Annotated in this window: 48 protein-coding genes; 22 read left to right on the top strand and 26 right to left on the bottom strand. The window is 62.4% G+C overall.

Translation table 11 applies throughout. The annotated features are described in order from the left end of the window. The first annotated feature begins 114 nt into the window (after positions 1-114). The 6 genes from L2I46_RS02945 to L2I46_RS02920 all read left to right on the top strand — a co-directional run bounded on the left by L2I46_RS02945 (position 115) and on the right by L2I46_RS02920 (position 7,057). Complete coding sequence (locus L2I46_RS02945) at positions 115-1,782, top strand: ABC transporter substrate-binding protein (protein WP_236947536.1); 1,668 nt, start codon at positions 115-117, stop codon at positions 1,780-1,782. An 18-nt stretch (positions 1,783-1,800) separates the two neighbouring features. Further along, positions 1,801-2,754, top strand: a complete 954-nt coding sequence (locus L2I46_RS02940; RefSeq protein ID WP_236947535.1) for an ABC transporter permease — start codon at positions 1,801-1,803, stop codon at positions 2,752-2,754. A 2-nt stretch (positions 2,755-2,756) separates the two neighbouring features. Further along, positions 2,757-3,650 carry an ABC transporter permease gene (locus L2I46_RS02935; protein WP_023288741.1) on the top strand — a complete coding sequence of 298 codons (894 nt, stop codon included), beginning with the start codon at positions 2,757-2,759 and terminating at the stop codon, positions 3,648-3,650. A 3-nt stretch (positions 3,651-3,653) separates the two neighbouring features. Next, the gene (locus tag L2I46_RS02930; RefSeq protein ID WP_048334323.1) at positions 3,654-4,691 is read left to right on the top strand and encodes an ABC transporter ATP-binding protein; all 1,038 of its coding nucleotides are present in this window, start codon (positions 3,654-3,656) and stop codon (positions 4,689-4,691) included. Next, positions 4,681-5,691 (top strand): ABC transporter ATP-binding protein, encoded by a 1,011-nt coding sequence (locus tag L2I46_RS02925; protein ID WP_085551169.1) that lies wholly within the window; start codon positions 4,681-4,683, stop codon positions 5,689-5,691. The genes L2I46_RS02930 and L2I46_RS02925 overlap by 11 nt, the downstream gene beginning before the upstream one ends. A gap of 97 nt (positions 5,692-5,788) precedes the next feature. After that, positions 5,789-7,057, top strand: a complete 1,269-nt coding sequence (locus L2I46_RS02920) for a Zn-dependent hydrolase (RefSeq protein ID WP_085551168.1) — start codon at positions 5,789-5,791, stop codon at positions 7,055-7,057. Between the two features lie 34 nt (positions 7,058-7,091). Here the strand turns inward: L2I46_RS02920 and L2I46_RS02915 are convergent, their stop codons facing one another. Beyond that, the gene (locus tag L2I46_RS02915; protein ID WP_236947574.1) at positions 7,092-8,000 is read right to left on the bottom strand and encodes a DMT family transporter; all 909 of its coding nucleotides are present in this window, start codon (positions 7,998-8,000) and stop codon (positions 7,092-7,094) included. Between the two features lie 124 nt (positions 8,001-8,124). Here L2I46_RS02915 and L2I46_RS02910 point away from each other — a divergent pair, with 124 nt between their 5' ends. Continuing rightward, positions 8,125-9,459, top strand: coding sequence for an aminotransferase-like domain-containing protein (locus tag L2I46_RS02910; protein ID WP_107112678.1), 1,335 nt, complete (start codon positions 8,125-8,127; stop codon positions 9,457-9,459). On the opposite strand, the gene pdxR is transcribed toward L2I46_RS02910, so the two are convergent. After that, positions 9,456-10,919, bottom strand: a complete 1,464-nt coding sequence (gene pdxR / locus L2I46_RS02905; protein WP_023288747.1) for a MocR-like pyridoxine biosynthesis transcription factor PdxR — start codon at positions 10,917-10,919, stop codon at positions 9,456-9,458. The genes L2I46_RS02910 and pdxR overlap by 4 nt on opposite strands. A gap of 240 nt (positions 10,920-11,159) precedes the next feature. On the opposite strand from pdxR, the gene L2I46_RS02900 reads away from it, so the two are divergent. The 4 genes from L2I46_RS02900 to L2I46_RS02885 are packed head-to-tail and all read left to right on the top strand — an operon-like array spanning position 11,160 to position 14,134. Next, entirely contained in the window at positions 11,160-12,011 is an 852-nt protein-coding gene (locus L2I46_RS02900; RefSeq protein ID WP_022631237.1) for a transporter substrate-binding domain-containing protein, read from the top strand. A gap of 47 nt (positions 12,012-12,058) precedes the next feature. Continuing rightward, entirely contained in the window at positions 12,059-12,700 is a 642-nt protein-coding gene (locus L2I46_RS02895; RefSeq protein WP_002893187.1) for an amino acid ABC transporter permease, read from the top strand. Between the two features lie 14 nt (positions 12,701-12,714). Next, positions 12,715-13,380, top strand: coding sequence for an amino acid ABC transporter permease (locus L2I46_RS02890; RefSeq protein WP_048296980.1), 666 nt, complete (start codon positions 12,715-12,717; stop codon positions 13,378-13,380). After that, a complete protein-coding gene (locus L2I46_RS02885; protein ID WP_236947534.1) occupies positions 13,373-14,134 on the top strand; it encodes an amino acid ABC transporter ATP-binding protein in 762 nt (253 codons plus the stop codon). The genes L2I46_RS02890 and L2I46_RS02885 overlap by 8 nt, the downstream gene beginning before the upstream one ends. 52 nt (positions 14,135-14,186) lie before the next feature. On the opposite strand, the gene L2I46_RS02880 is transcribed toward L2I46_RS02885, so the two are convergent. Next, on the bottom strand, positions 14,187-14,951 hold the full coding sequence (locus tag L2I46_RS02880) for an SDR family NAD(P)-dependent oxidoreductase (protein ID WP_023288749.1): 765 nt from the start codon (positions 14,949-14,951) through the stop codon (positions 14,187-14,189). Positions 14,952-15,131: 180 nt separating this feature from the next. Here L2I46_RS02880 and L2I46_RS02875 point away from each other — a divergent pair, with 180 nt between their 5' ends. Next, positions 15,132-16,469: an aspartate aminotransferase family protein gene (locus L2I46_RS02875; RefSeq protein WP_087827249.1), complete on the top strand. Its 1,338-nt coding sequence runs from the start codon at positions 15,132-15,134 to the stop codon at positions 16,467-16,469. A 933-nt stretch (positions 16,470-17,402) separates the two neighbouring features. Here the strand turns inward: L2I46_RS02875 and L2I46_RS02870 are convergent. From L2I46_RS02870 to L2I46_RS02850, 5 genes are all read right to left on the bottom strand, one after another. Next, positions 17,403-18,107 (bottom strand): ABC transporter ATP-binding protein, encoded by a 705-nt coding sequence (locus L2I46_RS02870; RefSeq protein WP_032455040.1) that lies wholly within the window; start codon positions 18,105-18,107, stop codon positions 17,403-17,405. Then, complete coding sequence (locus L2I46_RS02865; RefSeq protein ID WP_236947533.1) at positions 18,094-18,930, bottom strand: ABC transporter ATP-binding protein; 837 nt, start codon at positions 18,928-18,930, stop codon at positions 18,094-18,096. The genes L2I46_RS02870 and L2I46_RS02865 overlap by 14 nt, the downstream gene beginning before the upstream one ends. Next, positions 18,923-19,756: an ABC transporter permease gene (locus L2I46_RS02860; RefSeq protein WP_032455042.1), complete on the bottom strand. Its 834-nt coding sequence runs from the start codon at positions 19,754-19,756 to the stop codon at positions 18,923-18,925. The genes L2I46_RS02865 and L2I46_RS02860 overlap by 8 nt, the downstream gene beginning before the upstream one ends. Then, positions 19,756-20,778, bottom strand: coding sequence for an ABC transporter permease (locus tag L2I46_RS02855; RefSeq protein WP_085551165.1), 1,023 nt, complete (start codon positions 20,776-20,778; stop codon positions 19,756-19,758). Before L2I46_RS02855 ends, L2I46_RS02860 begins: the two co-directional genes overlap by 1 nt. Before the next feature lie 120 nt (positions 20,779-20,898). Continuing rightward, entirely contained in the window at positions 20,899-22,467 is a 1,569-nt protein-coding gene (locus L2I46_RS02850) for an ABC transporter substrate-binding protein (RefSeq protein WP_032455044.1), read from the bottom strand. 205 nt (positions 22,468-22,672) lie between these two features. Between L2I46_RS02850 and L2I46_RS02845 the strand changes: the two genes are divergently transcribed. After that, positions 22,673-23,368: a GNAT family N-acetyltransferase gene (locus L2I46_RS02845; RefSeq protein WP_032455045.1), complete on the top strand. Its 696-nt coding sequence runs from the start codon at positions 22,673-22,675 to the stop codon at positions 23,366-23,368. Positions 23,369-23,508: 140 nt separating this feature from the next. Here L2I46_RS02845 and betA read toward each other — a convergent pair whose 3' ends face one another. Genes betA through betI form a run of 3 tightly spaced genes read right to left on the bottom strand, consistent with a single transcriptional unit; the run spans position 23,509 to position 27,260 of the window. Beyond that, on the bottom strand, positions 23,509-25,173 hold the full coding sequence (gene betA, locus L2I46_RS02840) for a choline dehydrogenase (RefSeq protein WP_121936267.1): 1,665 nt from the start codon (positions 25,171-25,173) through the stop codon (positions 23,509-23,511). 13 nt (positions 25,174-25,186) lie between these two features. Continuing rightward, a complete protein-coding gene (gene betB, locus L2I46_RS02835; RefSeq protein ID WP_065804687.1) occupies positions 25,187-26,659 on the bottom strand; it encodes a betaine-aldehyde dehydrogenase in 1,473 nt (490 codons plus the stop codon). A 13-nt stretch (positions 26,660-26,672) separates the two neighbouring features. Next, a complete protein-coding gene (gene betI / locus L2I46_RS02830; protein WP_023288759.1) occupies positions 26,673-27,260 on the bottom strand; it encodes a transcriptional regulator BetI in 588 nt (195 codons plus the stop codon). Positions 27,261-27,388: 128 nt separating this feature from the next. Between betI and betT the strand changes: the two genes are divergently transcribed. Beyond that, a complete protein-coding gene (gene betT, locus L2I46_RS02825; protein WP_023288760.1) occupies positions 27,389-29,422 on the top strand; it encodes a choline BCCT transporter BetT in 2,034 nt (677 codons plus the stop codon). 46 nt (positions 29,423-29,468) lie between these two features. Here betT and ivy read toward each other — a convergent pair whose 3' ends face one another. Next, positions 29,469-29,915: an Ivy family C-type lysozyme inhibitor gene (gene ivy / locus L2I46_RS02820; protein WP_023288761.1), complete on the bottom strand. Its 447-nt coding sequence runs from the start codon at positions 29,913-29,915 to the stop codon at positions 29,469-29,471. A gap of 225 nt (positions 29,916-30,140) precedes the next feature. Between ivy and L2I46_RS02810 the strand changes: the two genes are divergently transcribed. Next, positions 30,141-31,397, top strand: coding sequence for a mechanosensitive ion channel family protein (locus L2I46_RS02810; protein ID WP_023288762.1), 1,257 nt, complete (start codon positions 30,141-30,143; stop codon positions 31,395-31,397). Here L2I46_RS02810 and L2I46_RS02805 read toward each other — a convergent pair. Continuing rightward, positions 31,394-32,287 (bottom strand): LysR substrate-binding domain-containing protein, encoded by an 894-nt coding sequence (locus L2I46_RS02805; protein ID WP_110211996.1) that lies wholly within the window; start codon positions 32,285-32,287, stop codon positions 31,394-31,396. The genes L2I46_RS02810 and L2I46_RS02805 overlap by 4 nt on opposite strands. Before the next feature lie 254 nt (positions 32,288-32,541). Here L2I46_RS02805 and L2I46_RS02800 point away from each other — a divergent pair, with 254 nt between their 5' ends. Next, entirely contained in the window at positions 32,542-33,147 is a 606-nt protein-coding gene (locus tag L2I46_RS02800; RefSeq protein WP_032455047.1) for a glutathione S-transferase family protein, read from the top strand. Positions 33,148-33,199: 52 nt separating this feature from the next. Here the strand turns inward: L2I46_RS02800 and L2I46_RS02795 are convergent, their stop codons facing one another. From L2I46_RS02795 to L2I46_RS02760, 8 genes are all read right to left on the bottom strand, one after another. Then, complete coding sequence (locus L2I46_RS02795) at positions 33,200-33,985, bottom strand: SDR family oxidoreductase (RefSeq protein WP_023288765.1); 786 nt, start codon at positions 33,983-33,985, stop codon at positions 33,200-33,202. Positions 33,986-34,073: 88 nt separating this feature from the next. Then, the gene (locus tag L2I46_RS02790) at positions 34,074-34,871 is read right to left on the bottom strand and encodes an SDR family oxidoreductase (RefSeq protein WP_032455051.1); all 798 of its coding nucleotides are present in this window, start codon (positions 34,869-34,871) and stop codon (positions 34,074-34,076) included. Between the two features lie 60 nt (positions 34,872-34,931). Further along, positions 34,932-35,999 (bottom strand): ABC transporter permease, encoded by a 1,068-nt coding sequence (locus L2I46_RS02785; protein ID WP_102002319.1) that lies wholly within the window; start codon positions 35,997-35,999, stop codon positions 34,932-34,934. A gap of 17 nt (positions 36,000-36,016) precedes the next feature. After that, the gene (locus L2I46_RS02780; RefSeq protein ID WP_102002320.1) at positions 36,017-37,561 is read right to left on the bottom strand and encodes a sugar ABC transporter ATP-binding protein; all 1,545 of its coding nucleotides are present in this window, start codon (positions 37,559-37,561) and stop codon (positions 36,017-36,019) included. A gap of 1 nt (position 37,562) precedes the next feature. Then, positions 37,563-38,183, bottom strand: coding sequence for a DUF2291 family protein (locus tag L2I46_RS02775; protein ID WP_102002321.1), 621 nt, complete (start codon positions 38,181-38,183; stop codon positions 37,563-37,565). A gap of 43 nt (positions 38,184-38,226) precedes the next feature. Beyond that, the gene (locus tag L2I46_RS02770) at positions 38,227-39,162 is read right to left on the bottom strand and encodes a D-ribose ABC transporter substrate-binding protein (protein WP_023288769.1); all 936 of its coding nucleotides are present in this window, start codon (positions 39,160-39,162) and stop codon (positions 38,227-38,229) included. Between the two features lie 160 nt (positions 39,163-39,322). Beyond that, positions 39,323-40,843, bottom strand: a complete 1,521-nt coding sequence (locus L2I46_RS02765) for an FGGY family carbohydrate kinase (protein WP_236947532.1) — start codon at positions 40,841-40,843, stop codon at positions 39,323-39,325. Between the two features lie 347 nt (positions 40,844-41,190). After that, on the bottom strand, positions 41,191-42,141 hold the full coding sequence (locus L2I46_RS02760; protein WP_002893602.1) for a sugar-binding transcriptional regulator: 951 nt from the start codon (positions 42,139-42,141) through the stop codon (positions 41,191-41,193). Positions 42,142-42,523: 382 nt separating this feature from the next. Here L2I46_RS02760 and L2I46_RS02755 point away from each other — a divergent pair, with 382 nt between their 5' ends. Further along, on the top strand, positions 42,524-43,354 hold the full coding sequence (locus L2I46_RS02755) for a transketolase (RefSeq protein ID WP_032455056.1): 831 nt from the start codon (positions 42,524-42,526) through the stop codon (positions 43,352-43,354). Beyond that, on the top strand, positions 43,347-44,282 hold the full coding sequence (locus L2I46_RS02750) for a transketolase family protein (protein WP_032455057.1): 936 nt from the start codon (positions 43,347-43,349) through the stop codon (positions 44,280-44,282). The genes L2I46_RS02755 and L2I46_RS02750 overlap by 8 nt, the downstream gene beginning before the upstream one ends. Before the next feature lie 34 nt (positions 44,283-44,316). Here the strand turns inward: L2I46_RS02750 and entD are convergent, their stop codons facing one another. Together entD and fepA are read right to left on the bottom strand one after the other, a co-directional pair. Then, complete coding sequence (entD, locus tag L2I46_RS02745; RefSeq protein ID WP_139620566.1) at positions 44,317-44,946, bottom strand: enterobactin synthase subunit EntD; 630 nt, start codon at positions 44,944-44,946, stop codon at positions 44,317-44,319. A gap of 66 nt (positions 44,947-45,012) precedes the next feature. After that, the gene (fepA, locus tag L2I46_RS02740) at positions 45,013-47,241 is read right to left on the bottom strand and encodes a siderophore enterobactin receptor FepA (RefSeq protein WP_032455059.1); all 2,229 of its coding nucleotides are present in this window, start codon (positions 47,239-47,241) and stop codon (positions 45,013-45,015) included. A 259-nt stretch (positions 47,242-47,500) separates the two neighbouring features. Between fepA and fes the strand changes: the two genes are divergently transcribed. Genes fes through entF form a run of 3 tightly spaced genes read left to right on the top strand, consistent with a single transcriptional unit; the run spans position 47,501 to position 52,832 of the window. Continuing rightward, complete coding sequence (gene fes, locus L2I46_RS02735; RefSeq protein WP_048297001.1) at positions 47,501-48,709, top strand: enterochelin esterase; 1,209 nt, start codon at positions 47,501-47,503, stop codon at positions 48,707-48,709. A gap of 27 nt (positions 48,710-48,736) precedes the next feature. Further along, positions 48,737-48,940 (top strand): MbtH family protein, encoded by a 204-nt coding sequence (locus tag L2I46_RS02730; RefSeq protein WP_032455062.1) that lies wholly within the window; start codon positions 48,737-48,739, stop codon positions 48,938-48,940. A gap of 10 nt (positions 48,941-48,950) precedes the next feature. Beyond that, on the top strand, positions 48,951-52,832 hold the full coding sequence (entF, locus tag L2I46_RS02725) for an enterobactin non-ribosomal peptide synthetase EntF (protein WP_236947531.1): 3,882 nt from the start codon (positions 48,951-48,953) through the stop codon (positions 52,830-52,832). A gap of 64 nt (positions 52,833-52,896) precedes the next feature. Here entF and fepC read toward each other — a convergent pair whose 3' ends face one another. Genes fepC through fepD form a run of 3 tightly spaced genes read right to left on the bottom strand, consistent with a single transcriptional unit; the run spans position 52,897 to position 55,684 of the window. Then, complete coding sequence (gene fepC / locus L2I46_RS02720) at positions 52,897-53,691, bottom strand: iron-enterobactin ABC transporter ATP-binding protein (protein ID WP_032455067.1); 795 nt, start codon at positions 53,689-53,691, stop codon at positions 52,897-52,899. After that, the gene (fepG, locus tag L2I46_RS02715) at positions 53,688-54,680 is read right to left on the bottom strand and encodes an iron-enterobactin ABC transporter permease (protein WP_236947530.1); all 993 of its coding nucleotides are present in this window, start codon (positions 54,678-54,680) and stop codon (positions 53,688-53,690) included. Before fepG ends, fepC begins: the two co-directional genes overlap by 4 nt. Continuing rightward, entirely contained in the window at positions 54,677-55,684 is a 1,008-nt protein-coding gene (fepD, locus tag L2I46_RS02710) for a Fe(3+)-siderophore ABC transporter permease (RefSeq protein ID WP_023288781.1), read from the bottom strand. The genes fepG and fepD overlap by 4 nt, the downstream gene beginning before the upstream one ends. A 112-nt stretch (positions 55,685-55,796) precedes the next feature. On the opposite strand from fepD, the gene entS reads away from it, so the two are divergent. Further along, positions 55,797-57,038, top strand: coding sequence for an enterobactin transporter EntS (entS, locus tag L2I46_RS02705; protein ID WP_236947529.1), 1,242 nt, complete (start codon positions 55,797-55,799; stop codon positions 57,036-57,038). Positions 57,039-57,671: the final 633 nt, after the last annotated feature.

The raw sequence follows: 57,671 nt of genomic DNA, 5'->3' as shown, positions 1-57,671 counted from the left end.
TAATATAAGTCCTTCTTATTTTATCGGTCGGTTTCGGCCTATTTCCGCCCGCACCAGAGCTGGTACGCATTTTGCCTGTTAATCAGTGACACTTTATTTAACAGGGATCATGTGATGCACAAAACGACGTTATTTTCGCGTGCCGGTCGTCTCGCCGTGGCGGTGAGCGGCGCACTGGCCCTGGCGGGCGCCGTCTTACCTGCCAACGCCTCCACGCTGCGGATCGCCATGACCGCCGCGGATATTCCGTTGACCCTCGGCCAGCCGGATCAGGGCTATGAGGGCAACCGCTTTACCGGCATCCCGCTGTACGACGCGCTGGTGGAGTGGGATCTGTCGCAAGGGGAAAAGCCCAGCGGTCTGGTGCCGGGGCTGGCGACCGAGTGGCACATCGATCCGCAGAACACCCGCCGCTGGATTTTCACCCTGCGTCCGGGGGTGAAATTTCATGATGGGAGCGAGGTGAACGCCGACGCCATCGTCTGGAACGTGGATAAGGTGCTCAATAAAGCAGCGCCACAGTACGCCCCGGGTCAGATCGGCAACACCCTGTCGCGGATGCCGACCCTCGCCGGCGCGGAGAAAATTGACGATCACACCGTGGCGCTGACCACCTCGGAACCGGACGCGCTGCTGCCGTACAACATCACCAACCTGTTTATTGTCTCGCCCACGGCGTGGCAGAAGCAGTATGACGCGGTGCCGGCCAGCGCGGGCGATAGCGCCGCGCGCAGCAAACAGGCGTGGACCGCCTTCGCCGCCCATGCGGTGGGCAGCGGCCCGTTCAAACTGGAGAAGCTGGTGCCGCGTCAGCAGCTGATCCTCGCGAAAAACCCCGACTACTGGAATAAAGATCGCATTCCCCGGGTGGATAAGGTGGTGCTGATCCCCTTGCCGGAGGCTAACGCCCGCACCGCGGCGCTGCTGTCGAAGCAGGTGGACTGGATTGAAGCCCCGGCGCCGGACGCCATCGATCAGATCAAGTCTCAGGGTTTTCACCTTTACGCCAACACCCAGCCGCACCTGTGGCCCTGGCAGTTCTCCTTTGAAAAAGGATCCCCGTGGCAGGACATTCGGGTGCGCAAAGCGGCCAACCTGTGTCTGAACCGCGCCGAGCTGAAGAGCTACCTCGGCGGCTATATGACCGAGGCCACCGGGGTCTACGAGGCCGACAGCCCGTGGCATGGCAAACCCACCTTCCAGATCAAATATGACCCGGACGCCGCCCGTCAGCTGATGACCGAGGCCGGATACAGCGCCGGCAAGCCGCTGCACGTCACGGTGGCGACCTCGGCTTCCGGCTCCGGGCAGATGCAGCCCTTGCCGATGAACGAGTATATCCAGCAGAGCCTGAAGAGCTGCTTCTTCAATGTGGATATCAAAGTGGTGGAATGGAACACCCTGTTCACCAACTGGCGTCTGGGCGCCCGGGATCCCTCGGCAAAAGGGATCGACGCGATCAACGTCAGCGCCGCGGTCAACGATCCCTATTTTGGCCTGATCCGCTTCTCCACCGCCAAAGCGTTTCCGCCGGTGGCGACCAACTGGGGCTACTTCTCCACTCCGGAGACGGAAAAACTGGCCGCCGCCGTCAAGCACGCCTTTACCCCGGAAGCGATGAATAAAGCCGCCGGCGAGCTGCACGCCGCGCTGGTGGATCAGGTGCCGTTCCTGTTTGTCGCCCACGACGTCGGGCCGCGCGCGATTTCGCCCGCGGTGACCGGGGTGGTGCAACCGCAGAGCTGGTTTATCGACCTCAGTCTGGTGAGCAAAAAAGAGTAATCGCGAAAGGGGCGACCGATGATCAATACGCTGCTATACCGCATTCTGCTGGCTATCCCCACCATGCTTGGGGTGGCGGTGATCTGTTTCATGCTGGTGCAGATAGCGCCTGGCGACCCGCTGGTGTCGGTAATGCCGCCGGACGCCTCGGAGGCGCTGCGCCAGACGTTGATGCAGGCCTACGGCTTTGATAAGCCGCTGCCCCTGCAGTTTATCCACTGGCTGTGGCGGGCGCTGCACGGCGACCTCGGTATGTCGGTCGCCACCGGCCGCCCGGTTATTGACGAGGTGATGACCGCGGTAAGCTACTCCCTGCGCCTGGCGCTGCTGGCGACGGCGATCGGCTTCGTCCTCGGCAGTCTGTTCGGCTTTGTCGCCGGCTATTTTCGCAACAGCGTCATTGACCGTCTGGCCTCGGTGTTGTCGGTGTTTGGCGTCAGCGTGCCGCACTACTGGCTGGGGATGCTGCTGGTGATCCTCTGCAGCGTCAAGTTCGCGCTGCTGCCGGCCACCGGCGGCGGGCCGATAGGCGAGGTGGGCTGGCAATGGGACTGGGCGCACCTGCAGTTCATGCTGCTGCCGGCCATCACGCTGTCGGTGATCCCGACCGGGATTATCGCCCGCACCGTGCGCTCGCAGGTCGCCGATATCCTCAGCCAGGAGTTCATCATCGGCCTGCGCGCTCGCGGGCTCAACGAGTCGCGCATCTTTGTCCACGTCATGAAAAATGCCGCGCCAACCGCGCTGGCGGTGATGGGGCTGCAGGTGGGCTATCTGATGGGCGGCTCGATCCTCGTGGAGACCGTCTTCTCCTGGCCGGGAACCGGACTGCTGCTCAACACCGCCATTTTTCAGCGCGACCTGCCCCTGCTGCAGGGCACCATCTGGGTGCTGGCGCTGTTTTTCGTATTGCTCAACCTGTTGGTGGATATTCTGCAGACCACCCTCGACCCGCGCATTAAGAGGAGCTGACCATGGTGGATACGGCAACGACGAAAGCGGTCCCGGCCGCGCCGGCCAACGCTTCCCGGCAAGGTTACTGGCGCGGCGTGCTGCGCCGCTTGCTGCGCGATCCGGGCGGGGTATTCGTCGGCGCGATCATTCTCGTTCTGCTGGCCCTGGCGCTGTTCGGGCCGTGGCTTATCGTCAAAGACCCCTATCAAACGTCGATGTTCCTGCGCCTGAAGCCCATCGGCAGCGACGGCTTCCCGCTGGGCTCTGATGAGCTGGGGCGCGACATGCTGTCGCGACTGATCCTCGGCACCCGGCTGTCGCTGTTTATGGGGATTGTCCCGGTGGTGTTCGCCTTTTTTATCGGCGGCGCCATCGGGATCATCGCTGGCTACATGGGCGGCAAAATCAATACCCTGATCATGCGCACCGTGGATGTGTTCTATGCCTTTCCCTCGGTTCTGCTGGCGATTGCGCTGTCGGGGGCGCTGGGGGCGGGCATCGGCAATGCGCTGCTGTCGCTGACCTTGGTGTTTGTCCCGCAGGTGGCGCGGATTGCCGAGAGCGTGACCGCCCAGGTACGGCATATGGACTATATCGATGCCGCCCGGGCCACCGGCGCCAGCGCGTTGACCATTATCCGCGTCCAGGTGCTGGGTAACGTGCTCGGGCCGATCTTCGTCTTCTCCACCGGACTGATTTCGGTGTGCATGATCCTCGCCTCCGGCCTGTCGTTTCTCGGCCTCGGCGTGCGGCCGCCGGAGCCCGAGTGGGGGCTGATGCTCAATACGCTGCGCACGGCAATCTATACCCAGCCGTGGGTGGCCGCCCTGCCGGGCCTGATGATTTTTATCACCTCCATTTCGTTCAATATCCTCGCGGACCGCCTGCGTGCGGCAATGGCGATTAAGGAGTAAGCGATGCAACCCTTTACCAATATCGACCTCGGCGGGCCGGCGCAGCCGCTGCTGAAGGTCAATCACCTGCTGAAGTACTTCCGCGGCGGCAAAGGCCGGGAGGTGGTCCAGGCGGTGGACGATATCAGCTTCACGGTGATGAAAGGCGAAACCCTGGGGGTGGTCGGCGAGTCGGGCTGCGGCAAATCGACCACCGCCCGGCTGCTGATGCAGCTGCTCACCCAGGACAGCGGCGAACTGATCTTCGACGGGCTGGGGGTCGGCTCGTCGCGCCTGCCGCTGAAAGCTTACCGTCGCCAGGTGCAGATGGTTTTCCAGGACAGCTATGCCTCGCTCAATCCGCGCCTGACCATGGAGGAGAGCATCGCCTTCGGCCAGCGGGTCCACGGCGTCAGCGCCAGAGAGGCCAGCGAATACGCCCGCTATCTGCTGGCGCACGTTGGCCTTGAGCCGGCGCGCTTTGCCGACCGCTATCCCCATGCGCTCTCCGGCGGCCAGCGGCAGCGGGTGAATATCGCCCGCGCGCTGGCGATGAAGCCGCGGCTGGTCATTCTTGATGAAGCGGTGTCGGCGCTGGATAAATCGGTGGAAGCTCAGGTGCTGCAGCTGCTGCAGGAGCTGAAGCGGACCCTCGAGCTGACCTATGTGTTTATCAGCCACGATCTGCACGTGGTGCGCTGGCTGTCGGATCGGATCCTCGTCATGTACCTTGGCGAAGTGGTGGAGATTGGCCCGGCGGAGCAGCTGTTTACCGCCTCCGCCCATCCCTATACCCGGGCGCTGTTAAGCTCCATGCCCTCCATGGATCCGCAAAACCGCACCCTGACCTCGCCGCTGAGCGGCGATCCCCCCAGCCCCATCGCGCCGCCGAGCGGCTGCCGCTTTCACACCCGCTGCCCGCACGCGAAGGCGGTCTGCGCCGAGGTGAAACCGCGGCTGGAGGCGGTCGGGGAGGGGCACCAGAGCGCCTGCCTGATGGCGCAGCCGGCCTCGCCCTGGCATCAGAGCATCCCTCTTAAGGAGGTCAGCCATGTCGCATAACGCCTTTGTCCATGTGCGCGACCTGCGGGTCGTCTTTCGCCGCGACGGACAGACCATCAACGCGGTCAACGGGGTCTCCTTTGACGTACAAAAGGGGGAGGTGATGGCGTTGATTGGCGAGTCGGGTTCCGGCAAGAGCGTGACCCTGCGGGCGCTGATGCGCCTGCACCCGCCGGGGAGCAGTGAGCTCTCCGGCACCCTGCGGGTGGGGGACGACGCGGTGCTGACGATGAACGCCAGCCAGCTGCGGCGCTATCGCGGTGGGCGCTGCGCGATGATTTTTCAGGAGCCGCTGCTGGCCTTCGATCCGGTCTACACCGTCGGGCAGCAGATTATAGAAGGGCTGCGCCGCCACGAAGGGCTGTCGCGCCAGGCGGCCCGGGACAGAGCGCTGGAGGCCCTGCGTCAGGTGCGCATTCCCAGCCCCGAACGGCGGCTGGAGGCTTACCCGCACGAGATGTCCGGCGGGATGCGCCAGCGGGCGATGATCGCCCTTGCGCTCTCCTGTAACCCGCAGCTGCTGCTGGCGGATGAGCCGACCACCGCCCTCGACGCCACGGTGCAAATCCAGATCCTGATCCTGCTGCGCGAGCAGCAAAAGCAGCGCGGGCTGTCGATCGTGTTTGTGACCCACGATATCGGCGCCGCGGTGGAGATTGCCGACCGGGTGGCGGTGATGTACGCCGGGCGGATCGTCGAGGAGGCCGCCATGAGCGAGATCCTGCGCCACCCGCGCCATCCTTATACCCGGGTGCTGCTGGGCAGCCGGCCGAAAGAGGGGCTCAAGAAAGGCGATGCCCTGCACTGCATTCCCGGCGCGCCGCCGGATCTGGCGCGCTTGCCCCCCGGCTGCGCCTTTGCCGAGCGCTGCCCGCACCGTCGCCCGGTCTGCGAGCAGAGCCTGCCGCCGACGGAGGCCGCAGCGGAGCGCCACACAGTGAGTTGCCACCGCTGGCGCGAGCTGGCGATTGACGACCACGCGCAGGCCCTGGCCGTCTGACCGGCGGCAACACACTCTACAGATGAAGGCCAGGCGCTGATGCCTTATTTTCCACCGCCGGTTGCGCTGGCGGCGACCTTGATGTCAGGAGACCACCATGAGCAGTGATGTACTTTTTACCTCCGCCACCGACACCACCCGCTGGCGCATCAATGGCGACCGCCTGTGGGCGTCGTTAATGGACCTTGCTCAGATCGGCGCCACGCCGAAGGGCGGCTGCCGCCGTCTGACCCTCACCGACCTCGACCGCCAGGGGCGGGACCGGGTGATTAGCTGGGCGCGGGAGGCCGGGCTGAGCGTCACCATCGATAAAATCGGCAATGTGTTTATGCGCCGGGAAGGGCGCAACCCCAGCCTGCCGCCCATCGTCTCCGGCAGCCATATCGACACCCAGCCCTCCGGCGGCAAATTTGACGGCAACTACGGCGTGCTGGCGGCGCTGGAGGTGGTGCGCACGCTCAACGATCGGCAGATTGCCACCGAGGCGCCGATTGAGGTGGTGTTCTGGACCAACGAAGAGGGGTCGCGCTTTGTGCCGGTGATGATGGGCTCCGGGGTCTTTGCCGGGGTCTTCCCGCTGGAGAAGACCTGGGCCGTCACGGATAAAGAGGGCGTCAGCGTCGGCGAGGCGCTGGCGCAGATCGGCTATATCGGCGAGCAGACCCCGGGAGAACATCCCATCGGCGCCTATTTTGAGGCGCACATTGAGCAGGGACCGATCCTAGAAGATGAAGCGAAAACCATCGGTATCGTGCAGGGCGTGCTGGGGATCCGCTGGTACGACTGCGTGGTCACCGGCCAGGCGTCGCACGCCGGACCCACGCCGATGCGCCTGCGTCAGGATGCCCTGCAGGTGGCGACCCGCATTATGCAGGAGGTGGTCGCCATTGCCGGGCGCAGCGAAGAGGGACGCGGCACCGTCGGCAGCGTGCAGGTGTGGCCCAACAGCCGCAACGTGGTGCCCGGGGAGGTCACCTTCTCCATTGATATGCGCAATCTCAGCGATGCGCTGGTGGATGAAATGGATCGCCAGCTGCGGGCGTTTATCACGGAGGTTGAGCGGGAGAGCGGTCTGCAGGTGGCCCTGAAGCAGGTGAGCCATTATCCGGCGGCGCCGTTCGATGGCGAATGCCAGCAGGCCATTGCCGATGCCGCGCAGCGGCTGGGCTATCCGGCGCGGCCGATTGTCTCCGGCGCCGGGCATGACGCCGTGTATATGAGCTACCTGGCGCCGACCGGGATGATTTTTATTCCCTGCAAGGACGGGATCAGCCATAACGAAATGGAGTATGCCTCGCCGGAGCACGTCGCCGCCGGGGCCAACGTGCTGCTGCAGGTGATGCTCCAGTACGCCCGGCCGGTGTAGGCGCTCATCCTCCCCGGCGGGGCGACGCGTCAGGTCAGGCGCGGCTCCCGCTCCCTGCGCCAACCCGCTGGCGGCCAAATTTGCGCGAGCCCACCACGCACAGCACCACCCCGAGGGTGACCGCCAGCATCAAGGGGCTAACGGTTTCGTGCAACAGCGCCGCCGACAGGCCAAGCCCAAAGAACGGCTGCAATAGCTGGAGCTGGCCGACGGCGGCGATCCCGCCCGCGGCCAGCCCTTTGTACCAGAAGATAAAACCAATCAGCATGCTGAAGAGCGACACATAGCCCAGCGCGGCCCAGGAGGAGGTCGATATGGCGCGCCAGGAGGCGGGCTGAACTATCAGCGAGGCGGGGAGCATCAACGGCAGGGCAATGAGCAGCGCCCAGCAAATCACCTGCCAGCCGCCGAGCTCCCGGGTCAGCTTTGCCCCTTCCGCATAGCCGAGGCCGCAGGCGATCACCGCCGCCAGCATCAGCAGATCGCCGCTGAGCGACGCCGCCGCACTTTGCGTCAGGGCGAATCCCATCACCAGCAGGCTGCCCAGCAGCGAAAAGATCCAGAAAGCCCGCCGCGGACGTTCGCCGCCGCGCAGTACGCCGAAGAGGGCGGTCATCAGCGGCAGCAGGCCAATGAACACAATCGAATGCGCTGAAGTGATGCGCTGCAGGGCCAGCGCCGTGAGCAGGGGAAAGCCGATCACCACCCCGGATGAGACGATGATCAGGGGCACAAGCTGCGCCAGGCGCGGGCGTTTCTGACGAAAGCCGACCAGCAGCGCGACGGCAAGCAGCCCGGCGATGGAGGCGCGCAGAAAGGTCAATAACAACGGATCCATATCCTGCACCGCCAGCCGCGTCGCGGGCAGCGAACCGCTGAAAATGATCACCCCCAGTAAACCATGAATCCATCCGGACCAGGGGCCGGGCGCCGATTTATCCAGTGTTGAATCTACCACGTTAACCTCGCGTTATCTGATTGGGCTGCGCCCGCTTGAGCATCGTCAGCGGCGATGGTAATGTGGCCAATCTGATACAATCAAATTATTGTCATAGATACATTTCACGATGAAAGCCCGATACAAAGCCGTTGTCGACCGATACGCGCAGGCGATTCGCAGCGGGCAGCTGCCCGCCGGCACCCGTCTGCCGACGCATCGTACCCTGGCCGCCGAGGAACACCTCTCGCTGGCCACCGCCACGCGCGTCTACCGTGAACTGGAGGAGATGGGGCTGGTCAGTGGCGAAACCGGGCGCGGCACCTTCGTGCGGGACCTCTCGCTGCCGCCGGGGCATGGGGTCGACCAGCAGGTGGTGGCCGCCGACGTCGTGGATCTTAACTTCAACTACCCTTCGCTGCCGGCGCAGGGCGATGCGCTGCGCGAGGCGCTCAGGCAGCTGGCGATGGCGGGCGATATTGACTCGCATCTGCGCTATCAGCCTCACGCCGGGCGGCTCGCCGAGCGGGAAATCATCGCCCGCCATTTGACCTGCCGGCACTTTGCGCCGGACGCGGAAAATGTCCTGATCGTCAACGGCGCGCAGCACGGGCTGGCGGTGACCGTTATGGGGCTGTTACGTCCGGGGGATGTGGTGGCGGTTGATGCGCTGACCTATTCGGGCTTCAAGGTGCTGGCGGCGCTCTATCATCTGGAGCTGGCGGCGATCCCCTGTCGGGCCGAAGGGCCGGACCTGCAGGCGCTTCACACGCTGTGCCAGCAGCGGCGGGTGCGGGCGGTGTATACCATGCCGACGCTGCACAATCCGCTGGGCTGGGTGCTCAACGCCGGGCAGCGGCAGGCGCTGGCCGACCTCGCGCGCCAGCACGATCTGCTGATTATCGAAGATGCCGCCTACGCCCGGCTGGTGAGCCGTCCGCCGCCGCCGGTGGTCAGCTATGCGCCGGAAAGAACGGTGTATGTCACCGGATTTTCGAAAAATATCGCCACCGGACTGCGCGTGGGGGTGGTGATTTCTCCGCCGCGCTATCGGCCGGAGATTGAGCGCGCCATCCGGGCCACGACGTGGAATACGCCGACGCTGATAAGCTCGCTGATCTGCGCCTGGATTGAAGATGGCACGGTGGCCCGCTTTGAAACGCAGAAACGACAAGATGCGCGACAGCGGCAGCAGGTGGCCCGCGAGGTGCTCTGCGGCCTTCCCGTCGTGAGTCATCCCGATTCGTACTTCGTCTGGCTGCCGCTGGGCGAAGAGAGCCGGGCCGACCGGCTGGCGAATGCGCTGATGGAACGCCGTATTTCGGTGTCGACCGCCGAGCCGTTCTGCGTCTCCGCCACGATCCCACAGGCGCTGCGCATCGCGCTCGGTTCGGTGCCTTTCGACAGCCTGCGCCCGGCGCTGCTCAACGTGCGCGATGCCGTCGAGTATGAGCAATCCCGCTAACCCATCTGCTCCAGCTGGCCGCGCAGGACTTCTACCCCCCGGGCGATGGCGTCGGGGTTAATAGCGTGGAATCCCATGCGAAAGTAGTTATCCGGCGGCGCGGCGTTGAGAAAATGGCGCGCCCCGGGCTCAATCAGCACGCCGGCGTGGGCGGCGCGCCAGGTAAGCTGCTGGGTGTTGATCTGCGCCGGGGTCTGCAGCCAGAAGGCGTTAGCGTGTTCGCTCCCCGCCAGCGCGCGGCACGACGGCAGGTAGCGCTGCAGGGCGGCGTGCAGGCGCTCCCAGCGCTGGGCGGAGTCGTAGTGGTAGCGCCGCAGATGGGTTTCATAATGGCCCTGGGCGAGGAAGTGGGCCATCTGGTACTGAATGTTGGTCGGCGGATGGCGATAGACCAGCCGGCGCAGGGCGCGCGCCTCGTCGATCAGGTCCGGGTCGGCGACCATAAACCCCAGCCGCAGCCCCGGCGACAGCGCCTTTGACAGGCTGCTGACATACACCACCCGGCCGCTGCGATCGCTGGCCTTCAGCGCCGGCAGCGGGTTTTGGGTAAAGTTACTCTCCGAGTCATAATCATCTTCAATGATCACCGCGTCATGGCGGGCGGCATGCTCCAGCAGCTGGCGGCGGCGCGCGCTGCTCATCGCCACACCGGTGGGCACCTGGTGGCCGGGGGTGACATAGTAGTAATCGCAGGGACGCTCATTAAGCACGATCCCCTCTTCATCCACCGGGTGCGGCGCTACCTCGGCGTCGGCGAGCAGAAAGGTGTTGATGGCTTCGCGAAAGCAGGGGTTTTCGACGCCAATGCGGGTGGTGGAAGAGAGCAGCAGCCGTGTCAGCAGGTAGAGGGCGTTTTGTGAGCCCAGGGTGATGAGAATTTCGTCCGGGGCGGCGACAATGCCGCGCTTGGGCAGCACCCGGGTGCGGATCTGCTCGATGAGCATCGGCACATCCTGGTCAATATGGTCGACCACCCACGCCGGATCGCGCACCCCGCCGTGCAGCCAGTTGGCCGCCGAGCGCCAGGTGGCCAGCGGGAACTGTCGGGTATCGGGCTGGCCGTAGATAAACGGGTAGCGGTAGTGCATCCAGCCCGCCGGTTTGAGGATCGACTCCTGCTGGCTGGGGGTCATCTGCAGCCGGTCGCCCCAGCGTGGTGCAGCCGCTTCGCGCTGCGGTGCACTCTCGACCGCGGGAGGCGAAGCGTCGTGATAGTCGGGATGCAGGTAGTAACCGCTTCGCGGGCGGCTTATCAGATAGCCCTCGTTGACCAGGCTTTCGAACACCAGGGCGGTGGTATTGCGCGAGACGCGCAGCTGGCTGGCCAGCTGGCGGCAGGAGGGCAGCGGGGTGTCGGCGGCGAAGATCCCGCTGAGAATGGCATTCACCAGCGTCTCTCGCACCTGCTCCTGCAAACCGCGGCCAGGCTCAAAATCAACGTGTAACAGGTGACGGATCATACGGGGCTCCTCTGGCAATAACGCATCGCGACCACCCCATAAGCTCAGCAAATTCCATACCACCCTTCCGCCATCTGACACAGCGATGCGGCCCATCTGGCTCTATACGGAATTGCAAAACGCTCCCACATTAAAAACGCATTCAGCCGCCGCGGACCGGAACCTCCCGGCCTCTATTTTGCATAAACCTTTTCGCGTTCTGGAATGAACCCGTCTGGCCAATCCATCAGGGGTGAAATAATGAAAAAATCATTGGCATCAATGTGTCTGAGCGCTGTATTAACGGTTGCTTTTTCTTATCACGCCGTCGCGGCCGATCTGCCGGAAATAGAAAAATCCGGCACCCTGAAAGTGGCGACGGAAGATGATTATGCGCCATTTAACTTTATGAATAATGGTCAGGCCGATGGCTTTAACAAAGATATGCTTGAGGAGTTACGTAAATACGCCAAATTTCATGTCGACCAGAGCATATTACCGTGGACCGGATTATTAGCGGCCGTCTCCACTGGACAATACGATATGGCCTTAACCGGGGCGGTTATTACCGATGAGCGGCTGAAGGTCTTTGATTTCACCCCGCCGTGGGCCTCCGCGCAGCACTATTTCGTCAAACGCGCTGGCGATACCTCGCTAAACACCATTGCCGATCTCAGCGGCAAAAAAGTGGGCGTGCAGGCGGGCAGCGCGCTGCTGGCGCGTTTGCCGGAGCTGAAGGCGATGCTGGAGAAGACCGGCGGCAAGCTGGGGCCGGTGGTGGAGTACCCCTCCTATCCGGAAGCCTACGCCGACCTGGCGAATAAGCGGCTGGATTACGTGATTAACGTGGTGATCTCGGTGAACGACCTGGCGAAAGCCAAACCGAAGGTCTTCGCCAAAGGGCTGGCCGTCTCCGGACCGGGCTATATGGCGTGGCCGATCCCGAAAAACTCGCCGCAGCTGCTGGCCTATATGACCAAGTTTATGAACCACATGAAGGAGACCGGCAAGCTCGCCGAGCTGCAGAAAAAGTGGTTTGGCGAAACCTATGACAACCTGCCCACCGAGGCGATCACCAGCCCGGAACAGTTTCATAAGCTTGCCGGTCTGTAATGTTTCGCGGCGGGCGACCGCCGCCTGTTGCTGAGAAGGAGGGCCTCATGGATGCAATTTCCTGGCAGTTATTAATCGAAGGCGCATGGACGACCCTCTGGATTTCGGCCATCGCTATCGCCTTCGGGGTGGTGGCGGGGCTGCTGATCGCCCTGGTGCGGATGCTGCGCCTGCCGGTTATCGACCAGCTGCTGGTGGTCTATATCAGCCTGGCCCGCGCGACGCCGCTGGTGACGCTGGTGCTGTTTCTGTTCCTTTCCCTGCCCACGATGGGCATTAACCTCGACAAGAACGTGGCCGCCATCGTGGCGCTGACGCTTAACACCTCGGCGTTTAACGCTGAGATCTGGCGCAACGCCTTCCGCACCTTTCCGCGCGAACAGCGGGAGGCGGCGGAATCGGTGGGAATGCGCCGCTGGACCTACTTCCGCTACATCATGCTGCCGCAGATGTGGATCGAGAGCCTGCCGGCGCTGGTCAATGAGATGTCGTTTTTGATCAAAGGTAGCCCGGCCATCGCCGTGATCGGCGTGGTGGATCTCACCCGGGTGACCAACCGTATCTCCTCGGTCACCTACGAGCCGCTGTCGCCGATCCTCGCCGCCGGCCTGCTGTATGTGGCGATCATCGGCTGTTTATTGAAGCTGCAGGGGATCGCGGAACGGAAAGCCAGGCGCCTGGCGCGCTAGCAACGGGAGGTATTATGAATCAGTGGGGCGTTATCTGGTCGGTACGCGATAGCTTTATTGCCGGGTTATTCGCGACCCTCGAACTGTTTATTACCGCCGCCCTCGCGGCCCTTATTATCGGTATTGCGCTGTGTTATTTTAGCGAATATCAAAAGAAAGTCCTTAACCGGGTTATCATTGGTTTCGTCAGCCTGATGCGCGCGATCCCTTTTTTGATCCTCGCCTATCTGCTGTATTACGGACTGCCGCAGCTCGGTATTAGCATGGAGCCGTGGACCGCCGGTTTACTGGCCCTGATTATTTATCATGGCGCCTATTTCTTTGAAATATTGCGCAGCCAGCGGCGGGTATTTTCCGGCGGGTATATTGAAGCCGCCATTGCTCAGGGCTTTTCTCGCTATGCCATTTTTCGGCGGATTATTTTACCCAATATCGTCTCTTCCGCCTTACCGCTGATCGGCAATCAGCTGATTATCTGCCTGAAGGACACCGCTTTCCTGAGCATTATTACCGTTCAGGAGATCACCGCCGCCGCCAACAGCGTCCAGGCGACCTATTTTATTCCGTTTAACGCCTTTATCGTCGCCATTGGGCTTTACTGGGCGATCAGCATTCTGCTGGAGCTGCTGATTAAGCGCCTGACCGCCTGGGGAGCCAAAAGAGGAATGAGCCATGCCTGAGTCTATTGCCGTAAGCGTCAAAAACGTCTCCAAGCAGTTCGATAATGTGGAAGTCCTGCGGGATATTAACCTGACGGTGGAGAAGGGGACCGTGGTGAGTATTCTCGGCTCGTCCGGGTCGGGAAAATCCACCCTGCTGCGCTGTATGAACTGGCTGGAACAGCCGGACCGCGGCGAAATTCATATCGGCGGTCAGCGGCTGGGGATTGATGAACAGCGCGGCCGGGCAATGTCGCACCGCCAGCTGGCGAAAATTCGCGAGCGGGTGGGGATGGTGTTTCAGAGTTTTAACCTGTGGCCGCACCTGACCGTGCAGCAGAACGTCAGCGAGGCGCTGCTGCGCGTTAAGGGCATGAAACGAGACGAGGCGCAGGCCATGGCCATGCAGCAGCTGAAGAAAGTCGGCATGGCGCACAAAGCCGATGTCTACCCGATCACTCTCTCCGGCGGGCAGAAGCAGCGGGTGGCGATCGCCCGTTCGCTGGCGATGTCGCCGGAAGTTATCCTCTTTGACGAACCGACCTCGGCGCTGGATCCGGAGCTGGTGAACGAGGTGTTAGGGGTGATGAAAGCCCTTGCCGCCGAGGGCTACACCATGGTGGTGGTGACCCACGAGATGGATTTTGCCCGCCAGGTGTCCAATGAGGTGGTGTTTCTGGAGAAGGGGCTGCTGATTGAGAAGGCGCCGCCGGAGAAGTTTTTCACGCAACCTGACTCCGAACGCGTCAGGCAGTTTCTGCAAAGCAGCCGCTAGACCGGGCAGTGCCCCTGCCGGTAGCGCCGGCAGGGGGAGCGTCGGGTTTCGCTTAATCCCGGTCGATGGCGAACGGCTGCCACGCCTGACGCACCGGCATCACCTCCACCCGGTTAATGTTCATATGCGCCGGCAGCGTGGCGATATAAAACATCTGCTCGGCGATATCGCGCGCGCTCAGCGGCGTGGTGCCGCGATAGAGCTTATCCGATGCCGCCTGGTCGCCCTTAGTGCGCACCAGGGTAAATTCGGTCTCGGCAATCCCCGGCGCCAGATCGGTGACCCGCACGCCGGTGCCAAGCAGATCGCAGCGCAGATTATAGCTGAACTGTTTTACAAAGGCCTTGCTGGCGCCATAGACATGGCTGCCGGGATAGGGCCACTGCCCGGCGATCGAGCCGATATTGATAATGCTCGCCCCGGCGCCATGGCGAATCAGCGTCGGCAGCAGGGCGTGGGTCATCGTCACCAGACCGGTGACGTTGGTGTCGATCATCGTTTTCCAGTCCTCCAGCGCCACCTCCTGCGCCGGCAGCGGCGACAGCGCCAGCCCGGCGTTGTTGATCAGGGTGGTGATATCGGCGAAATCGGCGGGCAGCGACGCCACCGCCGCAGCCACCGCCTCGCTGTCGCGAACGTCAAGCTCAATAATATGCACCGGCACCTGGGCGGCAAGTCTGTCCTGCAAGGCCTTCAGTCGCGGATAGCGGCGCCCGCTCAACACCAGCGACCAGCCCGCATCGGCAAACACCTGCGCTGCCGCTTCGCCAAAACCCGAGGTCGCCCCGGTGATAAACACTACGTTGCTCGTTGCCATCTCATTCTCCTGTGCGGTTGTCCCTTCACTATAAAAACGCCGGACGGCAAGGCACAGGGCCAGACGACGGGCGGGGATGTGACACCGTGTCACATCGTTTTGCGCACACTGGCTCTATCCGATTTGCGCGGCCGCGGCCAATGATGAAGTCAACCACTACGACATGAGAGAGGGCAGGGTATGAAGCTGGCAATTCACAACGAGGTCGCGGTAAGCAATGACGAAGTTCGGCAATTGGATCGCGCCTATGTGTTTCATTCATGGTCGATGCAGGGCAATCTCAACCCGCTGGTCATCGCCGGGGCGCAAGGCTGCGAGCTATGGGATTATGAGGGGAACACCTGGCTCGACTTCAGCAGCCAGCTGGTGAACGTCAACATTGGTTATCAACATCCCCGGGTGCTGGCGGCCATGAAGGCGCAGCTGGAGACCCTGGTCACCATCGCGCCCGCTACCGCCAACCTTGCCCGCGGCGAAGCGGCGAAGCGCATCGTCGACCTGGCGCCGGCGGGCTTCAGCAAGGTATTTTTCACCAACGCCGGGGCGGATGCCAATGAGAACGCGATTCGCATGGCGCGGCTGTATACCGGACGCGACAAGGTGCTGTCGGCCTATCGCTCCTACCATGGCAACACCGGCAGCGCGATCGCCGCCACCGGCGACTGGCGCCGGGTGCCGAATGAGTTTTCCCGCGGCCATGTGCATTTCTTCAATCCTTACCTTTACCGCAGCGAGTTCAACGCCGCGACCGAGGAGGAGGAGTGCCAGCGCGCGCTGACCCATCTGCGGCGGATCATTGAATGCGAGGGGCCGACGGCTATCGCGGCGATCCTGCTGGAGTCCATCCCCGGCACCGCCGGGATCCTCGTGCCGCCGGCAGGCTATATGCAGGGCGTGCGCGCGCTGGCCGACGAGTTTGGCATCGTGCTGATCCTCGATGAGGTGATGGCCGGCTTTGGTCGTACCGGCAGCTGGTTCGCCTTTGAACAGGATGGCGTGGTGCCGGATCTGGTGACCTTTGCCAAGGGGGTTAACGCCGGCTACGTGCCGGCGGGCGGGGTGCTGATTAGCGAGCCGATTGCCCGCTATTTTGACGATCACTTCTTTGCCGGGGGGCTGACCTACTCCGGCCATCCACTGGCGATGGCGGCGATTGTCGCCACCATCGACGCGATGAAAGAGGAGAAGGTGGTTGAGAACGCGGCCTATATCGGCAACGAGGTGCTGCGCCCCGGTCTCGAGGCGCTGGCGGAGAAGCACGCCATTATCGGCGAGGTGCGCGGTCGCGGCCTGTTCCAGGCGCTGGAGCTGGTGAGCAGCCGTGAACAAAAAACGCCGTTGACCGCCGCCGACATGGCCGCGATCAAAGGGGCCCTGACCGAAGCCGGGCTGCTGGCCTTTGTGGTGGAGAACCGCATTCATGTGGTACCGCCGTGCACCATTACTGCTGAGCAGGTGGCGCAGGGGCTGGGGATTTTTGATGCGGTCTTCGCCCGCTTTGCCAGCCTGGCGAAGTAGGGGAGGGTAGCGGAAGCGACCGCCGGACGGTTCCCTTTCCCTCCGGGAGAGGGCCAGGGGGAGGGGAAGGACCGCACGGCGGTGCTTTATGTTATTTGTGGCTTCAGCGTAGTTTGCGCTCCCGGCTAATCGTCTGCGTTATGTCAATTCCGGGCAGATTGCGCTCCCGGTTAATTTTCTGCGTTATGTCAATCATGGCGCAGGGAGCGCACAGGGGGCGGCCAGTCGCCGCCGCCCCCTGTACCCCCGGCCTGCCGGGAACGTCTCAGCGATTTTGAGGCCGCCAGCACCGGCAGTTTCAGCAACAATGGTGAATAAATTAACGACAGGTCGTAAGAACGTAGGCTGGGTAAGGCGCAGCCGCCACCCGGCGAAATCAAGGATACCGTGCCTGCTGTTATCGCCCGGCGGCGCTGCGCTTGCACGGGCCTACGGGGTGTGAGCCTGTGAGTGGATCCTGTAGGCCGGGTAAGGCGCAGCCGCCACCCGGCAAAATAACGGCACAACCGGAAATGTCCTTGTTCGCACTGCGCCTGGCAGGGCTACAACTTCTATGTTAATTCCGGGCAGATTGCGCTCCCGGTTAGTCTTCTGCGTTATGTCCCTTATGGCGCAGGGAGCGCACAGGGGGCGGCCAGTCGCCGCCGCCCCCTGTACCCCCGGGCTCCGGCCAGCAAAATCGCCGCTGCGCGGTCCCTTCGACTTATCCCTGCAGGCTTCGGGTCGGGCCGAGGCAGCGTCCGTGCAAAACACGGCCCTCAGCCCGCATCCATGCGGGCTGCCCCGGCCTTCCGGGAACGTCTCAGCGATTTTGAGGCCGTCAGCACCGGCAGTTTCAGTCGCACAAGTGGGTGAATCAACGACAGGTCGCACGAACCCTCCAGGTCGGGTAAGCGAAGCGCCACCGACAAAACGACGGCTTCTCCGCTGACCTCACTTCATCCGGTGTTCTCCGTTGAGCAGCGCTTCGCGATCGAAAAAGCGCTGGATCACACCCTCCGCCATAAACGCCGCCCGATCGGACATATGGGCGATGACGTCGGCATCGTGGCTGACCAGCAGATAGGTCATGCCGTGCTCCTGTTTCAGGCGATTAAGCAGATTGAGGATTTCCGCCTGCACCGACATATCCAGCGCCGAGGTCGGCTCATCCAGCAGCAGGATCTGCGGACGCAGCAGCAGGGCACGGGCAATGGCCACGCGCTGCCGTTGACCGCCGGAGAGCTGGTGCGGATAGCGGCGTGCGGCGTCGGCGGCCAGACCCACCTGCTCAAGGGCGGTGGTCACCCGCGGGGCAACGTCGCGGATGCCGTGGATCTGCAGCGGCTCCGCCAGGGTGCGCCACAGGGTATGGTTGGGATGCAGCGAAGCATACGGATCCTGAAACACCATCTGCACATTGCGTCGCAGCTCGCCCTGAAAGCGGGCGCCCGGCGCGATGGCCTGGCCCAGCAGCGCCACGCTGCCGCGCCATTCGCGCTGTAATCCGGCGAGCACGCGCAAAATCGTCGATTTGCCGCAGCCCGAGGCGCCGATCAGGCTGAAGGTTTCCCCGGCGTCGACACGGAAACTGGCGGCGGAAACCGCCGTCTTCGCGCCGAATGTTACCTGTAGATCCTTAAGATTAACGATCGCCATGGGTCGTCTCCGTAAAGTCCTGGGTTCTGTCGAGGGTCGGCAGCATCTGACCGTAGGTTTGCGCATTTGGCCGGCAGGTCCACAGGGTGCGGGTATAAGGGTGCGTCGCGGTCGGCAGCGCCCGCGCCGGCATCTCATCGACCTGTCTCCCCTGGTACATCACCAGCACGCGATCGCAATGCGCGGCCACCAGCGGTAGATCGTGGCTGATCAGTAACATGGCCATCTGCCGCTGCGCGCACTGCTCCACCAGCAGCTCGAGGATCTGGTTGCGCAGGCGGGCGTCAAGGGCCGAGGTCGGCTCGTCGGCTATCAGCACCCTCGGGTTATTGAGCAGCGCGAGGGCGATCATCACCCGCTGCCCCATCCCGCCGGAGAGCTCGCCGGGATAGCGGCTGAGGACCGGGAGATCCAGACCGACGGCGGCGATGGCGTCTTTGACCGCCTCGGCGCGAGCGCGGCGGCGGAGACGCTGATGCAGGGTTAACGCCTCCTCCAGCTGCGTCTGAATGGACTGCACCGGATTTAGCGCATAGCGTGGATCCTGCAGCACCATGGCGATATCGTTGCCGCGCAGTTCGCGCCAGCCGCAGGCGCTGAGGGTCAGCACATCGCGCCCCAGCACCTCCAGCCGTTCGGCGCTCACCACCCCGGGCTTGCGCACCAGGCCCATCAGCGCCCGGGCGGTCATCGATTTGCCGGAGCCGGATTCCCCCACCAGCGCCAGCCGCTCGTTGCCGAGGGTGAAGCTGATGTTATCCACCACCCGGGCGGTGGGGTAGTCGACGGCGAGTCCCTGGACGGTCAGTCGGATGTCAGTCATGTTGCGGCTCCAGAATATCGCGCAGGCCATCGCCCAGCAGGTTAAACGCCAGGCTGGCGAGCAGGATCGCCGCGCCGGGGATGGCGGCGATCCACCACTGATCGAAAATCACCTGCATCCCGTCGGCAATCATCGCTCCCCACTCCGCCATCGGCGGGCGGGCGCCAAGGCCGAGAAAGCCGAGCCCGGCGGCGGCGAGGATAATGCCCGCCAGATCGAGCGCCAGCCGGACAATCGCCGACGGCAGACACAGCGGCAGAATATGGCCGACCAGCAGCCGCCAGCCGCGGATGCCCAGCATCTCCGCCGCGGCGAGGTAATCGCTATGGCGCAGGCGCTGAATTTCGCTGCGCGCCTGCCGGGCGTAGGCCGGCCAGGTAGTCAGGGCTAACGCCAGCGCGCCGTTGACCAGCCCCGGGCCGAGCATCGCCACGAACGCGAAGGCGAGGATCAGCCGCGGCATCGACATCACCACGTCGGTAAAGCGCATCAGTATCCGCTCCAGCCACCCGCCATAGTAGCCGGAGAGAATACCCACCAGCAGACCGACGGGCAGGGTAATGGCGGTCACCAGCGCGACCAGACCCAGCGCCGGACGGGCGCCGTAGAGCAGGCGTGACAGCAGATCGCGGCCGTAGCTGTCGGTGCCGAGCCAGTGCCCCGCGCCCGGGCCCTGCAGACGGGCGGCGGCATCCTGCCAGTTGGGATCGTGCGGCGCCAGCCACGGGGCGAACAGCGCGGTCAGCACCAACAGGATCACCAGGGTCAGACCGCAGAAGGCGGCGGGTGAGCGGCGCAGACGGCGTAAAAACAGATAAGTCGGCATCAGCGCACCCTCGGGTCGGTTAACCGCACCAGCAGGTCGGTCAGGTTATTGATCAGCACAAAACTCACGCCGATCAGCAGCGTGCCGCCCATGATCGCCGTGGTATCTCCGGCGAACAGCGCGGTGGTGAGGTAGCGACCGATCCCCGGCCATGAGAAGACGGTTTCGGTGAGCACCGCCCCTTCGAGCATTGAGGTCCAGGCGAGGGCGGTTACTGTCAGCAGGGTGCCGCGGATATTGGGCAGAACGTGACGCAGCAGAATCGTCATCTCACCGGCCCCTTTGGCCCGCGCCAGCAGAATGTACTCTTTGTTCATTTCACTGAGACAGGCGGAGCGGGTCAGACGGGTGATGCTCGCCAGCGAGTAATAGGCCAGCACCAGCCCCGGCAGCAGCAGATGGCCGATAGCATTTTTGAAAGCCGCTGTATCGCCGGAGAGCCAGGTGTCGATCAGCGCAAAACCGCTGCGCGGCTCGACGGTGTACTGATAAATATCGTCGAGACGACCCGGGCCCGGCGCCCACTGCAGCCGGGCGTAGAACAGGGCCAGCATCAGCAGGCCGAGCCAGAATATCGGCACCGAGTTGCCCAACAGGGTAAAGGTGCGCACCGCCAGATCCCACGGCGAACCGGCGTAACGGGCGCACAGCACCCCGGCGACGATGCCCAGTACCGCGCCGACGATCAGCGCCAGGGTTGCCAGCTCAAGGGTCGCCGGGAAGACCGCCAGCAGATCGTGGAGCACCGGCTGGCCGGTGGCGCTGGCGATACCGAGATCGCCATGGGCCAGGTTGACCAGGTAGTGGCAGAACTGCACCGGCAGCGGCTGGTCGAGACCCAGCTGATGGCGAACCTGATCATAGGTCGACTGGCTGGCATGGTCGCCGACGATCTGCAGTACGCGGTCGACCGGCGACAGCGCGGAGAGCGAGAAGGTGACCAGCAGCAGCCCGAACAGCGTCAGCAGCAGGGTCAACAGCCCCTGCAGCAGGCGGGTAAGATGAGTGGAAAACGATGGCATGGAAAATGGAAATTCCTGGTATATCAACATGGTTCCCGGCGGCGCGACGTCCACCGGGTCCGGGTGGCGAAACGGTCATCCGGGCAGGGCGAGACCGCCGTGCCCGGTAACATAACCCGCTTACTTGGTCACGTTATCGTACCAGACCATGTCGGCGTTCAGCCCCTGCTGATAGCCCTTCACGTTATCGCGCACCACGATCTGGGTTTTCCCCTGGTCAATAAAGACGTATGGCGAATGCTGCAGCAGAGTTTCCTGCATCGTTTTGTACAGGTCGAGGCGTTTCGCCGGGTCCGGCTCCGCCACCGCGGCGAGGGTGGCTTTATTCAGCTCAGGGATCTGCCAGCCGTTGAGCCCGGCCACGGTGCTGGATTTACCATCGTTCCACGCGAAGGCGCTGGCGTTGGAATGGGCATCAAAGTAGTCGGGGATCCACAGGCGGATCGCCGCCTGATGCTGCTTCGCGCGCACCCGGGCATAGACCTGGCTGCCGGCGGCCGGCAGGAGATCCACCTTCACCCCGCCCTGGGCGAAGCTGGCCTGCAGCGACTGGGCGATGGTGATAAACGGCGGTTTGTTCTCCACGTCGAGGGTGAAGTGCGCATCCTTAATGCCCGCTTTATCAAGGATAGCCTTAGCTTTTTGCGGGTCGAAGGCGAATGGATTGGTCTCCAGCGCCCCCGGCAGGCCGGCCGGCAGGAAGCTTTGGTGAATAAAGTACTGGCCTTTCAGCAGATTTTTGGTGATGCCCTCATAATCGACCAGCCAGCGCGCCGCCTCCCAGAAGGCCGGATTATTGAGCAGCGGGTTGGCGCTGTTGGCGGTATTAAACACCAGATAGTTCTGTTCGGCGGACGGGATGCTCAGCACCTTCACGCCGGGTTTATCCTGCAGGGCGGCAATCTGGTCAGCGCCGAGATCGCGGGCCACGTCGGCATCCCCCTGCTGGATCAGCAGGCGGCGGGAAGCCGGGTCGGGGACGTTTTTAATAATGATGCTCTTGATCTTCGGCGCGCCGGTGGGGGAGCTGGCGTTGGCTTCCAGCACGATGGCTTGATGCGGCTGGTAGACGCGCATTTTATAGGCGCCGCTGCCCGCCGAGTGCATCTTCAGCCAGTCGTTGCCGAAGTCGTTATTTTTCGCGTTCGGCGCCACCTGTTTTTCATCAACGATGGAGGCGATGGGGGTGGAGAGTATATTCAGCGCCACCGCCGGGCTGACGTCGGCAGTCCAGTGCAGCGTCAGGGTATGGTCGTCAACCTTTTTCAGCTGGCTGGCGATGTTGTCCGGCTGCCAGCCGAGCACGTTGAGAATAAACGCCGGCGATTTATTCAGCGTCACCGCACGGGTGTAAGAGAAAATCACATCTTCCGGGCGCAGCGGATTACCGGAGGCGAATTTGGCATCCGGCTTCAGTTTGATGGTCAGGGTTTTCGCCGCCGGGTCGGCCTGCCAGCTTTCGGCGAGGATCGGTACGATTTTTTCAGGGTTGTTGCGGTCCGGCTGTACCAGACGCTGATAGAGGCTGGGCACCGTCTGAATGCTGGAGAGTTCGTTCGCTTCCGCCGGGTCGAGGCTGACGATATCGTCGAGACCCTGGGCGACCACCAGCGTGTTGGGCGGCGTGGCGGCATGCGCGGCGGCGGAGAGCGCCGTCAGTACCAGTAAAGGCAACAGTTTCTTGGTCATATGCAATCCCTGAAAAATGGTTATTTTAATTTTTTATGCTTCGCTACGTTAGGCCGCTTGCCAAAAGGCGTAAAGTCAAAATAAGGATATCCTTATGCTAAAAACGCATAATCAAGAACGACAGGTTATTGCCAGGCGTGCAGAAGCGCCTTTCTTCGCTGCTGGCTTCTTGCTATAACGCATTGTCTATTGCGAGGAGGTGGGTGTGCCGGAAATCAATGAGTTTGGCCAGCAGGTGAACGATCTTGTCCCTGGCTGGCAGGGGGCGCGAGTCCTGCGGCGAACGGCGTTAAATGGCCGTTTTTGTCGACTGGAGCCGCTGGACGTTGACCGTCATGCGGCGGATCTGTTTGCCGCCTATGCGCTAGGCGACAACAGCGACTGGACGTGGCTGGCGTCTACGCGGCCGGAGAGCGTGGCGGCGACCGCCCACTGGATCGCGGGCAAGGTGAATGATGATGCTCTGGTGCCCTACGCGGTGATTGACCTGCGTAGCGAGCAGGCGGTGGGTATCGTCAGCTATATGGCGATCGAACGGGAAATGGGCACGGTTGAGATCGGCCATGTCACCTGGTCGCGACGGATGAAAAACACCCCGCTGGGTACCGAAGCGGTCTGGCTGTTGCTGAAGAACGGCTTTGATCATGGCTACCGTCGGCTGGAGTGGAAATGCGATTCGATGAATGTCGCCTCGCGCCGGGCCGCCGAGCGGTTGGGCTTTAGCTGGGAAGGGCGCCTGCGGCAGAGGCTGGTGCGCAAAGGGCGGACGCGCGACAGCGATATGCTGTCCATCATCGATGGCGAGTGGCCTGCGCGCGATGCAGCGCTGCGGGCATGGCTGGCGGTGGAGAACTTTACTGCCGACGGGCAGCAGATCAAACGCCTGGAGGCGTTTCGCTAACATCAGAGGCTGTCCCGACCTTCCGGGAACGCCTCTGCGATTTTGACGCCGCCGATACCGGTGGCGTAAGTGGCTACATTAACCGCTGGCCGCCCGGACCGTAGGCCGGGCAAGGCATAGCCGCCGTCCGGCCTAAACGATCAGCGGCGAACCGACGCGTCGCCAGCGACATAATACGCCGCCGTGCTGCGCGGCAGCGGCTGGCGGCCGCGAATGGCGTCAGCCATCTTCTCGCCGATCATAATGGTGGTGGCGTTCAGGTTGCCGGTGATGATCTGCGGCATAATTGACGCATCGACCACCCGCACTCCTTCCAGACCGTGGACCCGGCCTTCGCCGTCGACCACCGCCATCTCGTCGTAACCCATCTTACAGGTCCCGCACGGGTGGAACGCGGTCTCGGCGTGGTTGCGCACAAACTCATCCAGCTCGGCATCGCTCTGGCAGTCAATACCCGGGCTGATTTCGCGGCCGCGATACTTATCCAGCGCCGGCTGGTTCATGATCTCCCGGGTGATGCGAATGGCGTCGCGGAACTCCTGCCAGTCCTGCTCATGGGACATATAGTTAAACAGGATCGCCGGATGGGCGTGTGGGTCGCGCGACTTCAGACGCACGTGGCCGCGGCTGGGAGAACGCATCGAACCGACGTGGCACTGGAAGCCATGCTCTTTCACCGCGTTGGAGCCATTGTAGTTAATCGCCACCGGCAGGAAATGGTACTGAATGTTCGGCCAGGCGAACTCTGCGCGGCTGCGGATAAAACCGCCTGCTTCGAACTGGTTGCTGGCGCCGATCCCGGTGCCGCCGAACAGCCACTCGGCGCCGATCTTCGGCTGGTTCCACCACTGCAGCGCCGGGTAGAGCGACACCGGCTCTTTGCACTCGTACTGCAGGTACATCTCCAGATGGTCCTGCAGATTCTCACCCACGCCGGGGAGATCGTGGACCACCGGGATATCGAACTGCCTGAGCAGCTCGGGGTTGCCGACGCCGGAGCGCTGCAGGATCTGCGGCGAGGCAATCGCCCCGGCGCACAGCAGCACCTCTTTGTTGGCCGTCGCTTTTGACGGGATAGTGCTTTCCCCCTCCAGCCACTCGACGCCCACCGCGCGCTTGCCGGAAAAAATAATGTGATCGGTCAGCGCATGGGTGCGGATGGTCAGGTTGGGGCGACCGCGCGCCTGGTCGAGATAGCCGCGGGCGGTGCTGGCGCGACGGCCCTGCGGCGTCACGGTGCGGTCCATCGGACCAAAGCCTTCCTGTTGGTAGCCGTTGAGATCGTCGGTGCGCGGATACCCCGCCTGCACCCCGGCTTCAACCATCGCCTCGAAGAGCGGATTATTGCCCGGCTTCGGCGTGGTGACGCTCACCGGGCCATCGCCGCCGTGATAGTCGTTGGGCCCGATATCGCGGGTTTCCGCTTTCCGGTAGTAGGGCAGGCAGTCGAGATAGCTCCAGTGTTCCAGTCCCGGGGCGGCGGCCCAGTTATCGAGGTCCAGAGCGTTGCCGCGAATGTAGCACATGCCGTTAATCAGCGAGGAGCCGCCGAGCCCTTTGCCGCGCCCGCACTCCATGCGGCGGTGGTTCATATAGGGCTCCGGTTCGGTCTCGTAGGCCCAGTTGTAGCGTTTGCCCTGCAGCGGGTAAGCCAGCGCGGCGGGCATCTGGGTGCGGAAATCGAACCGGTAGTCCGGGCCGCCGGCCTCCAGCAGCAGGACGGTGGTGTTTGGATCTTCAGTCAGTCGTGTCGCCAGAACGTTGCCGGCGGAGCCGGCGCCAATAATGATGTAGTCAAATTGCAAAAAAACCTCCCGGTTAAAATATGGACTGGAATTTACCCATCTCAACCTGGATGGACTTCACCTGGGTGTAACTCTGCAGGGTCATCACGCCGTTCTCGCGGCCAATACCGGAGTGCTTATAGCCGCCGACCGGCATCTCCGCCGGGGATTCCCCCCAGCTGTTGATCCAGCAGATGCCGGCTTCCAGCTGATGAATGGTGCCGTGGGCGCGGTTCAGGTCGGCAGTGACGATACCCGCCGCCAGACCGTAGTCGGTATCGTTGGCGCGGCGGATCGCTTCTTCTTCGGACGCGTAGCTGAGGATGGACATCACCGGGCCGAAGATCTCCTCGCGCACGATGGTCATCTCATCGGTGCAGTCGGTAAACACCGTCGGGGCCACCCATGCGCCGTTGTCAAAGCCTTCGCCCTTCAGCACGTCGCCGCCGCACAGCAGGCGCGCGCCTTCTGCTTTGCCTTTGGCGATGTAGCGCAGCACATTGTCACGGTGCGGGAAGCTGACCAGCGGGCCAAAGTTGGTGGTTTCATCGAACAGATCGCCCGCGCGGATGCGGCCCACGCGCTCAACGATTTTCTGCTCAAACGCCGCCTTAACCTTCGCGGGGACGAACACGCGGGTGCCGTTGGTGCACACCTGGCCGGAGCTGAAGAAGTTGGCCATCATGGCGATGTCGGCCGCGAGATCGAGATCCGCATCGTCGAAAATAATCAGCGGCGATTTACCGCCCAGCTCCATGGTGACCTCCTTCAGCGATGTGGCTGCGGAGTTGGCCATCACCTTTTTGCCGCTGGCGACGCCGCCGGTAAAGGAGACTTTAGCGATGCCCGGATGTTCAGTCAGGTACTGGCCGGTCTCCGCACCCACGCCCGGCAGGACGTTAAACACCCCGTCCGGCAGGCCCGCTTCGCTGTAAATTTCCGCCAGCCTGAGGGCGGTGAGCGGGGTGACTTCGCTCGGTTTGAAAATCATTGCATTGCCGGCGGCCAGCGCTGGCGCCGATTTCCACAGGGCGATCTGGATCGGATAGTTCCACGCGCCGATCCCGGCCACCACACCCAGCGGTTCGCGGCGGGTGTAGACGAACGACGTCTCGCGCAGGGGGATCTGACTGCCTTCCAGCGCCGGGATCAGCCCCGCGTAATACTCCAGCACGTCGGCGCCGGTGACGATGTCCACGGTTGAGGTTTCGGAATACGCTTTACCGGTGTCGAGGGTTTCCAGCTTTGCCAGCTCGTCGTTCCGCTCGCGCAGGATATCGACGGCGCGACGCAGGATGCGCGAGCGTTCCATGGCGGTCATCGCCGCCCAGATTTTTTGCCCGCGCCGCGCGCTCTCGACGGCGCGGTCGACATCCTCGCGTCCGGCAGCCTGAACGGTCGCCAGCACCTCGCCAGTGGCAGGGTTGATGGTCTCGAAGGTGCGACCGCTGGTGGCCGATGTATAACCACCATTAATATAAAGCTGCTGTTCTGCCATTCGGGACATAACGCCTCCTCGGTTATGGGTTCGGTAAATGCTGACGAATAAAGTGGCTGGTCAGCGACTGCGCCAGCGTCTTATCCAGCGGTTTGCCGCTGAGCGCCGCTCGCAGCCACAGGCCGTCTATCAGCGCAGCCAGCCCGTAGCCGGCCTCCTGGGCCTGCTCGCGCGGCAGCTCGCGGCGGAACTCGTACACCAGGTTTGACAGCAGGCGGCGGCTGCTCACCTGCTGCAGGCGGTAGAGCATCGGCTGGTGCATGCTGCTGGCCCAGAAGGCCAGCCAGGCCTTCATCGCCGCGCTGCTGATCTGCGTCTCATCAAAGTTGCCGCCGACTATCGCCTGCAGACGCTCTCCGGCGCTGCCGTCCGGCAGGGCGTGCAGACGGTTAAGCACCGCGTCGCGCAGCTGGCTGGTGATGTCGCGCATGGTCGCTTCCAGCAGACCATTTTTGTCTTTGAAATAGTGACTGATGATCCCCGTCGATACGCCCGCCCGCCGGGCGATCTGCGCGATGGTCGCGTCGTGCATTCCGACTTCATTTATTGCGTCCAGCGTGGCGTCGATCAGTTGCCTGCGCCGGATTGGCTGCATCCCCAGTTTGGGCATTTTTGCCACTCCATTCATCAGCGTTGGTTAACTATTAAAGCGGTTTTTGATTGGACGTTCAATATAAAATGTGTCTTAATTGTTACGTTATTGAATTTTAATAGTTACAAAAACAGTGGGGATACTGGATGACAGATCTTTCGCAAAACAGAGAAAAGGACAAAATCAATCCGGTGGTTTTTTATACCTCGGCCGGACTGATTTTGTTGTTTTCCCTGATGACGATCTTTTTTCGCGATTTTTCTGCCGAGTGGATTGGGCGCACCCTGGACTGGGTGTCGAAAACCTTCGGCTGGTACTATCTGCTGGCGGCGACGCTGTATATCGTCTTCGTCGTCTGCATTGCCTGTTCGCGCTTCGGCTCGGTGAAGCTCGGGCCGGAGCAGTCTAAGCCCGAGTTCAGCCTGCTGAGCTGGGCGGCGATGCTGTTCGCCGCCGGGATCGGCATCGACCTGATGTTCTTCTCGGTCGCCGAACCGGTGACGCAATATATGCAGCCGCCGGAAGGGGCGGGGCAGACCATCGAGGCGGCGCGCCAGGCGATGGTGTGGACGCTATTCCACTACGGACTCACCGGCTGGTCGATGTATGCCCTGATGGGCATGGCGCTGGGATACTTTAGCTATCGTTATAATTTACCGCTCACCATCCGCTCGGCGCTCTATCCTATCTTCGGGAAAAAGATTAATGGCCCCATCGGCCACAGCGTCGATATCGCGGCGGTGATCGGCACCATCTTCGGCATCGCCACCACCCTCGGCATTGGCGTGGTGCAGCTCAACTACGGTCTGAGCGTGCTGTTCGATATTCCTGACTCGCTGGCGGCGAAGGCGGCCCTGATAGCGCTGTCGGTGATCATCGCCACCATCTCGGTCACCTCCGGGGTGGACAAGGGCATCCGCGTGCTCTCCGAGCTGAACGTCGCCCTCGCGCTGGGGCTGATCCTGTTCGTGCTGTTCATGGGCGATACCTCCTTCCTGCTCAATGCGTTAGTGCTGAACGTCGGCGACTACGTCAACCGCTTTATGGGCATGACGCTGAACAGCTTCGCCTTCGACCGCCCGGTGGAGTGGATGAACAACTGGACGCTCTTTTTCTGGGCGTGGTGGGTGGCCTGGTCGCCGTTCGTTGGCCTGTTCCTGGCGCGCATTTCGCGCGGGCGCACCATCCGCCAGTTTGTGATGGGCACCCTGATTATTCCGTTCACCTTTACCCTGCTGTGGCTGTCGGTGTTCGGCAACAGCGCGCTGTATGAGATCATCCACGGCGACGCGGCCTTTGCCGGGGAGGCGATGCTCCACCCGGAGCGCGGCTTCTACAGCCTGCTGGCGCAGTATCCGGCGTTTACCTTTAGCGCGTCGGTGGCGACCATTACCGGTCTGCTGTTCTACGTCACCTCTGCCGACTCCGGCGCGCTGGTGCTGGGAAACTTTACCTCGAAGCTGAAGGACATCAACAGCGACTCCCCGAACTGGCTGCGCATCTTCTGGTCGGTGGCTATCGGTCTGTTGACCCTCGGGATGCTGATGACCAACGGCATCTCGGCGCTGCAGAACACCACGGTGATCATGGGGCTGCCGTTCAGCTTTGTGATTTTCTTCGTGATGGCCGGACTGTATAAGTCCCTGAAGGTGGAAGATTACCGCCGGGTTAGCGCCAGCCGCGACACTGCCCCGCGCCCGCTCGGCCTGCAGGATCGGCTGAGCTGGAAGAAGCGCCTGTCGCGGCTGATGAATTACCCGGGCACGCGCTATACCAAACAGATGATGGAGACGGTGTGCTTCCCGGCGATGGAGGAGGTTGCCCAGGAGCTGCGGCTGCGCGGCGCCGCGGTGGAACTGAAGAGCCTGCCGCCGGAAGAGGGCGAGAACCTTGGTCACCTCGATCTGCTGGTGCACATGGGCGACGAGCAGAACTTTATCTACAAGATCTGGCCGCAGCAGTACTCGGTGCCGGGCTTTACCTATCGGGCGCGCAGCGGGAAATCCACCTATTACCGGCTGGAGACCTTCCTGCTGGAGGGCAGCCAGGGTAACGACCTGATGGACTACAGCAAAGAGCAGGTGATCACCGATATTCTCGACCAGTACGAGCGGCACCTGAACTTTATCCATCTGCACAGGGAAGCGCCGGGGAACAGCGTGATGTTCCCGGATGGCTAGTCAGGGGAACCCCCGTCGGGGAAAGACTGACGGGGGCGACGGGCTGTTACTGGTAGTTAAAAGCGTCCGGATGGTTGTCGAGGCTGCCGCTGAGGGCGGCAAACAGCACGGTTTTGCCATCAATGGACAGGGCGTCGCTGACGTTAAGCCAGGTCAGCTTCTCCTGGTCGGTTTTTTCATCGACCACCGAGTAAACGCCTGACATCTGTTTGGTTTTTTCCGACCAGATCACCGCGATACGCTCATGGCCGCAGTCGTGGGGTTTGCAGGCGCTTAGCACCTGCCAGGATTCGCTACCCAGCTTCACCGTCTGCGCCGGCGAACCGGTGCCGCCGGTGGTCACCCAGGCGGGCAGCTGATGGCCTTTGACCATCTGGTTAAACGACGCCCGGGTGGCGGTATCGTGAGCCAGACTGTTCAGCGTGACGTCGCCTTGCGCCATGACGCTGGCGGAGGCGGCTAAGGCGATAATAGCGGTAAGCGTTTTAAACATGTTTCCTCCTGGACTTATTCCGTCCTCATAACAAGCCTCTTTATAGTGAGCGTAGATAATGATTAATGCAAACTATGACATAAATCCCGTGAATGATTAGCAGCGGTGCGCGCATGGACGTTACGCTAAGCGATATGCCATGATGCGGATTGATTAAAATTTTCCAATATATGCCCTTGTGATAAAGCAGTTAGCGAAATGGCATAGTTATTCAGGCGATAAAGCATGGCGTATGTGAATCATCTACTGACGTTTATTGAGAGTAATCCGGCGCTGGCGGTGGGATTTAACCTTATTCTGCTGCTGCTCTCTGGCATATTCGCCCACCTTTTATGCAAGTTCTTGCTGATTAAAGTGGTGCGTAAGGTCTTCTTTGGCAGCCATAAACAGGACGTGCCGCTGGAGAAGGATCGACGCATCGCCGAAAAGTTGTCCAATTTCATTCCGGTTATTATCGTCTATTACGTTCTGCAGTTTATGCCAGCGATGCCGGCATCGCTGGTAACGGCGATTAATACCATCTGCGGGATCTTGTTTTTTATTTTTATGTCGGTGTTTTTCAACGAGATGCTGGATATTGTCAACAGCTCTTATCTGCGAAAAACCAAACGTAAAAATCATTCCATTAAGGGCTATATCCAGATAGGCAAAATCTTAGTCCACATCCTGGCGGCGATTATGATCCTCGCCGTGATGTCGAACAAATCGCCGATCATTATTATCTCCAGTCTGGGGGCGGTGGCGGCGGTGCTGATGATCGTCTTCCAGCATACCCTGCTGTCGTTGGTGGCGAACGTTCAGCTGTCGTCCAACGACGTGCTCCAGCTGGGGGACTGGATTGAAATGCCTGACAAGAACCTCAGCGGTGAGGTGACGGATATCGCGCTGCACACCATTACCATCCGTAACTGGGACAATACCATTTCCCGTATTCCCACCAAGAATTTCCTCACCGAGACCTATACCAACTGGCAGGCGATGTTCTCCTCCGGGGCGCGGCGGATCATGCGCAGTATCGCCATCGATCAGCACTCGGTGCGTTTTCTCAACCAGGAGATGCTCTCCTCGATGCTGACTATCCGCGGGGTAAGCGAGCCTCTGACCACGCTGCTTGACGGTCGGGATCCCGGCGGCGTGGCGGACCGCTGGTTTGTCGATAACGGCCTGACCAACCTGACCCTGTTTCGCCACTACCTGATGCACTATCTCGCCGAGCGACCGGATATTATTAAGGAGATGTATATTGTGGCGAGGACGCTGAAACCGTCGCCGTCGGGCATCCCGTTAGAGATTTACTGCTTTACCTCTTCGACGCTGTGGAAAGACTACGAGAATACCCAGTCGGCGATATTTGAGTACATTACCGCGGTGGCCGGGCAATTTTCCCTGCGCCTCTATCAGTATCCCGCCGGGCACGATTTCTGGCGTCTCTCCCAGGAGCACGCCGCCCGGGCGGGCCTGCCGCCGTCGGCGGAAGGTTAAGCGCTGAGCTGCTGACGCCAGAGGGCGATCTCCTCCTCCAGCCAGGCGATGAACCGGGCGACTTCCGGGCGGTTCTCCGCCTGCGGGGAGACGGTCAGCCAGTAGTGCCAGGGGTAGGGGACGGTGACGGCGGTGAGCTGCACCAGCTCGCCGCGGGCTATCGCCCCCGCCACCAGCGAGCGCCGCTCCAGCGCCACGCCCGCTCCCAGTCGAACCGCCTCCAGCACCAGGTTGGAGTCGTTCAGGCGCAGGCCCGCAGGAATGATTGTCTTTTCCAGCCCCGCCTGGCTGCACCAGGCGTTCCAGGACTCCATGGAAAAAACGATATCGCTGGCGGCGATCGCCTGCGGGGTGGTCGGCAGGTCGCCGCTGCGATAGTGCGGCGCGGCCACCACCAGCTGTTCATCGGCAAACAGATGTCGGCTTTCCATCCCCTCCCAGTCGCCTTGCCCCATGCGAATGGCCAGATCGATCCCCTCCTGCTGCAGGTTGACCACCGCCAGGCTGGTCAGCAGGCGCACCGCGATCTGCGGATGCCGCGCCTGAAAGCGCGCCAGCCGCGGCAGCAGCCAGTGGCAGCCAAAGGAGGGGAGCGTCGCCAGGGTCAGTTCCATCGTGCGGGGTTTGATCCGCACCATCCGCGTGGCGTCGGCGATGTGCTGTAACGCCTCGCGGATTTGCAGGGCATAGAGCCGCCCCTCTTCCGTGATGCGCACCCCGCGGCCGTGGCGGACAAACAGTGTGACGCCGACCAGGGCTTCCAGCTGTTTGATGTGCTGGCTGACCGCCGAATGGGTCACGCTCATCTCGTGGGCGGCCTGCGTCACGCTGCCGAGGCGCGCCACCGCCTCAAAGCTGCGCAGGCTGGCGACAGGGGGAAAATCTGCCATGGTCATCTCTCTTGTCAGGGCGTCAATACGTTAACGTTACTACCGGGTTAGCGGGTTTTAAAGCCGCCGCGAGCAGACAGTGGACGGGCTTCATTCGCTCTCAGTCGTTATAGCACAGGGGAGACAGGCGGACTACCCGGTGGCGCCAATTTGTTAGTTCTTCTAACCTTTGCGGTAAGCATCCCCTGATATTCGCGGGGCGGGTTTTCCAGTAAGGTAAGCCAGCAACCCCTTTATCGCAGGCAGGAGTGACGATGAAACTCATTGGTATGATGGATTCACCTTATGTAAGACGCGTGGCGGTTTCTCTGGCGCTCTATGGCGTGGAATTCGAGAGCCTGCCGCTGTCGGTCTTTAGCGGCTTTGATGAATTCTCCCGTATTAATCCGGTGGTCAAGGCGCCGACGGTGGTTCTCGATGACGGGACACAGCTGATGGACTCCACGCTGATCCTCCACTATTTCGAAACGACCCATCCCGCCGGACGCCGGCTGCTTCCCGCGCATCCCGAGGCGCTGGCCCGCGACCTGCACCTGCTGGGGGTGATCCTCGCCGCCAGTGAAAAAGCGGTCCAGCATGTTTATGAGCACCGTCTGCGGCCGGAGGAGAAGCAGCATCAGCCGTGGATAGCCCGGGTGACCGGTCAACTGCTCGCCGCCTGTCGGGAATGGGACGCCCGGCTGGCAGACCGCGTTGCCGCCGCGCAGCCGGACCAGGTGTTGGTCACCAGCACGGTGGTCTGGTCCTTTATCCAGTTGATGATCCCGACGGTGGTGCCGGCAACGGCGTTTCCGCATATCCGCGCGCTGGCGGAGAAAGGAGAGGCGCTGCCGGCGTTTCAACAGTATCCGCTGAGTTAACGGCGGGGATGGCGAGGGGCGCCGCAGCGTGGCGCCCTGAAGCAGGAGAGGATCACCAGCAGACAAACCCGCCGTCGACCACCAGGTCTACGCCGGTGCAGAACGAGGCGGCGTCGCTGGCGAGGAACAGCGCCGGGCCGGCCATCTCTTCCACCTTCGCCATCCGCTGCATCGGCGTCTGGCTTTCAAACTCGCGGGTCTGGTGCACCATCTCCGGGCGGGTATTCATCGGCGTGGCGGTATATCCCGGGCTGATGGAATTGACGCGGATCCCTTTGTCCACCCACTCCATCGCCAGGCTTTTCGACAGATGGATCACGCCGGCTTTGGAGCAGTTGTAATGCGCCTGGTCGAGGCCGCGGTTAACGATAATCCCCGACATCGAGGCGATGTTGATAATCGACCCGCCGCCGGACTCCAGCATCAGTTCCGCTTCCGCTTTGCAGGAATTCCACACCCCGGTGAGATTGATATCGATCACCCGCTGCCATTGCTCGCTCTCCATCGCCAGCGCCGGATTGGCGTTGGCGATCCCGGCGGCGTTGACGGCGATGTCGAGGCGGCCAAAGCGGCTTTTGGCCAGCGCGACGGCGGCGCGCAGGTCGGCCAGCTGGCGGACGTCGCCGGTGTAGGCGCAGGCCTGGCCGCCGATAGATTCAATATGACTGACCGTTTCCGCCAGCCCGCCGTCGTCGCGAAGATCAAAACAGACCACCCGCGCGCCGGCGCTGGCGAGACTGCAGGCGATAGTCTGGCCAATGCCGCTGCCGGCGCCGGTAACGAAGGCGACGCGATCCTGCAGGCTAAACAGCTGTTGTGCAAAGTCTTTACCGATCATAATGATTATTCTCTTCAATATAGTGTCGAACGTCGGGAGCCTGACGTCCCGGATAGCGGCGCGTCGCGCCTAATCCGGGCTACCGTGCTCAGGACATAATCAAACCGCCATCGATATTAATGGTCTGTCCGGTGAGATAGCGGGCGTCGTCGGAGGCGAGAAACGCCACCAGGCCGGCGACATCTTCCGGCTTGCCGGCGCGCTTCATTGGAATGCCCTCGACCCACTCCGCCATCAGCTCGCCTTTGCCGTAGCGCTTCTGCTCGGTGCTGAGAATTTCGCCCCACACGCGGTCGTTGTAATCCCACATTTCGCTTTCAATAATGCCCGGGCAGAAGGCGTTGACGGTGATATTCCACGGCGCCAGCTCGTGGGCCAGGCTTTGGGTTATGCCGATCACGCCCATCTTGCTGGCGGCATAGTGCGGGGTGTAGATGAAGCCCTGACGCCCCTGGCCGGATGAGGTGTTGATCAGGCTGCCGTGGTTCTGTTTCACCATATATTTGGCCGCCTCGCGGCAGCATAGCCAGACGCCGGTGGTATTGACCGCCAGCACTTTCTCGAAATCGGCTTTTGGCATCCGATCGTAGTAATCAATGGTGATGACCCCGGCGTTCTGAATCGAGACGTCAATGGTGCCGAAGCGGGCGGCGGCCTGCTCATACACCCCCTGCACCTGGGCTTCGTCGGTGACATCGACCTGCAGCGATAAAATATCCGCCTGATAGCGCTGACGCAGGGTTTCGGCGGTCTCATGAACGCGCTCGGCGTTGGAGACCATCACCAGGTTTGCGCCGTCGCGGGCGAAGCGCTCGGCAATACCCGCGCCAATGCCGCGGCAGGCGCCGGTGATCACCACCGTTTTGTTCTGGAAATCTCGTTGCATATTTTTTCCCTTTCGCTGAGCCGGGCACCAGGCCCGGCGGAAGATGTGAATCGTTGCCGGTTAGCTGGAGGTGGCGCCGTTGGGGGGGAGGGCGGCCAGTTTCTCCTCATGGCGGCGCATCAGGATGACCTTGCTCTGCAGCTTCTGCTGGAACTGGTCGACGACCACGGCGGTAACGATCACCACGCCTTTGATCACCATCTGCCAGAAGTCGCTGACGCCCATCATCACCATGCCGTCGGCAAGGAAGACGATCACGAAGGCGCCGATAATCGAGCCGGTCACCCGACCACGGCCGCCGGCCAGCGCGGTGCCGCCGAGCACGGTGGCGCCGATGGCGTCCATCTCAAACATGTTGCCGGTCATCGGGTGCGCGGTTTGCAGCTGTGATGCGACGATCAGGCCGACAAAGGCCGCGCACAGGCCGGAGAAGGCATAGACGAATATTTTCGCTTTCACAATCGGCACGCCGGCAAGGCGGGCGGCGGACTCATTGCCGCCGATGGCGTAGATGTAGCGGCCAAGCGGCGTTTTGGTGGTCAGCCAGTAGCCCAGCACCAGGAAGCCGATCATCAGCCAGATGGGAAGATAGACGCCGAGCAGAGTGCCGGAGCCGAGGGTGGCGAAACCGGTGTTGCCCAGCGCTTCCATACCGTTGAGATTCGGGTAGGTGCTCCCGTCGTTAAACAGCAGCGCGGAGCCGCGGGCGACGTACATCATGCCTAAGGTGCAGATAAACGGCGCCACGCCGAAGCGGGTGATCACCGCGCCGTTCACCAGGCCGACCAGTACGCCGAAGATCGCCACGCAGAAGATCACTTCCGGGACGTTAAAGAAGAGGATGTCGCCGTTCCACAGCGGCAGGCCATTGGTCAGCAGCGCGCCCGCCACCATGCCGCAGATCCCCGCCACCGCGCCGACGGACAAATCAATGCCGCCGGTGAGAATGACCAGCGTCATGCCGATGGCCAGCAGGCCGGTGATCGCCACGTGCTGGGTCATGATCAGCAGGTTAGAGGCGGTCAGGAAGTTGGGTACCATCACGCTGAAGAATGCGATCACCAGCAGCAGGGCGATAAAGGTGCGGGCCTTCAGCAGGTACATATAAATCATATATTTCTGGTTCATGATGGATTCCAGCCTGATTAATCTTGAGGTGTTGAAGCCGCGATTAACTGTTCGCGGGTCACCGCATGACGCGGTAGATCGGCGGTAATGCGGCCATCGGCCATCACCAGGATGCGGTCGGCCAGGGCCATCACCTCATCCAGCTCTGAAGATGAAAACATCACCGCCAGCCCCTGCTGGGCCATTTTGCCGATCAGGTGATAGACGTCGGTTTTCGCGCCGACGTCGATGCCGCGCGTCGGTTCGTCGAGGAACACCACCTGCGGCTGGGTCATCAGCGCTTTACCCAGCACCACTTTTTGTTGATTACCGCCGCTCAGCGAGGTGATGGGCAAATTGGCGTCGCTGACCTTGATCGCCAGCTGCTGGATCATCGTTTTCACGCAGGTCTCTTCTTTTTGCGGATTCAACCAGCGCCAGGCGCGGCGAAATCCCTGCAGGCTGAAATCAGAGAGCGTCATGTTGGCCTGAATCGACATCATCTGCACCACGCCTTCGCCCTGGCGGTCCTCCGGCACCAGCGCCAGCCCCTTTTTCAGACGCTGCTGAAAGCGTGATTTGCCGATGCTTTCGCCGTTGAGATGCACCTCGCCGCGCTGGCAGGGCATCAGCCCCACCAGACCTTTAAACAGCTCGGTGCGTCCGGCCCCCAGCAGGCCGTAAATGCCGATCACTTCGCCTTTGCTAAGAGTGAAGGTAACGTCATTGAGCTTGTAGCCGCCGCTGGGATGCAGCGCGGTCAGCCCCTTGACGTCAAGCACCGCGTTGCCTTTTGGCGCCGGTTGATAATCAAAGTGTTTTTTCTTATCGCCGACCATCTGCTCAATGATCCACGGCACGCTGGCGTCGCTGACGTGACGCTCGCTGATAAAGCGACCGTCGCGGAAAATGGTGATGTTGTCGCCGATCTCCATCAGCTCTTCGAGGCGATGAGAGATATAAATAATGGTCACCCCGCGGCGCTTAAGCTGCGCGATCACCTTGAACAGCACTTTCACCTCAGACTGGCTGAGCGCCGAGGTGGGTTCGTCCATGATCAGCACCCGGGTGTCTTTCGACAGCGCGCGGGCAATCTCGACTAACTGCTGGTGGCCGATACCGAGTTCGCCCAGCGGGGTGTAGGGATCGACATCCAGCTCCAGTCGCTCCAGCAGCGATTTGGCCAGCGCGTACTGGTATTTTTCGTTGATGCGTCCTTTCTGAAAGAATTCATTTGCCATGAAGATGTTGTCCATCACATTCATATTGGGAAATAAATTCAGCTCCTGGAAAATAATGCTGATGCCGAGTTTTTCTGCCTGATGAGTCGAATGTAATGAAACCGCTTCGCCATCGAGAATAATTTGCCCGGAGGAGGGCGTTTCCACACCGGCAAGCATTTTCATCATGGTGGATTTACCCGCACCATTTTCTCCGATCAGCACGTTGACCTTATTTCGATAGACCCGGTAATTGACATTATCCAGGGCGGTCACGCCGGGATAGACGCGTGACAGGCCGCGGGTTTCGATAATCACTTCGGACTCAGCGGGCTGGGTAGCGACGAGTTCTTGCGGCGCCATATTATTGCCCCCCCGCGTGAACGATTTTCGCCGGGGTAATTTCCGGGAGAGTTGGCGGAATATCCCAGGCCGAGAAGACGCCGTAGACCTCCACGCTGTCGCCGGTTTTGAGGTTGGCGGTCTGAATCATTTTGACCGCCTGGCTGTTGATATTCTTGCTGTACTCGCCGAACAGCACCTGGTCATTAAAGTCCTGATAGCTGGCGCCGCTGTAGCCGTCGCGCAGCTGGGTGCCGCGCAGGGTGGGGCCAATCTGCACCGTCACCTTGCCGACGCTGGGGGCGGACAGGGTCATCTTGCCGCTGCGCGAGGCGGTATCGAGTTTGCTGACAGTACCTGAAACCTTGACGTAGAAGATGCAGGGGTTTTCGTCCTGCGCGCGGTAGCCGAGGGTTTTGCAGGCGCTATCAATGTCTTTTGCCGCCTTGAGCGCGCTCATCAATTCCGCCGCCGGGCGCGCTTTCGTCACCACCTGCGGTACGATGCTCTGCTGCCAGGTTTTATCCATATTTGCCATATGCGGGTTGGGCGGCGATTTCAGGTCTGCCAGCTCCTGCTGCGAGACGATGCGACAGCCCCCAAGCGCCAGCACGGCCAGCGTCAGACAGGTTTTCTTAAACATAATGCTCTCCTCTGCGCCCCCGCAGGGGCGCAACCACCCGAACTCAGGACTTAATGTTGAAATCCTGGACTTTATCGGCGTTATCCTGAGTAATCAGGATGCCGCGGAACATCACGCGCTGTTTAGCCGGCTTTTCGCCTTTTTGCAGGTAATTATCCAGATCGGTGACGCCCTGAGCGGCGATGGCCTGCGCCTGCAGCATCACGGTCGCCTGCAGGGTGCCGGCCTTCACGGCGTCGCGCTCATCGTTGCTGCCGTCGATGCCGACGACGATCACATCGCTGCGGTTGGCCGCCTTCAGCGCCGCAATCGCGCCGAGGGCCACCGGCCCGTTGCCGCAGATCACGCCTTTCACGTCCGGGTGAGCCTGCAGAATGCTGTCCATGATGCGCTTGCCGTCGATCAGGGTCCCTTTGGCATCCTGTTTGGCTACGCTGACCATATCCGGATACTGGTCAATGACCTGATGGAAAGATTTAGAACGGGTGACGCAGTTATTATCGGCGAGGTTGCAGGTCAGCTCGGCGTATTTGCCTTTCTCCGCCATCTTCTCGACGAAGACGTTGGCGACCTCGGAGCCGGCCTGGAAGTTATTGTGGGTAATTTGTTCCAGCGCCACATCATCAACCGGAATTTCACGGTTAATTAAGACCACCGGAATGCCGGCTTTTTTGGCCTTTTCAATGGCGGCGACGCTGGCGGTGGAGTCGGCGTTATCAAGAATAATACCCTGCACCTTTTTACCAATGGCGGTGTCGATAAGCTCATTCTGCTTTTTGACATCTTCGCCATGGGACAGCACGGTGGTTTTATAGCCGAGAGCTTGCGCTTTTTCACTGGCGCCTTTGGCTTCCGAGGCGTAATACGGGTTATCCAGCGAGTTGACCATGATCATTATGGTGCCTTTCTCCGCGGCGTGCGCGGCAAAGGATAAGGCGGTCAGGGTAGCAGCGGTTAAAAGGGTTTTACGTAATTTCATGACTCTGTTCCTGTATTTTTATATTCGAACAAATGAGCCCCTGAGCGGGCAGGCTTTTACGGTCTGAAATTTCCCCTGAATACATTCAGGGATAGCGATATCGTTATGGGCCGGGTTTCTCCTGTGATAAGTGAATGCATGTCGTCGCGCAGTCTGGCGGTCAGGCTGGCGAGTCCGGTTTCCATAATGTTCGGTCGACCGCATGGCGCCACTCCTGCCAGCGCGTTTGCAAGCGCTGGTGGCGGGCCATATCGGGCTGAAAGGTGCTGTGTTCGGTTAAGAAGGCCTGCAGGTCGGCGGTCGACCCCGGATGGAGCGCTTTGCGCGCCAGCAACGCCGCGCCGATGGCGGACAGCTCCGGTACGTCGCTGCGCATCACCGGGCAGCCGAGCAGATCGGCCTGGTATTGCATCAGCCAGTCATTGTTGGTCGGCCCGCCGTCCACCATCAGCGCCGTCAGAGTGAACTCTTCATGTTGCCGCATCGCCACCACCACGTCGGCAATCTGATAGGTGATGGATTCCAGCGCCGCGCGGATCAGATGCGCGCGTTTCACCCCGCGACTCAGGCCGCAGATCACGCCGCGGGCGCTGTCGTCCCACCAGGGGGCGCCGAGGCCGGTCAGCGCCGGCACGAAGTACACCCCGAGGGTCGAATCAACGGAGGCGGGAAGGGTGTTCAGCTCATGGGCCAGCTCGGCGGCAGAGAGCTCGCTCAGGCCAGTGCTGTCCGCCATCCAGGCGACGGCATCGCCGGTGTGGGGAATATTACCTTCCAGACCCCACACCAGCTGGTCGCCATCGTGCCAGGCGACAGTGGTCGCCAGCGCCTCGATATCGCACTGCGCCGATTTGACTGGCGCCATCACCGATGAACCGGTGCCGTAAGTGGCTTTCACGCAGCCCGCTTCGCCGAGCGCGTGGCCGAACAGCGCCGCGTGGGAGTCGCCGATCATCGCCATAATGGGAATACCGTCCGGAATGGCGGCCAGCCCTTTGGTATGGCCGAAGAGGCCGCTCGACGGTTTAATTTCTGGTAACGCCGCGCGCGGAATGCCGAACAGCGCCAGCATCTCGTCGTCCCACTCGCCGCGGTGCAGATTCAACAACTGGGTGCGGGCGGCATTGGAGTAGTCGCAGCAGAAGGCGTCTCCGGCGGTCAGATTCCACAGCAGCCAGCTGTCGATGGTGCCGAGGCAAATCTCGCCGCGTTCGGCGCGCAGGTGGCCATCGGCAGTCGCATCCAGCAGCCAGCGCATTTTGGAGGCCGAGAACAGCGGGGCGATCGGCAGGCCAGTGGCCTGTTTAATCCGCTGTTCCTGACGATCGTGACGCAGCGTGTCGCAGAACGCGGCGCTGCGGGTGCATTGCCAGGTGATGGCCGCGTTAATCGGTTCGCCGCTGTCGCGATACCAGCCGATGGCGGTTTCCCGCTGGTTGCTGATGGCCAGCGCGGCGACGTTTTCCGCGCCGACGTGGGCTATCGCACTGGCGATCACCGCCAGCGAGGCGGCCACCAGCGCCTCGCCCGACTGCTCCACCCAGCCGTCGCGCGGCGTTTGGATCGCCAGCGGCTGCGAGAATTTGACGATAACCTTACCCCGGCTATCCAGCACCACCGCTTTGGCGTTGGTGGTGCCTTCATCCAGGGCAATGATGTACTCTTTTGCTGTCGCCTGCATCGTGCTCTCCTCGGTCACCCGGTGTCCTGGAACAGCGGAGACGGGATCTTTTCCACCGTCTCATGCGTCTACGCAGGCCATGATGTGACATTTCGTTATCATCTTTTTAATCACTGAATATATATTCGATAGTGATTATTTATTTGATACCTTAAGCCACAAACCCGGTGACGGGCTACCGGAAAAATCATCAATTGTGCTGGCAATCACATTTCGCCGATCGGCAAAAGCGGCGGCAGGCGGCTGGGTTGGTTGACTAAATTATTGAATTTAAATGTATTAACAGAGCCAGCCCTGAGGTTAAAAAAGCACGTCAGGGCGGCAGAGAGGAAAAACAGCGCGGCAGGTTAGTCGCTGACCAGCATGCGGGCGGTAGGATAATCGGTGATTAAAACGTCAATGTAGCCGCCGGTAAGGGCGCCTTTGATGGCCGCGACTTTGTCAGTGCCACCGGCCAGCGCGACGACGTTCGGGCATTTTTTGACCTTTTCCAGCGCCATGCCGATCACCGGATCTTCATCATCGCGTAACACCGGATGGCCGTTTTTGTCGTAGTAGTGCAGGCAGATATCGCCCACCGCGCCGCGCGCCGCCAGCACCTGCAGCATATCTTCGTGATAGTAGTTCCCGGAGGTTTTCAGCAGCTGGGAGGGTTCGAGAATGCCGATGCCGACGATGGCGATATCCACCTCGTCAAAGCGCGACACCACGTCCGCGACGTCCTTGCTGGCCAGCAGCCGGTTGCGCTCCTCCATGGATCCCTCAATGCTCTGCGACGGCAGCAGCCAGGCGTCGCAGTTCAGGCGCTGGGCGAGGGTCTGGGTAAGAATCGTCGCCTGCACGTTACCGTTGGGCCCGACGCCGCCGAGCAGCTGGATCACGCCGCTGGCCTTCAGGTTCTGCGCATGAACTTCATCGACCATCGCGCGAATGGTTGAGCTCCAGGAGGAGACGCCAATCAGATCTTTTGGCCGCAGACGGGTTTCCAGATAGTGGGCGGCGGCGGAGCCAATCGCCCGCTTAATGGTGTGATCGCTGGCCTCTTCTTCGGTATCCACCACCACCGCCTGCTTAAGACCGTAGCGATCCTCAAGCCCTTTTTCGAGCTTCAGAAAAATGTTTGACGGCTGTACGACGCTGATTTTGACGACGCCCTCTTTCTGGCAGCGGGTGATGGCGCGGGAGACAAATGACTGTGAGAGCGAGAGAAGTTGGGCGATATCAGACTGCTTTCGTCCTTCCAGGTAGTAAAGCGTGGCAATCTTAACCAATAGCCGTTGTTCATCCTGCTTAGCCATATTAATCCTCGAAAATCATTTATCGCCTGTGTTCAGGCGCTTAGCGGCAGCCATTTTATTTAGGGTATAGAGGCTTCTATCATACGCGAAAAAAAATCACACTTAAGTGTGACAGGCGTCTAACTTTTGCCAATCCTCAAAATCGACTATGGACAAAAACAAAACAGCCAGGTCATAATCGAATAAAGAATCATCATTGAATATATATTCAAGGCGATTTCAAGTCAATGTGTTTCTCCGGGCTAAGTCCGGAGCGGGAGGCAGAATGTTCCTGAGTAGGGCGCTGTGGCAGAAGGCTTACCACCCGGCATAGGGATATCTGGTTTTTTTAGTCCTTGCTGGAATAAATATTCCATGCTGAAAATAAATTCAGAGGTGTGAAATGAATCCCTACAGATTTGATATTCAGACGCTGGAGCGTAAAGCCCGCGCGGTGCGGCGCCACATTGTGCGCTTAAACGCCAATAGTCCGGCCGGCGGCCACACCGGGGCCGACCTTTCGCAGGTCGAACTGTTAACCGCGCTCTATTTCCGGGTCCTCAACGTGGCGGCGGATCGGCTCGACGACCCGCAGCGCGATATCTACATCCAGTCGAAAGGCCACGCAGTGGGCTGCTACTACTGCGTCCTGGCGGAAGCCGGCTTCTTCCCGGTGGAGTGGCTGGAGACTTACCAGCATGCCAATTCCCATCTCCCTGGCCACCCGGTGCGGCAGAAAACGCCGGGTATTGAGCTGAACACCGGTGCGCTGGGCCACGGTTTGCCTGTTGCGGTGGGGCTGGCGCTGGCCGCGAAGAAAAGCAACAGCACCCGCCGCATTTTTTTGATCACCGGCGATGGCGAACTGGCGGAAGGCAGTAACTGGGAAGCCGCCCTGGCGGCGGCGCACTACGGGCTGGATAACCTGGTCATTATTAATGATAAGAACAACCTCCAGCTGGCCGGGCCGACGCGCGAAATCATGAATACCGATCCGCTGGCCGACAAATGGCGCGCCTTCGGCATGGAGGTCAGCGAATGCCAGGGTAACGATATGGCCTCGGTGGTCGCGGCCATCGAGGGGCTGCAGCAGAAGGGTAAACCAAACGTCATTATTGCCAACACCACGAAAGGCGCGGGGATCTCCTTTATCCAGGGGCGCCCGGAGTGGCACCACCGGGTGCCGAAAGGTGAAGAGATCGCTCTGGCGCTGGAGGAACTGAAAGATGAGTAATGCAGAACACCTGGCTAACGTCATGGTCGAGGCCTTTATCGCCGCCGTGGAAAGCGGTGTCGATCTGGTGCCGGTGGTGGCCGACTCCACGTCGACGGCCAAAATCGCCCCCTTTATTAAGCAATTTCCCGGCCGGCTGGTGAACGTCGGCATCGCTGAGCAGAGTATGGTCGGCACCGCCGCCGGTCTGGCGCTGGGCGGCAAAGTGGCGGTGACCTGTAACGCCGCGCCGTTTCTTATTTCGCGGGCCAATGAGCAAATCAAAGTGGATGTCTGTTACAACAACACCAACGTGAAGCTGTTTGGCCTTAACGCCGGGGCCAGCTACGGTCCGCTGGCCAGCACCCACCATGCGATTGACGATCTGGCGGTGATGCGCGGCTTCGGCAATATCCAGATCTTCGCCCCCTCCACGCCGCGCGAATGTCGGCAGATTATCGACTATGCCCTTGCTTATCAGGGGCCGGTCTATATTCGCCTCGATGGCAAGGCGCTGCCGGAGCTGCTTGACGAGTCGTATCGCTTTGTTCCCGGCGCCGTGCTGACTCTGCGCGAAGGCGAGGACGTCGCACTGGTGGCGACCGGTTCGACGGTGCATGAGGTAGTGGAGGCGGCGCAGCAGCTTGCCGACCTCGGCGTTCAGGCGAAAGTGGTCAGCGTGCCGTCGATCCGCCCCTGCGATACCGCCGCGCTGCTGGCGGCGCTGAAGCCGTGCAAAGCGGTGATCACCGTCGAAGAGCATAACGTCAACGGCGGGCTGGGCAGCCTGGTGGCCGAGGTGCTGGCGGAAGCGGGCGTGGGCATTGCCCTGCAGCGGTTGGGGATCCCGGACGGGGAGTACGCCGCCGCCGCCGATCGCGGCTGGATGCGCCAACATCACGGGTTTGATGCCGCCGCCATCGTCGCCCGGGTGCAAAACAGGGGCTGATGGTCTGAACGCCCGTCGCGTGTAGCGCGGGCGTTTACTGCTGCAATGCGCAAAGCGTGACGACCTGCTCCTCCGACGCTGTCCAGTACAGCGGATAGCGTTGCCCCGCAAACCGAAGCGCTAAGGTGCTTGCCGTTATTTCCACGATCTGAAAATCGGTGAACCCCAGCGCGCGCTGGCCTGCCGTCGGCGTCGCCTTAAACCCACTCTCTTTCGCCGAAAAGGCCAGCGTCAGCGCCAGCGGGAAGGGCAGGCCGCTGTGCAATAGCACCTTTTTTTCCGCCTCGTTGATAATGCTGCTCTCCAGCTCCGCCGCCAGCTGTGGAGTAAACCGTCGCTCGATGTCGACGCCCACCGGCCGGTCGGCGACCACCGCCAGCGCGCGCTGGCCGCAGTGGCTGATACTACCGAACCAGGGCGCGGGCCACAGCGGCTGGCGCCGATCGCCAATCGCGGGAGGCCGTTTTTCTCCCACCTCGCGCAGGGCGTACACCGCGGCGATGCGCCCGGCCAGGTGCTCCGCCTGCCGCTTGCGGCTCCAGCCGCTCAGGCTGGCGTGATAGGGCAACCACAACAGATCGGCAGCCTGAAAAGTCGCCGGGTCGAAGTCGACGTGCTGCAAGCGATAGCCGGCCAGCAGCAGGGTGGAGTGAAGAATGCGCATAAGGCAAGTATACCGCGGTTGTCCCCGCCCTTTATCCTGCAAGGGCGGGGGAGGGAGAACCCGCTATCAGAAGTGGGTGTTGACGCTCATATACCAGGTGCGGCCCGATTCGTTGTAGGTCTCGGCGCCGGCGCCGTACATCGTGCCGGTGGCGCCCCCGGTGGTCTGGGCGTTGCCCGCGCGCCAGTGGCGCTTGTCGAAGACGTTATCCACGCCGCCGGTCAGACTAACGTATTTGGTCACGTCCCAGGTCGCGCTCAGGCCGAGGATGCTGTAGGGGCTGACCTCGTTCTTCTCGCTGCCGGTGACCGGTTTACCCTTATAGTTGTACTTCTTCGGCTCCTGTTTGCCGTACCAGGTAAAGGTCGACTGCAGCGAAACGTCATCGCGTACCTGCCAGCTCAGCGTGGAGTTCAGCGTGTATTCCGGGATAATCGACAGCCGATCGCCGGTCTCTTTATTCTTACTCTGCAGCATGTAGGTGATGTTGTTGGTCCAGTTCACGGTCTCGCTCACCGGGACGTTCAGCGTACCTTCCAGGCCTTCCACCACCGCTTTCGGCACGTTTTCCCACTGGTAAAGATCGGTACCTTTACCGTTTTGATAGACCGGAGCATAGCCAGCTTCAATCTTGTTGCGGTAATCGTTGCGGAACCAGGTTACGCCCGCCAGCCAGCCGTCGCGTTTAAACTCGAGGCCAATCTCTTTGTTGATGCTGGTCTCGGCTTTTAAATCTTCATTCCCCTGCAGATAGCAGCCGTCTTTACTGGCGTAGCAGCCCTGGCCTTTGCTGTAGAGAATGTAGTTCGGGTTGGTCTGATACAGGCTCGGCGCTTTATAGGCGCGGGCGATACCCATCTTCAGCGTGAAGTCGTCCCACAGGCCCTGAGACAGATTGAGGGACGGGCTCCAGTTGTTGCCGACGATGCTGTGATGATCGAAACGCAGCGCCGGGGTCAGCATGGTGGTGTCGGTCAGCTCCATGTTGTTCTCAGCGAACAGGGAGAAGATCTCCGCCTTCGAGTAGGGGCTGCGGCCGGTGCTGTCGTAGCCCGGAATTTCTCCCCCCGACAGCGCCTGGGTGTTGGAGGCCTTATCCTTCATGCGCTGCTGGTTCCACTCGCTGCCCAGCGTCAGGTTCTGATTAACCAGATAGTCGAACGGGATACTGACTTCGCTGTGCAGCATCACATCCGCCAGATCGATATCCGTGAACTGGTTGCTGTTGAAGATCCCCTCGGTCCCCCCGGCCAGGCCTTCGCCTTTGCGTGAGTTGCGGGTACGTTCGTACTGCGCCCAGTTGCTGGTGGTCACCCCGTTGTCCCAGGCGCCGTTCCAGGTGACCGAGTAGGTGTTGCGGTACAGACGGTTGGTCTCTTTGCCGTAGTTCTCTTTTACCAGGTCGTTGGAGTTGGTGTTCTGGGTGTCGCCTGCGTAGAGGTTGCCCTGGCGGCTGTAGCCGGCCTCAAACTCCAGCGACTGCATCGGGGCGAATTCCCAGCGCACCAGACCATCGATGTTTTTATTTTTTACCCCTTCGCGCCCGGCCGGCAGGGTGTCGGCATAGATCCCGGTACGTTCGGACTGATGGCCCTGGTTGATGTCCCAGGCGTCGGCCTGGGTTTTGTCGAGGTTACCGAACAGGCGGAAGCTGAAATCGCCGCCCAGCGGGCCGCTGAGGCTGAAGTTGGTGCGCTTGGTGGAGCCTTCGTCTTTGTGCTCCGGGGCGTTCATATAGGTGTTCCAGGAGCCGTGCCACTCATCGCCGGTTTTTTTAGTGATGATATTCACCACGCCGCCGGCGGCGCCGTTGCCGTAGCGGGCGGCGGCCGGGCCGCGAATCACTTCGATGCGTTCGATCATCTCCGGCGGCACCCAGCTGGTGTCGCCGCGGGTGTCGCGCTCGCCGCGCCAGCCGAGACGCACAGAGTTGCGGCTGGTGACCGGCTTGCCGTCGATCAGGATCAGGGTGTTTTCCGGGCCCATGCCGCGGATATCAATCTGGCGGTTATTCCCGCGCTGGCCGCTGGTGGAGTTGCCGGTCAGGTTGACCCCCGGCATGGTGCGAATGATCTCCGAGACGTCGCGCGCCGGCGGACGTTTGCGGATCTCATCGGCGGTGATGGTGGAGACGCCCGGCGCCTGCAGGTTCTGCTCGGCGGCGGTGACCACCATGGTCTCTTCCGCGGCGCTGTTTTTATCGTCGGTGGCGGTTTCCGCTGCGCTTAACGGAAAAGCAACCCCGTAAATTCCCAGATTGACCAGCAAGGCCAGGGATTTGATCCTGTTATTCATTGTTATTCCTGCTTTTTTGTCGCCACGTTCCCCAAACGCCCCTTCCCACCGGGAGGGGAGGCGGCATAAATGTTGCCGGAAGAGGGCAAAGGCACTCCGTCGCTAGCTGAATAAGCTCTCTTCGACATGTGTTGTGAAAGACGCGCTTCCCACGGCGCGCTAATACGCTATTGCAAATGCAAATAGTTATCAATAATATTATCAATAAAGAATGACAATTAATTAAAAAAGTCACGCGATACATAGGGTTAATGACTGAATGTTAACGACAGGAAGCGAGGAGTGGTGGCGAACCCTGCAGGGACCGCAGTCCCGGGCGGTGGATGACGCCATCGAGGTGACGTTCTGGTGGCGGGATCCGGCGGGGGATGAAACGCGTTCTCCACGCCGTCGGGTATGGCTCTATATCACCGGCGTGACCGACCACCATCAAAATGCGCGACCGCAATCGCTGCAACGTCTGCCCGGGACCGACGCCTGGTGCTGGCGAACCACGCTGTCGCCGACCTGGCGCGGCAGCTACTGCTTTATTCCCTCCGACCGTGACGATGATTTTTCCCCTGAGGTGTTCAGCGCCGATAAGCCGGACCGCGCGCTGCTGCGCGAAGGCTGGCGCAAACTGCTGCCGCGGGCGATAGCCGATCCGCTGAACCCGCACAGCTGGCGTGGCGGACGCGGCCATGGCGTCTCCGCCCTGGAGATGCCGCAGGCGCCGGCGCAACCCGGCTGGGATCTGCTTAATGAGGCGCATCCTCCCGCCCGTTGCCTTGAGTGGCGCAGCGCGCGTCTGGGCAACCATCGCCGGGTCTGGATCTACACCCCCGGCGAGGCCGTCGACCCGCAAACGCGGCCCCTGGCGATCCTGCTTGACGGCCAGTTCTGGGCCGAAAGCATGCCGGTGTGGTCGCCGCTGGCCGCGCTGACCCGCGAGGGGAGGCTGCCGCCGGCGGTCTACCTGCTGATCGACGCGATCGACAACCAGCGCCGCGGGGTTGAGCTGCCCTGTCATCGCGATTTCTGGCTGGCGGTGCAGGAGGAGCTCCTGCCGCTGGTCCGCGGTCACGTCCCGTTCAGCGACCGCCCGGAGCGGACGGTGGTGGCCGGGCAAAGCTTCGGCGGCCTGGCGGCAATGTTCGCCGCCCTCAACTGGCCGCAGCGCTTTGGCTGCGTGCTCAGCCAGTCAGGCTCCTACTGGTGGCCGCATCGCGATGGCAGCGGGACGGGCTTTATCGGCGAACGTCTCCGCCAGGGCGAGGCGTCCGCGGCCGGGCTGCGCATCTGGCTGGAAGCGGGCCAGCGTGAACCGATTATTTTTCGCGCCAACCAGGCGCTGCTGGCGCAACTCACCACAACGCAGCAGACGATTTTCTGGCGTCAGGTTGACGGCGGGCATGATGCGCTTTGCTGGCGCGGCGGGCTGACGGCGGGGCTGATCCAGCTCTGGCAGCCTCTGCTGTCGCCCCCTTAGCACAGCGCTTTACGACAGGAGTTTGATATGCAATTCAGTAACCCCTTCGACAATCCGCAAGGGCAGTTTTACATTCTGCGCAATGACCAGCGGCAGTTCAGCCTGTGGCCGGGGCATTGCGCGCTGCCTGCCGGCTGGACGGTGGTGTGCCCTCCGCAGTCGGTCGAGGCGTGCAACGCCTGGCTGGCGGCCAACTGGCCGACACTGACCCCCGCCCATCATGCGGCATAAGGAGCTGACCATGACCACTCGTTTACCGCTGGTTGCCGCGCAGCCGGGGATCTGGATGGCCGAGCGCCTCTCCACTCTGCCTGGCGCCTGGAGCGTGGCCCACTATGTTGAACTGCGCGGCGCGCTCGACCCGGCGCTGCTGGGTAAGGCGATTGTCGCCGGGCTGCAGCAGGCGGATACCCTCAGCCTGCGCTTTGAGGAAGAGGAAGGGGAAGTCTGGCAGTGGCTGGCGGCGGAACGCACCTTTGGCGAACCGCCGATCGTTGACCTGCGTACGGCGCCGGATCCGCACAGCGCCGCCACGGAGCGGATGCAGGCGGATCTGGCGCAGGATCTGCGCGTCGATGGCGGCAACCCGCTGGTGTGCCATCAGCTGCTGCGCGTCGGCGACGACCGCTGGTACTGGTATCAGCGCTATCACCACTTGCTGGTGGATGGCTTCAGTTTCCCGGCGATTACCCGACAGATCGCCGCCATTTACCGCGCCTGGCAGCGTGGAGAAGCCACCCCGGAATCGCCTTTCACCCCCTTTGCCGAAGTGGTGGACGAGTACCAGCGCTACGCCGGCAGCGAGGCCTGGCAGAGGGATAAAGCCTTCTGGCAGGCCCAGCGCCAGGCGTTACCGGCTCCCGCCTCGCTCTCTGCCGCCCCGCTGGGCGGGCGCGCCGCCGGGAGCGATATCTGGCGGATGAAGCTGGCGATGAACGCCGACGCCTTCCGCCGCCTGGCCGGCCATGCGCCGCAGTGTCAGCCCGCTGACCTGGCGCTGGCGCTCACCACGCTGTGGCTGGGCCGCCTGTGCAACCGGATGAACTACGCGGCGGGCTTTATCTTTATGCGCCGGATGGGCTCAGCGGCGCTGACCTCGGCGGGGCCGGTGCTCAACGTCCTGCCTCTGGCGGTGCATATTGACGCCCAGGAGACGCTGGCGGACCTGGCGATGCGCCTCGCCGCGCAGCTGAAAAAGATGCGCCGCCATCAGCGCTATGACGCCGAGCAGATCGTCCGCGACAGCGGCAAAGCGGCCGGGGACGAACCGCTGTTCGGCCCGGTGCTGAACGTCAAAGTCTTTGATTACCAAGTGGATATCGACGGCGTCGAGGCGGTGACTCACACCCTCGCCACCGGCCCGGTCAACGACCTCGAGCTGGCGCTGTTCCCGGATGAGACCGGCGGGCTGTCGCTGGAGATCCTCGCTAACAAGGCCCGGTACGATGAAGCCGAGCTGCGTCGCCACATGGCGAGACTGACCGCGCTGCTGGCGCAGTTTGCCGCCGATCCGACGCTACGCTGCGGCGAAGCGGAGATGCTCTCCGCCGACGAGCAGGCCCGGCTGGCGGCGGTCAACGATACCGCTATGCCGCTGCCCGCCACCACCCTAAGCGCGCTGGTGGCCGACCAGGCGCGGAAGACCCCGGATGCTCCGGCGCTGGCGGATGCTAACTGGCAGTTCAGCTATCGTGAGATGCGTCAGCAGGTAGTGGCGCTTGCGCAGCTGCTGCGTCAGCGCGGCGTGAAGCCGGGCGACAGCGTGGCGGTGGCCCTGCCGCGCTCGGTGTTCCTGACCCTGGCGCTGCACGGCATTGTCGAAGCGGGAGCCGCCTGGCTGCCGCTGGACACTGGCTACCCGGACGACCGCCTGCGGATGATGCTGGAAGACGCCCGGCCGTCGCTGCTGATCGCCACGGAGGATCAGCTGGCCCGCTTCAGCGATATCCCCGGGCTGGAGAGCCTCTGCTACCAGCAGCCGCTGGCCGTTGCGGATGACGCGCCGCTGGCGCTGTCAAAACCGGAGCATACCGCCTATATCATCTTTACCTCTGGCTCCACCGGGCGGCCAAAAGGGGTGATGGTCGGCCAGACCGCCATCGTCAACCGCCTGCTGTGGATGCAGGATCGTTATCCGTTATCTGCCGACGACGTGGTGGCGCAGAAAACGCCGTGCAGTTTTGACGTTTCGGTGTGGGAGTTCTGGTGGCCGTTTATCGCCGGCGCGCAGCTGGTGATGGCCGAGCCGGAGGCGCACCGCGACCCGCAGGCGATGCAGCAGTTCTTCGCCCACTACGGCGTGACCACCACCCACTTTGTGCCGTCGATGCTGGCGGCGTTTGTCGCCTCGCTGGATGCCGACAGCGTGGCCGCCTGCCGCACGCTGCGGCGGGTATTCTGCAGCGGCGAAGCGCTGCCGACAGAATTGTGCCGCGAATGGGAGCGCTTGACCGGCGCGCCGCTGCATAACCTGTACGGCCCGACGGAAGCGGCGGTGGACGTCAGCTGGTATCCGGCCTGCGGGCCTGAGCTGGCGGCGGTGACCGGCAGCAGCGTGCCGATTGGCTGGCCGGTATGGAACACCGGGCTGCGCATTCTCGATGCCGCGATGCGCCCGGTGCCGCCGGGGGTGGCGGGGGATCTCTATCTCACCGGCATTCAGCTGGCGCAGGGCTATCTGGGGCGTCCGGACCTCACCGCCAGCCGCTTTATCGCCGACCCGTTTGCCCCCGGCGAGCGGATGTATCGCACCGGCGACGTGGCGCGCTGGCTGGCGAACGGCGCGGTGGAGTATCTTGGCCGCAGCGACGATCAGCTGAAGATCCGCGGGCAGCGCATCGAGCTTGGCGAGATTGACCGGGTGATGTCGGCCCTGCCGGACGTGGCGCAGGCGGTGAGTCACGCCTGCGTCTTCAACCAGGCGGCGGCGACCGGCGGCGATGCCCGGCAGCTGGTGGGCTATCTGGTCTCTGACTCCGGCCTGCCGCTGGATACCGCGGCGCTGAAAGCGCGGCTGGCGGAACAGCTGCCGCCGCATATGGTCCCGGTGGTGCTGATGCAGCTCCCCGACCTGCCGCTCAGCGCCAATGGCAAACTGGACCGCAAAGCGCTGCCGCTGCCGACCCTCGGCGGCGAGCGCAGCGACCGGCCGCCGGAGCCCGGGATGGAAACCGTTGTCGCCGCCGCCTTCAGTCAGCTTCTGGGCTGCGAGGTGAATGATATCGACGCTGATTTCTTCGCCCTCGGCGGCCATTCGCTGCTGGCGATGCGCCTGGCGGCGCAGCTCAGCCGCCAGCTGGCGCGGCAGGTGACCCCGGGGCAGGTGATGGTGGCCTCGACGGTGGGCAAACTGAGCGTGCTGCTGGCCGCCGATCTCAGCGATGAGCAGGCTCAGCGCCTGGGGCTGGATGCGCTTCTGCCGCTGCGCGAGAGCGACGGCCCAACGCTGTTCTGTTTCCATCCGGCCTCCGGCTTCGCCTGGCAGTTCAGCGTGCTCGCGCGCTATCTCAGCCCGCGCTGGTCGATTACCGGTATTCAGTCGCCGCGCCCGCAGGGGCCGATGGCCGGCGCCGCCAGCCTCGACGAGGTGTGCGAGCATCATCTGCAAACGCTGTTGGCGCAGCAGCCGCACGGTCCTTATTATCTGTTCGGTTATTCGCTCGGCGGCACCTTAGCCCAGGGCATTGCCGCCCGCTTGCGCCAGCGCGGCGAAGCGGTGGCCTTCCTCGGCCTGCTGGATACCTGGCCGCCGGAGACGCAAAACTGGGCGGAGAAAGAGGCGAACGGGCTGGATCCGGCGGTGCTGGCGGAAATTGCCCGCGAGCGCGAAGCGTTCCTCGCCGCCCAGCAAGGGCAAGCCTCCGGCGAGCTGTTCAGCGCCATCGAAGGCAACTATGCCGACGCGGTGCGGCTGTTAACCACCGCGCACAGCGCGAAGTTTGACGGCAAGGCGACGCTGTTCGTGGCGGAGAAGACGCGGCAGGCGGGGATGGATCCGCAGGTCGTATGGGGCCCGTGGGTGGGCGAGCTGGAGGTGTTCAGCCAGAACTGCGCCCACGTCGACATTATCTCCCCGCAGGCCTTTGAAGCCATCGGCCCGGTAGTCAGGGAGATTCTGGGATAACGGTTGAGTTCGGGCTACAGCAGGTAGCCCGGCTCAGCGTCGCGCAAGCCGGGGAAAGGGGAAATTACCGGCGGCCCAGCGGCACCACCAGCGGCGTATGCGCCACCGGATCCTCAATGATCGTGCAGCGCAGACCGTAAATCCGTTCAATCAGATCCGCCGTGACGATCTCCTTCGGCGCCCCCTCGGCGACGATCTTACCGTCGCGCAGGGCGATCAGGTGGGTGGCATAGCGGCAGGCCTGGTTCAGATCGTGCAGCACCGCCGCCAGGGTATAGCCCTTCTCGCGATTCAGCTCGCTCAACAGCTCCAGCAGGTCGATCTGATGGCTGATGTCCAGCCAGGTGGTCGGCTCATCCAGCAGCATAATCGCCGTCTCCTGGGCCAGCACCATCGCAATCCACGCCCGCTGCCGCTGGCCGCCGGAAAGCGTATCGACGCTCTGCAGCGCCAGGTCGCTGATCCCGGTGGCCCGCATCGCATTATTCACCGCCGCTTCATCTTCTTTGCGCCAGCGGGTGAACAGCGGCTGGTGCGGGTAGCGCCCGCGGGCCACCAGCTCCTGCACCGTAATATCGCCAGGGGTGGTGGCATTTTGCGCCAGCAAGCCGATGCGGCGGGCAACCTCTTTACTGGCGTACTGCTGGATCTGCGCGCCGTCGAGCCAGACATGGCCGCTGGCCGGCGTCATCAGACGGCTGAGGGTGCGCAGCAGTGTCGACTTGCCGCAGCCGTTGGGGCCGATAATGGCGGTGAAGTGGCCGTCAGGGATGGTCACGTTCAGCGACTCGGCGATGGTCTTGTTCCCGTAGGCCAGGGTTAACTGCTCGCCGCGCAAACGGGAGGGGACAGCACTCATTTTTTGCGGGACTCCTGAATCAACAATGCAATAAGGTAAATACCGCCGAGGCTGACGGTTAGTACGCCCACCGGCAGCTGCCAGGGCATAAACAGCCGCTGGGCGCCGTAATCGGCCAGCGCCAGCAGCAGCGCGCCGCACAGGGCCGACTGGTTCAATCCCCAGCGGGCCGTGCCGCTCAGGCGGCGGGCGATGTGCGGCGCCACCAGCGCGATAAATGAGATGGGCCCGGCCAGCGCCGTCGAGGCGGCGGTGAGCACCACCGCCACCAGCATCAGCAGCAGGCGCGAACGCTCAACCTGCACGCCCAGCGCGCAGGCGGTATCGTCGCCCATCTCCAGCAGCCGCATCCGACGAACCAGCAGGGCGCTGCCCACCAGCATCAGCAGGATCAGCGGCGCCGACGGCCAGGTTTTACCCCAGGTCAGGCCGTTAAGCGATCCGGCGTTCCACAGGCCCGCAGAAAGGGCGGTCTCCAGCGAGGCGCGCAGCAGCAGCCAGGTGTTGAAGGCCACCAGCATGGCGCGCACGCCGATGCCGATAATAATCAGGCGAAAGGTCTCGATCCCATTGCGCCAGGCCAGCAGCCAGACCACCAGCGAGGTGAGTACCCCGCCGGCCATCGCCGCCAGGGCAATCGCCGTCAGGTTCTGGCCGAAGAGAACCATCGCCACCAGCACGCCGCTCCAGGCGCCGGTGTTAAAGCCCATCACGTCCGGGCTGCCGAGCGGGTTACGGGTCAGCGACTGGAAAATGGCGCCGCTGACGCCGAGCGCGGCGCCGATGAGCAGCGCCATTAACACCCGCGGCAGCCGCCATTCGTTCACCACCATCGCGACGTTGCGCGGCGCGTCGCCGAACAGGGCGGAGAAGACCTGGTCAATCGTTAGCGGCACCGGGCCTTGCGCCAGCCCGAGCAGGGAAATCAACAGGCTGGCGGCCAACAGCAGCAGACAGCTGGCTATCAGGCGGCGGGACGGGGCAATCACAGGCCACCTCCGCGCGGCTGGCGCCGCACCAGCCAGATCAGCACCGGCGCCCCGAGAAAGGCGCTCACCACCGATACCCGCAGTTCGCCGGGCACCAGCAGGCGGCCAATCACGTCGGCAAACAGCAGCAGGGCCGGGGTGGCCAGCAGGGTGACCGGCAGCGACCAGCGATGATCGGCCCCCACCAGCCAGCGGGCCATATGCGGCATCATCAGGCCGATAAAGGCGATCGGCCCGACCACGGCGGTGGCGCTGCCGCACAGGACGGTAATCACAATCAGGCCGATCAGCTGGGTGCGGGCGACGCGGCTGCCGAGGGCGGTGGCGGTATCGTTGCCGAGGCTCAGGCTGTTAAGCGCCCGGCTCAGCAGCAGGGCGGCGATCCCCGCCATCGCCACCGGCAGCAGGACAATTTTCAGGGTTTGCAGGGTGCGGATATCCAGCGAACCGGCCTGCCAGAAGCGCAGCTGATCGTAGACGTCCGGGTTGAGCAGGGCGATGCCGTTGGACAGCCCCTCCAGTACCGCCGCGAGGGCGACCCCGGCGAGGGTGAGGCGCACCGGGCTCAGCTGGCCGCCACCCTGGCTGCCGGTGAAGGCCACCAGCAGCGAGGCGCAGAGCGCGCCGCAAAACGCCAGCAGCAGCTGTTCCTGCGGGGAGGTGATCCCGAACAGCGCCGCGCCGAGGACGATGGCGAAGCTGGCGCCGGAGTTGACCCCCAGCAGGCCGGGGTCGGCCAGCGGGTTACGGGTGAGCGTTTGCATCAGCGCGCCGGCGAGGCCGAGGGCGACGCCGGCCAGCAGACCGGCCAGGGTGCGCGGCAGGCGCGCGTCCAGCACGATGGTGCAGTCGGCGCTTTGACAGGTTCCGCTAAAGGCGGTGAATACCGTGCCGATCGGCAACGATTTGGCGCCGATAGTCAGGCTAAGCGCGGCGGCTAAGGCGAGTAACAGCAACAATCCGGGCACGGCGACAGAGCGTACCGCGGTCGTAGAAAACGACATAACTGACATCCCTGATATGATAATGATAGTAATTATCGTTATCGATTTTATTCAGCTATGGTAGCATGACCCACAGTAAAAAGGGTATTAAAAATAACGACAAGGCGCTGTAATGAATCGACAATCCTGGCTGCTCAACCTCAGCCTGCTGAAAACTCACCCGGCGTTTCGCGCCGTTTTTATCGCTCGCTTTATCTCTATTCTGTCGCTTGGCCTGCTGGGTGTGGCCATCCCGGTGCAGATCCAGATGATGACCCATTCGACCTGGCAGGTCGGGTTGTCGGTGACGCTGACCGGCGCGTCGATGTTTATTGGTCTGATGGTGGGGGGGGTACTGGCTGACCGCTATGAGCGCAAACGCCTGATCCTGCTGGCGCGCGGCACCTGCGGCGTGGGCTTTGTCGGCCTGTGTCTGAACGCCCTGCTGCCGGAGCCGTCGCTGGCGGCGATCTACCTGCTGGGGATCTGGGATGGGTTCTTCGCTTCGTTGGGGGTGACCGCGCTGCTGGCGGCGACGCCGGCGCTGGTGGGGCGGGAAAATCTGATGCAGGCCGGTGCCATCACTATGCTCACGGTGCGCCTGGGCTCGGTGATTTCGCCGATGATCGGCGGCCTGCTGCTGGCCTCCGGCGGCGTGGCCTGGAATTTCGGCCTGGCGGCGGCGGGGACCTTTATCACCACCTTAACCCTGCTGCGTCTGCCACAGCTGCCGCCGCCTCCGCAGCCGCGCGAGCATCCGCTGCGTGCCCTGCTGGCGGGGCTGACCTTCCTCTGCCAGAGTCCGCTTATCGGCGGGATTGCGCTGCTCGGCGGCCTGCTGACCATGGCCAGCGCGGTGCGGGTGCTCTATCCGGCGCTGGCCGGGAGCTGGCAGATGTCGGCCGGGCAGATTGGCCTGCTGTACGCCGCGATTCCGCTCGGCGCGGCGCTGGGGGCGTTGACCAGCGGCCAGCTGGCCCAGACCGTGCGGCCGGGCGCGCTGATGCTGGCGACGACGGTGTGCTCCTTTGTCGCCATTGCGCTGTTCAGCCTGATGCCGCACTGGGCGTTGGGCGCGCTGTGCCTGGCGCTGTTTGGCTGGCTGAGCGCTATTAGCTCGCTGCTGCAGTACACCCTGATCCAGACCCAGACGCCGGAACATATGCTCGGGCGAATTAACGGTCTGTGGACCGCGCAGAACGTTACCGGCGACGCCATCGGCGCGGCGCTGCTCGGCGGGTTAGGGGCGGTGATGACGCCGGTCGCTTCCGCCAGCGCCAGCGGCTGGGCGCTGGCCCTCGTCGGCGTGCTGCTGGTGGGGCTGCTACGCGAGCTGCGCCGTTTCCAGCGCCCGGGAATAGTCAACGAAAGCTGAGTACGGTGCGATTGCCCGGTGGCGGCTACGCCTTACCGGGCCTACGGTACTGGGGCCTCGGGCGTTGTAGGCCGGGCAAGCGCCGCGCCGCCCGGCAAGGTGTTCCGACCGCGTACCCGTCCTGATGCCCGGTGGTGGCTGCGCCTTACCGGGCCGAAGGTCTGGCCTGGAGGGCGCAAGCATTGTAGGCCGGTGCAAGCGTCGCGCCGCCCGGCAATGCGTTCCGACCGCATACTCGTCATGATGCCCGGTGGCGGCTGCGCCTTACCGGGCCTGGGGTACGGCAGGCCGGTGCAAGCTCAGTAGGCCGGGCAAGCGCAGCGCCGCCCGGCAAGGTGTTCCGACCGCGTACCCGTCCTGATGCCCGGTGGCGGCTACGCCTTACCGGGCCTGGGGTCTGGCCTGGAGGGCGCAAGCATTGTAGGCCGGTGCAAGCGTAGCGCCGCCCGGCAAAGCGTTCAGGCCGCGTACCCGTCCTGATGCCCGGTGGCGGCTGCGCCTTACCGGGCCTGGGGTACGGCAGGCCGGTGCAAGCTCAGTAGGCCGGTGCAAGCGTAGCGCCGCCCGGCAAGGTGTTCCGACCGCGTACCCGTCCTGATGCCCGGTGGCGGCTACGCCTTACCGGGCCTGGGG

It is taken from the genome of Klebsiella sp. 2019SCSN059 (genome assembly GCF_021739525.1).
Taxonomy (GTDB): Bacteria; Pseudomonadota; Gammaproteobacteria; order Enterobacterales; family Enterobacteriaceae; genus Klebsiella; species Klebsiella quasipneumoniae.
The sequence above is the reverse complement of the archived record's forward strand: the minus strand, read 5'-3'. Positions and strand labels throughout refer to the sequence as shown.

Excerpts from the sequence above, each read along its gene's own strand:
- L2I46_RS02945 (WP_236947536.1), top strand. The coding sequence starts at position 115 with ATGCACAAAACGACGTTATTTTCGCGTGCCGGTCGTCTCGCCGTGGCG.
- L2I46_RS02940 (WP_236947535.1), top strand. The coding sequence starts at position 1,801 with ATGATCAATACGCTGCTATACCGCATTCTGCTGGCTATCCCCACCATG.
- L2I46_RS02935 (WP_023288741.1), top strand. The coding sequence starts at position 2,757 with ATGGTGGATACGGCAACGACGAAAGCGGTCCCGGCCGCGCCGGCCAAC.
- L2I46_RS02930 (WP_048334323.1), top strand. The coding sequence starts at position 3,654 with ATGCAACCCTTTACCAATATCGACCTCGGCGGGCCGGCGCAGCCGCTG.
- L2I46_RS02925 (WP_085551169.1), top strand. The coding sequence starts at position 4,681 with ATGTCGCATAACGCCTTTGTCCATGTGCGCGACCTGCGGGTCGTCTTT.
- L2I46_RS02920 (WP_085551168.1), top strand. The coding sequence starts at position 5,789 with ATGAGCAGTGATGTACTTTTTACCTCCGCCACCGACACCACCCGCTGG.
- L2I46_RS02910 (WP_107112678.1), top strand. The coding sequence starts at position 8,125 with ATGAAAGCCCGATACAAAGCCGTTGTCGACCGATACGCGCAGGCGATT.
- pdxR (WP_023288747.1), bottom strand. The coding sequence starts at position 10,919 with ATGATCCGTCACCTGTTACACGTTGATTTTGAGCCTGGCCGCGGTTTG.
- L2I46_RS02900 (WP_022631237.1), top strand. The coding sequence starts at position 11,160 with ATGAAAAAATCATTGGCATCAATGTGTCTGAGCGCTGTATTAACGGTT.
- L2I46_RS02895 (WP_002893187.1), top strand. The coding sequence starts at position 12,059 with ATGGATGCAATTTCCTGGCAGTTATTAATCGAAGGCGCATGGACGACC.
- L2I46_RS02890 (WP_048296980.1), top strand. The coding sequence starts at position 12,715 with ATGAATCAGTGGGGCGTTATCTGGTCGGTACGCGATAGCTTTATTGCC.
- L2I46_RS02885 (WP_236947534.1), top strand. The coding sequence starts at position 13,373 with ATGCCTGAGTCTATTGCCGTAAGCGTCAAAAACGTCTCCAAGCAGTTC.
- L2I46_RS02880 (WP_023288749.1), bottom strand. The coding sequence starts at position 14,951 with ATGGCAACGAGCAACGTAGTGTTTATCACCGGGGCGACCTCGGGTTTT.
- L2I46_RS02875 (WP_087827249.1), top strand. The coding sequence starts at position 15,132 with ATGAAGCTGGCAATTCACAACGAGGTCGCGGTAAGCAATGACGAAGTT.
- L2I46_RS02870 (WP_032455040.1), bottom strand. The coding sequence starts at position 18,107 with ATGGCGATCGTTAATCTTAAGGATCTACAGGTAACATTCGGCGCGAAG.
- L2I46_RS02865 (WP_236947533.1), bottom strand. The coding sequence starts at position 18,930 with ATGACTGACATCCGACTGACCGTCCAGGGACTCGCCGTCGACTACCCC.
- L2I46_RS02860 (WP_032455042.1), bottom strand. The coding sequence starts at position 19,756 with ATGCCGACTTATCTGTTTTTACGCCGTCTGCGCCGCTCACCCGCCGCC.
- L2I46_RS02855 (WP_085551165.1), bottom strand. The coding sequence starts at position 20,778 with ATGCCATCGTTTTCCACTCATCTTACCCGCCTGCTGCAGGGGCTGTTG.
- L2I46_RS02850 (WP_032455044.1), bottom strand. The coding sequence starts at position 22,467 with ATGACCAAGAAACTGTTGCCTTTACTGGTACTGACGGCGCTCTCCGCC.
- betB (WP_065804687.1), bottom strand. The coding sequence starts at position 26,659 with ATGTCCCGAATGGCAGAACAGCAGCTTTATATTAATGGTGGTTATACA.
- betI (WP_023288759.1), bottom strand. The coding sequence starts at position 27,260 with ATGCCCAAACTGGGGATGCAGCCAATCCGGCGCAGGCAACTGATCGAC.
- betT (WP_023288760.1), top strand. The coding sequence starts at position 27,389 with ATGACAGATCTTTCGCAAAACAGAGAAAAGGACAAAATCAATCCGGTG.
- ivy (WP_023288761.1), bottom strand. The coding sequence starts at position 29,915 with ATGTTTAAAACGCTTACCGCTATTATCGCCTTAGCCGCCTCCGCCAGC.
- L2I46_RS02810 (WP_023288762.1), top strand. The coding sequence starts at position 30,141 with ATGGCGTATGTGAATCATCTACTGACGTTTATTGAGAGTAATCCGGCG.
- L2I46_RS02805 (WP_110211996.1), bottom strand. The coding sequence starts at position 32,287 with ATGGCAGATTTTCCCCCTGTCGCCAGCCTGCGCAGCTTTGAGGCGGTG.
- L2I46_RS02800 (WP_032455047.1), top strand. The coding sequence starts at position 32,542 with ATGAAACTCATTGGTATGATGGATTCACCTTATGTAAGACGCGTGGCG.
- L2I46_RS02795 (WP_023288765.1), bottom strand. The coding sequence starts at position 33,985 with ATGATCGGTAAAGACTTTGCACAACAGCTGTTTAGCCTGCAGGATCGC.
- L2I46_RS02790 (WP_032455051.1), bottom strand. The coding sequence starts at position 34,871 with ATGCAACGAGATTTCCAGAACAAAACGGTGGTGATCACCGGCGCCTGC.
- L2I46_RS02785 (WP_102002319.1), bottom strand. The coding sequence starts at position 35,999 with ATGAACCAGAAATATATGATTTATATGTACCTGCTGAAGGCCCGCACC.
- L2I46_RS02780 (WP_102002320.1), bottom strand. The coding sequence starts at position 37,561 with ATGGCGCCGCAAGAACTCGTCGCTACCCAGCCCGCTGAGTCCGAAGTG.
- L2I46_RS02775 (WP_102002321.1), bottom strand. The coding sequence starts at position 38,183 with ATGTTTAAGAAAACCTGTCTGACGCTGGCCGTGCTGGCGCTTGGGGGC.
- L2I46_RS02770 (WP_023288769.1), bottom strand. The coding sequence starts at position 39,162 with ATGAAATTACGTAAAACCCTTTTAACCGCTGCTACCCTGACCGCCTTA.
- L2I46_RS02765 (WP_236947532.1), bottom strand. The coding sequence starts at position 40,843 with ATGCAGGCGACAGCAAAAGAGTACATCATTGCCCTGGATGAAGGCACC.
- L2I46_RS02760 (WP_002893602.1), bottom strand. The coding sequence starts at position 42,141 with ATGGCTAAGCAGGATGAACAACGGCTATTGGTTAAGATTGCCACGCTT.
- L2I46_RS02755 (WP_032455056.1), top strand. The coding sequence starts at position 42,524 with ATGAATCCCTACAGATTTGATATTCAGACGCTGGAGCGTAAAGCCCGC.
- L2I46_RS02750 (WP_032455057.1), top strand. The coding sequence starts at position 43,347 with ATGAGTAATGCAGAACACCTGGCTAACGTCATGGTCGAGGCCTTTATC.
- entD (WP_139620566.1), bottom strand. The coding sequence starts at position 44,946 with ATGCGCATTCTTCACTCCACCCTGCTGCTGGCCGGCTATCGCTTGCAG.
- fepA (WP_032455059.1), bottom strand. The coding sequence starts at position 47,241 with ATGAATAACAGGATCAAATCCCTGGCCTTGCTGGTCAATCTGGGAATT.
- fes (WP_048297001.1), top strand. The coding sequence starts at position 47,501 with ATGTTAACGACAGGAAGCGAGGAGTGGTGGCGAACCCTGCAGGGACCG.
- L2I46_RS02730 (WP_032455062.1), top strand. The coding sequence starts at position 48,737 with ATGCAATTCAGTAACCCCTTCGACAATCCGCAAGGGCAGTTTTACATT.
- entF (WP_236947531.1), top strand. The coding sequence starts at position 48,951 with ATGACCACTCGTTTACCGCTGGTTGCCGCGCAGCCGGGGATCTGGATG.
- fepC (WP_032455067.1), bottom strand. The coding sequence starts at position 53,691 with ATGAGTGCTGTCCCCTCCCGTTTGCGCGGCGAGCAGTTAACCCTGGCC.
- fepD (WP_023288781.1), bottom strand. The coding sequence starts at position 55,684 with ATGTCGTTTTCTACGACCGCGGTACGCTCTGTCGCCGTGCCCGGATTG.
- entS (WP_236947529.1), top strand. The coding sequence starts at position 55,797 with ATGAATCGACAATCCTGGCTGCTCAACCTCAGCCTGCTGAAAACTCAC.